Origin of the sequence: Micrococcus sp. KRD026 (assembly GCF_017168445.1) — a bacterium.
GTDB lineage: Bacteria > Actinomycetota > Actinomycetes > Actinomycetales > Micrococcaceae > Micrococcus > Micrococcus luteus.
This window is the reverse complement of sequence record NZ_JABFBA010000031.1, coordinates 56,646-114,316: the sequence shown is the minus strand read 5'-3', so window position 1 is coordinate 114,316 and position 57,671 is coordinate 56,646. Positions and strand designations below refer to the sequence as shown.

General features: G+C 72.9%; 44 protein-coding genes and 1 tRNA gene (1 of these 45 only partly in view). 35 read left to right on the top strand and 10 right to left on the bottom strand.

Annotation, left to right across the window (positions count from 1 at the left end; translation table 11 throughout):
* The 6 genes from trpB to pyk all read left to right on the top strand — a co-directional run.
* Positions 1–213 carry the final stretch of a tryptophan synthase subunit beta gene (gene trpB, locus J1M40_RS11580; RefSeq protein WP_070709870.1) on the top strand. Its footprint begins 1,113 nt before the window's first position, so only the last 213 of its 1,326 coding nucleotides appear in the window; the start codon falls outside the window, past its left edge; its stop codon occupies positions 211–213.
* Entirely contained in the window at positions 210–1,016 is an 807-nt protein-coding gene (gene trpA / locus J1M40_RS11575) for a tryptophan synthase subunit alpha (RefSeq protein ID WP_166437602.1), read from the top strand. The genes trpB and trpA overlap by 4 nt, the downstream gene beginning before the upstream one ends.
* A gap of 2 nt (positions 1,017–1,018) precedes the next feature.
* Positions 1,019–2,002, top strand: coding sequence for a prolipoprotein diacylglyceryl transferase (gene lgt / locus J1M40_RS11570; protein WP_010078757.1), 984 nt, complete (start codon positions 1,019–1,021; stop codon positions 2,000–2,002).
* A gap of 204 nt (positions 2,003–2,206) precedes the next feature.
* A complete protein-coding gene (gene gltB, locus J1M40_RS11565) occupies positions 2,207–6,859 on the top strand; it encodes a glutamate synthase large subunit (protein ID WP_166437600.1) in 4,653 nt (1,550 codons plus the stop codon).
* On the top strand, positions 6,852–8,312 hold the full coding sequence (locus J1M40_RS11560) for a glutamate synthase subunit beta (RefSeq protein WP_010078754.1): 1,461 nt from the start codon (positions 6,852–6,854) through the stop codon (positions 8,310–8,312). Before gltB ends, J1M40_RS11560 begins: the two co-directional genes overlap by 8 nt.
* A gap of 76 nt (positions 8,313–8,388) precedes the next feature.
* Positions 8,389–9,876, top strand: a complete 1,488-nt coding sequence (gene pyk, locus J1M40_RS11555; protein WP_036338629.1) for a pyruvate kinase — start codon at positions 8,389–8,391, stop codon at positions 9,874–9,876.
* A gap of 18 nt (positions 9,877–9,894) precedes the next feature.
* Here the strand turns inward: pyk and J1M40_RS11550 are convergent, their stop codons facing one another.
* Positions 9,895–10,491 (bottom strand): ANTAR domain-containing response regulator, encoded by a 597-nt coding sequence (locus J1M40_RS11550; protein ID WP_036338626.1) that lies wholly within the window; start codon positions 10,489–10,491, stop codon positions 9,895–9,897.
* 176 nt (positions 10,492–10,667) lie between these two features.
* Between J1M40_RS11550 and J1M40_RS11545 the strand changes: the two genes are divergently transcribed.
* The 7 genes from J1M40_RS11545 (at position 10,668) to J1M40_RS11515 (ending at position 16,933) form a co-directional block, all read left to right on the top strand.
* A tRNA-Leu gene (locus J1M40_RS11545) sits at positions 10,668–10,749 on the top strand.
* 70 nt (positions 10,750–10,819) lie between these two features.
* A complete protein-coding gene (locus tag J1M40_RS11540; protein ID WP_044658966.1) occupies positions 10,820–13,693 on the top strand; it encodes a DUF4040 family protein in 2,874 nt (957 codons plus the stop codon).
* Positions 13,690–14,121, top strand: a complete 432-nt coding sequence (locus J1M40_RS11535) for a cation:proton antiporter subunit C (protein WP_010078750.1) — start codon at positions 13,690–13,692, stop codon at positions 14,119–14,121. Before J1M40_RS11540 ends, J1M40_RS11535 begins: the two co-directional genes overlap by 4 nt.
* Positions 14,118–15,788 carry a monovalent cation/H+ antiporter subunit D family protein gene (locus J1M40_RS11530; RefSeq protein ID WP_010078749.1) on the top strand — a complete coding sequence of 557 codons (1,671 nt, stop codon included), beginning with the start codon at positions 14,118–14,120 and terminating at the stop codon, positions 15,786–15,788. Before J1M40_RS11535 ends, J1M40_RS11530 begins: the two co-directional genes overlap by 4 nt.
* 38 nt (positions 15,789–15,826) lie before the next feature.
* Entirely contained in the window at positions 15,827–16,261 is a 435-nt protein-coding gene (locus J1M40_RS11525) for a Na+/H+ antiporter subunit E (RefSeq protein ID WP_010078748.1), read from the top strand.
* Entirely contained in the window at positions 16,258–16,542 is a 285-nt protein-coding gene (locus J1M40_RS11520; protein WP_010078747.1) for a monovalent cation/H+ antiporter complex subunit F, read from the top strand. The genes J1M40_RS11525 and J1M40_RS11520 overlap by 4 nt, the downstream gene beginning before the upstream one ends.
* A gap of 13 nt (positions 16,543–16,555) precedes the next feature.
* On the top strand, positions 16,556–16,933 hold the full coding sequence (locus J1M40_RS11515) for a monovalent cation/H(+) antiporter subunit G (RefSeq protein ID WP_010078746.1): 378 nt from the start codon (positions 16,556–16,558) through the stop codon (positions 16,931–16,933).
* Between the two features lie 31 nt (positions 16,934–16,964).
* Here the strand turns inward: J1M40_RS11515 and J1M40_RS11510 are convergent, their stop codons facing one another.
* Positions 16,965–17,483, bottom strand: a complete 519-nt coding sequence (locus tag J1M40_RS11510; RefSeq protein WP_069941455.1) for a PaaI family thioesterase — start codon at positions 17,481–17,483, stop codon at positions 16,965–16,967.
* A 67-nt stretch (positions 17,484–17,550) separates the two neighbouring features.
* Here J1M40_RS11510 and polA point away from each other — a divergent pair, with 67 nt between their 5' ends.
* The 3 genes from polA (at position 17,551) to rpsA (ending at position 23,321) form a co-directional block, all read left to right on the top strand.
* Positions 17,551–20,364, top strand: a complete 2,814-nt coding sequence (gene polA, locus J1M40_RS11505; protein ID WP_129866772.1) for a DNA polymerase I — start codon at positions 17,551–17,553, stop codon at positions 20,362–20,364.
* Positions 20,348–21,721, top strand: coding sequence for a GNAT family N-acetyltransferase (locus J1M40_RS11500; RefSeq protein ID WP_101965466.1), 1,374 nt, complete (start codon positions 20,348–20,350; stop codon positions 21,719–21,721). Before polA ends, J1M40_RS11500 begins: the two co-directional genes overlap by 17 nt.
* A 142-nt stretch (positions 21,722–21,863) precedes the next feature.
* A complete protein-coding gene (gene rpsA, locus J1M40_RS11495; RefSeq protein ID WP_036315338.1) occupies positions 21,864–23,321 on the top strand; it encodes a 30S ribosomal protein S1 in 1,458 nt (485 codons plus the stop codon).
* A gap of 135 nt (positions 23,322–23,456) precedes the next feature.
* On the opposite strand, the gene J1M40_RS11490 is transcribed toward rpsA, so the two are convergent.
* Together J1M40_RS11490 and J1M40_RS11485 are read right to left on the bottom strand one after the other, a co-directional pair.
* Positions 23,457–24,674 (bottom strand): class I SAM-dependent methyltransferase, encoded by a 1,218-nt coding sequence (locus tag J1M40_RS11490; protein ID WP_223247536.1) that lies wholly within the window; start codon positions 24,672–24,674, stop codon positions 23,457–23,459.
* Positions 24,667–25,368, bottom strand: a complete 702-nt coding sequence (locus tag J1M40_RS11485; RefSeq protein ID WP_041102704.1) for a YigZ family protein — start codon at positions 25,366–25,368, stop codon at positions 24,667–24,669. Before J1M40_RS11485 ends, J1M40_RS11490 begins: the two co-directional genes overlap by 8 nt.
* Positions 25,369–25,522: 154 nt before the next feature.
* Here J1M40_RS11485 and coaE (J1M40_RS11480) point away from each other — a divergent pair, with 154 nt between their 5' ends.
* From coaE (J1M40_RS11480) to J1M40_RS11450, 7 genes are all read left to right on the top strand, one after another.
* Positions 25,523–27,892, top strand: coding sequence for a dephospho-CoA kinase (gene coaE, locus J1M40_RS11480; protein ID WP_041102705.1), 2,370 nt, complete (start codon positions 25,523–25,525; stop codon positions 27,890–27,892).
* Entirely contained in the window at positions 27,889–28,536 is a 648-nt protein-coding gene (gene coaE, locus J1M40_RS11475; protein ID WP_036315330.1) for a dephospho-CoA kinase, read from the top strand. The genes coaE (J1M40_RS11480) and coaE (J1M40_RS11475) overlap by 4 nt, the downstream gene beginning before the upstream one ends.
* A gap of 37 nt (positions 28,537–28,573) precedes the next feature.
* Positions 28,574–30,703, top strand: coding sequence for an excinuclease ABC subunit UvrB (gene uvrB, locus J1M40_RS11470; protein ID WP_100058001.1), 2,130 nt, complete (start codon positions 28,574–28,576; stop codon positions 30,701–30,703).
* 76 nt (positions 30,704–30,779) lie between these two features.
* Positions 30,780–31,418 carry a SatD family protein gene (locus tag J1M40_RS11465; protein WP_044658956.1) on the top strand — a complete coding sequence of 213 codons (639 nt, stop codon included), beginning with the start codon at positions 30,780–30,782 and terminating at the stop codon, positions 31,416–31,418.
* A complete protein-coding gene (locus tag J1M40_RS11460; RefSeq protein ID WP_129866770.1) occupies positions 31,415–32,179 on the top strand; it encodes a hypothetical protein in 765 nt (254 codons plus the stop codon). Before J1M40_RS11465 ends, J1M40_RS11460 begins: the two co-directional genes overlap by 4 nt.
* Positions 32,180–32,261: 82 nt before the next feature.
* On the top strand, positions 32,262–33,194 hold the full coding sequence (locus J1M40_RS11455; RefSeq protein ID WP_100058671.1) for a TerC/Alx family metal homeostasis membrane protein: 933 nt from the start codon (positions 32,262–32,264) through the stop codon (positions 33,192–33,194).
* 16 nt (positions 33,195–33,210) lie between these two features.
* A complete protein-coding gene (locus J1M40_RS11450) occupies positions 33,211–34,470 on the top strand; it encodes a TerC family protein (protein ID WP_069941287.1) in 1,260 nt (419 codons plus the stop codon).
* A 53-nt stretch (positions 34,471–34,523) separates the two neighbouring features.
* Here J1M40_RS11450 and J1M40_RS11445 read toward each other — a convergent pair whose 3' ends face one another.
* Both J1M40_RS11445 and J1M40_RS11440 read right to left on the bottom strand, forming a co-directional pair.
* Entirely contained in the window at positions 34,524–35,990 is a 1,467-nt protein-coding gene (locus J1M40_RS11445) for an alpha/beta fold hydrolase (RefSeq protein WP_036315316.1), read from the bottom strand.
* 32 nt (positions 35,991–36,022) lie between these two features.
* Positions 36,023–38,656, bottom strand: coding sequence for an RNA helicase (locus J1M40_RS11440; RefSeq protein WP_041102711.1), 2,634 nt, complete (start codon positions 38,654–38,656; stop codon positions 36,023–36,025).
* A gap of 42 nt (positions 38,657–38,698) precedes the next feature.
* On the opposite strand from J1M40_RS11440, the gene J1M40_RS11435 reads away from it, so the two are divergent.
* Positions 38,699–39,622: a methyltransferase domain-containing protein gene (locus J1M40_RS11435; protein ID WP_036382741.1), complete on the top strand. Its 924-nt coding sequence runs from the start codon at positions 38,699–38,701 to the stop codon at positions 39,620–39,622.
* A gap of 30 nt (positions 39,623–39,652) precedes the next feature.
* Here the strand turns inward: J1M40_RS11435 and J1M40_RS11430 are convergent, their stop codons facing one another.
* Entirely contained in the window at positions 39,653–40,333 is a 681-nt protein-coding gene (locus J1M40_RS11430; RefSeq protein ID WP_036315309.1) for an MBL fold metallo-hydrolase, read from the bottom strand.
* A gap of 114 nt (positions 40,334–40,447) precedes the next feature.
* Here J1M40_RS11430 and uvrA point away from each other — a divergent pair, with 114 nt between their 5' ends.
* The 11 genes from uvrA (at position 40,448) to secG (ending at position 53,449) form a co-directional block, all read left to right on the top strand.
* Positions 40,448–43,432 (top strand): excinuclease ABC subunit UvrA, encoded by a 2,985-nt coding sequence (uvrA, locus tag J1M40_RS11425; protein WP_069941292.1) that lies wholly within the window; start codon positions 40,448–40,450, stop codon positions 43,430–43,432.
* 40 nt (positions 43,433–43,472) lie between these two features.
* The gene (locus J1M40_RS11420) at positions 43,473–44,144 is read left to right on the top strand and encodes a 1-acyl-sn-glycerol-3-phosphate acyltransferase (protein ID WP_036315306.1); all 672 of its coding nucleotides are present in this window, start codon (positions 43,473–43,475) and stop codon (positions 44,142–44,144) included.
* Positions 44,137–46,062, top strand: a complete 1,926-nt coding sequence (uvrC, locus tag J1M40_RS11415) for an excinuclease ABC subunit UvrC (RefSeq protein WP_170720384.1) — start codon at positions 44,137–44,139, stop codon at positions 46,060–46,062. The genes J1M40_RS11420 and uvrC overlap by 8 nt, the downstream gene beginning before the upstream one ends.
* A complete protein-coding gene (gene rapZ, locus J1M40_RS11410; RefSeq protein ID WP_036315303.1) occupies positions 46,059–46,955 on the top strand; it encodes an RNase adapter RapZ in 897 nt (298 codons plus the stop codon). Before uvrC ends, rapZ begins: the two co-directional genes overlap by 4 nt.
* On the top strand, positions 46,952–47,998 hold the full coding sequence (yvcK, locus tag J1M40_RS11405; RefSeq protein ID WP_069941294.1) for a uridine diphosphate-N-acetylglucosamine-binding protein YvcK: 1,047 nt from the start codon (positions 46,952–46,954) through the stop codon (positions 47,996–47,998). The genes rapZ and yvcK overlap by 4 nt, the downstream gene beginning before the upstream one ends.
* 31 nt (positions 47,999–48,029) lie before the next feature.
* Positions 48,030–48,995, top strand: coding sequence for a DNA-binding protein WhiA (gene whiA / locus J1M40_RS11400; protein ID WP_036315298.1), 966 nt, complete (start codon positions 48,030–48,032; stop codon positions 48,993–48,995).
* 149 nt (positions 48,996–49,144) lie between these two features.
* Entirely contained in the window at positions 49,145–49,771 is a 627-nt protein-coding gene (locus tag J1M40_RS11395; RefSeq protein WP_036315296.1) for a superoxide dismutase, read from the top strand.
* Between the two features lie 185 nt (positions 49,772–49,956).
* Complete coding sequence (gap, locus tag J1M40_RS11390) at positions 49,957–50,967, top strand: type I glyceraldehyde-3-phosphate dehydrogenase (protein ID WP_036315293.1); 1,011 nt, start codon at positions 49,957–49,959, stop codon at positions 50,965–50,967.
* Positions 50,968–51,074: 107 nt separating this feature from the next.
* On the top strand, positions 51,075–52,322 hold the full coding sequence (pgk, locus tag J1M40_RS11385; RefSeq protein ID WP_036315290.1) for a phosphoglycerate kinase: 1,248 nt from the start codon (positions 51,075–51,077) through the stop codon (positions 52,320–52,322).
* Positions 52,323–52,324: 2 nt separating this feature from the next.
* Positions 52,325–53,116, top strand: coding sequence for a triose-phosphate isomerase (gene tpiA, locus J1M40_RS11380; RefSeq protein ID WP_010078716.1), 792 nt, complete (start codon positions 52,325–52,327; stop codon positions 53,114–53,116).
* 81 nt (positions 53,117–53,197) lie between these two features.
* Entirely contained in the window at positions 53,198–53,449 is a 252-nt protein-coding gene (secG, locus tag J1M40_RS11375) for a preprotein translocase subunit SecG (RefSeq protein WP_036315286.1), read from the top strand.
* Positions 53,450–53,542: 93 nt separating this feature from the next.
* Here the strand turns inward: secG and J1M40_RS11370 are convergent, their stop codons facing one another.
* From J1M40_RS11370 to J1M40_RS11360, 3 genes are read right to left on the bottom strand one after another with little or no spacing between them, the layout of a single operon-like run.
* Positions 53,543–54,484: a glucose-6-phosphate dehydrogenase assembly protein OpcA gene (locus tag J1M40_RS11370; RefSeq protein WP_036315284.1), complete on the bottom strand. Its 942-nt coding sequence runs from the start codon at positions 54,482–54,484 to the stop codon at positions 53,543–53,545.
* Positions 54,481–56,043, bottom strand: coding sequence for a glucose-6-phosphate dehydrogenase (zwf, locus tag J1M40_RS11365; protein WP_036315281.1), 1,563 nt, complete (start codon positions 56,041–56,043; stop codon positions 54,481–54,483). Before zwf ends, J1M40_RS11370 begins: the two co-directional genes overlap by 4 nt.
* Positions 56,033–57,634 (bottom strand): glucose-6-phosphate isomerase, encoded by a 1,602-nt coding sequence (locus tag J1M40_RS11360; protein ID WP_069941295.1) that lies wholly within the window; start codon positions 57,632–57,634, stop codon positions 56,033–56,035. The genes zwf and J1M40_RS11360 overlap by 11 nt, the downstream gene beginning before the upstream one ends.
* Positions 57,635–57,671 lie beyond the last annotated feature (37 nt).

Sequence of the window (57,671 nt, the reverse complement as noted above, 5' to 3'; positions counted from 1 at the left end):
GCCCTGGCCGGCGCGCTGCGCCTGGCCCGCCGCTGGGCGGACGAGGGCCTCGTGGGGCCGGACGCCCCGGAGGGTCAGGAGCGGATCATCATCGTGAACCTCTCCGGCCGCGGGGACAAGGACGTCGCCACCGCGGCGGCCTGGTTCGGCCTCGGCACGGCCACGGAGGAGAAGGACCCGCTCGAGGAGATGACCCCCGGAGAGGAGCAGTGACCGGCATGACCGTGCACTCCAAGACCGCCGCGGCCCTGGATGCCGCGAAGGCGGCCGGCCGCACCGGCCTCGTCGCCTTCCTGCCGGCCGGCTACCCGTCCGTGGACGAGTGCGTCGAGGCCGTCGTCGCCGCCGCGGACAACGGCGCCGACGTCATCGAGCTGGGCCTGCCCTACACGGACCCCGTGATGGACGGCCCCGTGATCCAGGCCGCGACCCAGGCGGCGCTGCAGGCCGGTTTCCGCGTGGCCGACGTCTTCGACATCATCCGACGGGTGACCCAGCGCACTGACGCCGCGGTGCTGGTGATGACGTACTGGAACCTCGTGGACCGCATGGGCGTCGACGAGTTCGCGCGCCGCCTCGCCGAGGCCGGGGGCGCCGGTCTCGTCACCCCTGACCTCGTGCCCGAGGAGGCCGGCGCCTGGATGGAGGCCTCGGACCGTCACGGCCTGGACCGCGTGTTCCTCACCGCGCCCTCGTCCACGGACGAGCGGGTGCGCCTCACCGTCGACTCCTCCCGCGGCTTCGTGTACGCGGTGTCGGTCATGGGCGTCACCGGCACCCGCGACGCGGTGTCCACCGTCGCCGAGACCGTGGTCCGCCGGGCCCAGGATGCCGGGGCGGAGCACGTGTGCGTCGGCCTCGGCGTCTCCCAGGCCGCGCACGTCCGCGAGATCGGCGCCTACGCCGACGGCGCGATCGTCGGCACGGCCCTGGTGCGCGCGCTGACCGACGGCGGGCCGCAGGCCGTGGGCACGCTGACCCGCGAGCTCGCCGCCGGCACGGTCCGAGAGGGCTGAGGGTGACCGCCGCCCTGGCCCCGCTCGCCGCCTTCCCCGCCCCCGGGTGGGACGGGTTCCAGCTGGGCCCGGTGAAGATCCACGCGTACGCGCTGTGCATCATCCTGGGCATCGTCCTGGCGCTGTGGCTCGCCGAGCGTCGGTGGCGCGCCCGCGGCGGCCCCGAGGACCGTGTGCTCGACATCGCCCTGTGGGCCATCCCGTTCGGCTTCGTGGGCGGTCGGCTCTACCACGTGTTCTCCTCACCGGACCGGTACTTCGGGCCCGGCTTCGACGGCACGGGCGACCCGATCCAGATCCTGTACGTGTGGAACGGTGGACTGGGCATCTGGGGCGCGATCGCCCTCGGCGCCGTGGGCGCGTGGATCGCGTGCCGCCGCTACGGGCTGCGGCTGACGGCCTTCGGCGACGTCGTCGCGCCGGGCATCCTGCTGGCCCAGGCCATCGGCCGGTGGGGCAACTGGTTCAACCAGGAGCTCTTCGGCGGCCCGACGACCCTGCCCTGGGGGCTCGAGGTCGACCCGGCCAGCCCGAACTTCCCGGCCGGCTACGCCCCGGACACGCTGTTCCACCCCACGTTCCTCTACGAGTGCCTGTGGAACCTGGCCGGGGTCGCGCTGCTGCTCCTCGTGGACCGCGCGCTGCACCTGCGCCACGGCCTCATGCTGTGGTCCTACGTCGCCTGGTACACCGCGGGCCGCACGTGGATCGAGATGCTGCGCATCGACGACGCCGAGATGGTCACGCTCTTCGGCGTCACCCAGCGGCTCAACGTGTGGACGTCCCTGCTGGTGTTCGTCATCGCCCTCGCGTTCATCGTCGGGATCCTGCTGCGCCATCGCGGCGCGGCCGCCGGCCCCCACGCCCACCAGAGCGTGTGGCGCGCCGGGCACGCCCCCGAGGGCGACGACGGCGCCGCCGTCGCCGCGGGCCGCTCCGGGTCCCACGCCGTGGGCGCGGCGGAGGACGACGCCGTCCGGCGCTGACCCGCTCCCCGGCGCGCCCGCGAGGGGCGCCCGGGGCCCCGGTGTCCCACATGGTGGACATTCGGCGTGTCACAGTAACGTCCGGTTCCGCACAGTGGGACGTCGCGCCCGGTAGTGTGTCTTCCACCTCGGGGCCGTCGGCCCCGTGCGTCGGGGCCAGCGCCGTCCCCGTCCGCGCCCCTGCTCTCCGGAAAGGACGGCACCATGCCCGTGGCATCCTCGCCCGCCTCGGCCCCCCGCGCGGGGGGACCGGTGGATCCCTTCGTCCGCTATGCGGACATCCCCGCCGCCCAGGGCCTCTACGACCCGTCCCGGGAGACCGAGAACTGCGGCCTCGCCGTCATCGCCACCCTGCGGGGCACCCCGGGCCACGACATCGTCCAGCACGCGCTGACCGCCCTGCGCGCGCTCGAGCACCGCGGGGCGGTGGGCGCCGACGAGGGCACCGGCGACGGCGCCGGCCTGCTGACCCAGATCCCCGACGAGCTGTTCCGTGCCGTCGTCGACGCCGAGCTGCCCCCCGTGGGCGAGTACGTCGCCGGCACCGCCTTCCTGCCGCCCGTCGACGGCGAGCGCGCCGAGGCGAAGGAGGCCGTCGAGCGGCTGGCCGAGGAGGAGGGGCTGCAGGTCCTGGCGTGGCGCGAGGTGCCCACCGACCCCTCGGCCCTGGGCGTCGGCTCCCGGGCGGCCATGCCCGCGTTCGAGCAGCTGTTCCTGTCCCTGGCGGACGGTCAGGACGGCACCGAGCCGGGGCAGTCGCTGGACGTGCGGGCGTGGCGGGTGCGCCGCCGCGCCCAGTCCCGCGCCGGCGTCTACTTCCCCTCGCTCTCGTCCCAGACGATCGTCTACAAGGGCATGCTGACGACGGCCCAGCTGGAGCCGTTCTACCCGGACCTCTCCGACGAGCGGTTCACCACCCGGCTGGGCGTGGTCCACTCGCGGTTCTCCACCAACACGTTCCCCTCGTGGCCGCTGGCCCAGCCGTTCCGCACCATCGCGCACAACGGCGAAATCAACACGGTCAAGGGCAACCGCAACTGGATGCGCGCCCGTCAGGGCCAGCTCAAGCACCCGATGCTCGGCGAGGTCCCCGAGGACCTGTTCCCGCTGATCAGCCCCATCGGCTCGGACTCGGCCTCCTTCGACGAGGTCGCGGAGCTGCTCATGCTCTCCGGGCGCCCGCTCACCCAGGCGATCATGATGATTATCCCGGAGGCGTGGGAGAACCACGCGACCATGGACCCGGCCCGCCGCGCCTTCTACCAGTACCACTCCATGCTCATGGAGCCCTGGGACGGACCGGCCGCCGTCGCCTTCTCCGACGGCACCCAGGTGGGCGCCGTGCTGGACCGCAACGGCCTGCGCCCCGCCCGCTGGTGGGTCACCGACGACGGCCTCGTCGTCCTGGCCTCCGAGGTCGGCGTCGTGCCGATCGAGCCCTCGGCGGTGGTGCGCAAGGGGCGCGTGGCCCCGGGGCGCATGTTCCTCGTGGACACCGAGCAGGGCCGGATCATCGGCGACGACGAGATCAAGGCCGAGGTCGCCTCCGCCCAGCCGTGGGAGGACTGGGTGCGCCAGAACCTCCTGGACCTGGAGTCGCTCCCCGAGCGCGAGCACGTCCGCCACACCTCCGAGTCGATCCTGCAGCGTCAGCGCATCTTCGGGTACACCTCGGAGGAGCTGCGCATCCTCGTCGGGCCGATGGCCCAGACGGGCGCCGAGCCGCTCGGTGCGATGGGCACGGACACGCCCATCGCCGTCCTCGCCAAGCGGCCCCGGCTGCTCTTCGACTACTTCGTGCAGTCCTTCGCCCAGGTGACGAACCCGCCGCTCGACGCGATCCGCGAGGAGCAGGTGACCTCGATGCGCACCGCGATCGGCCCGCAGGGCAACGTGCTCTCCCTCGAGCAGGTGCGCACCCGCCAGGTCGACGTCCCGTTCCCCGTGATCGACAACGACCAGCTGGCCCGCATCCAGCACCTGCGCGACGCCGACGGCACCCGCCTGACCCTCAAGGTGAACGGCGTGTACCGGGTGGCCGGAGGCGTCGAGGAGCTCCGCGCCCAGCTGAAGGCGATCTGCGAGCAGGTCTCGGCCGCCGTCAACCGCGGCGTGGAGTACGTGGTGCTGTCCGACCGCGGCGCCACCGCCCAGTGGGCGCCGATCCCGTCCCTGCTGCTGACCTCCGCCGTGCACCACCACCTGCTGGCCTCGGCCAACCGCACCAAGAGCTCGCTGATCGTCGAGGCGGGCGACGTGCGCGAGGTCCACCATGTGGCCGTCCTGCTCGGCTACGGGGCCTCCGCGGTCAACCCGTACCTGGCCATGGAGTCCGCCGAGGAGCTCGTGCGCACGGGGGAGGTCTCGGGCGTCACCGCCGAGCAGGCCGTGGCGAACCTGATCAAGGCGCTCGGCAAGGGCGTCCAGAAGATCATGTCCAAAATGGGCATCTCCACGGTCGCCTCCTACACCGGCGCCCAGACGTTCGAGGCGCTCGGCCTGTCCCGGCGCTTCGTGGACCGCTACTTCGTGGGCACCACGAGCCCGCTCGACGGCGTGGGCATCGACGTCGTCGCCGCCGAGATCCAGGCGCGCCACGAGTTCGCGTATCCGCCGGACGGCAACGACATCAACCCGTACCGCGAGCTCGAGGTGGGCGGCGAGTACCAGTGGCGGCGCGAGGGCGCGCCGCACCTGTTCAACCCCGAGACCGTGTTCCGCCTCCAGCACTCCACGCGGGAGCGGCGCTACGACGTCTTCAAGGACTACACGCGTCGCGTGGACGACCAGGCGGAGGAGCTCATGACCCTGCGCGGGCTCATGCGCCTGCGTACGGGCGAGCGGCCGCCGGTGCCCGTCTCCGAGGTGGAGCCCGTCGAGTCGATCGTGCGCCGCTTCTCCACCGGCGCGATGTCCTACGGCTCCATCTCGCAGGAGGCGCACGAGACCCTCGCGATCGCCATGAACCGCCTCGGCGCCCGCTCGAACTCGGGCGAGGGCGGCGAGGACCCCGAGCGCCTGCTGGACCCGGAGCGCCGCTCGAAGATCAAGCAGATCGCCTCGGGCCGGTTCGGCGTCACCAGCCTGTACCTGGCCACCGCGACCGACCTGCAGATCAAGATGGCCCAGGGCGCCAAACCCGGCGAGGGCGGCCAGCTGATGGGGACCAAGGTGTACCCGTGGGTCGCCCGCACGCGGCACTCGACCCCGGGCGTCTCCCTGGTGTCCCCGCCGCCGCACCACGACATCTACTCGATCGAGGACCTGGCGCAGCTGATCCACGACCTCAAGCGGGCCAACCCGACCGCGCGGGTCCACGTCAAGCTCGTCTCCGAGTCCGGCGTGGGCACGGTGGCCGCGGGCGTCGCCAAGGCGCGCGCCGACGTCGTGCTCATCTCCGGCCACGACGGCGGAACGGGCGCCTCCCCGCTGAACTCCCTCAAGCACGCGGGCACCCCGTGGGAGATCGGCCTGGCCGAGGCGCAGCAGACGCTCATGCTCAACGGCCTGCGCGAGCGCGTCACCGTCCAGGTGGACGGGCAGCTCAAGACCGGCCGGGACGTCGTGATCGCCGCACTGCTCGGGGCCGAGGAGTTCGGCTTCGCGACCGCCCCGCTCGTGGTCTCCGGCTGCATCATGATGCGCGTGTGCCACCTGGACACGTGCCCCGTGGGCGTGGCCACCCAGAACCCCGAGCTGCGCGCGCGCTTCACGGGCAAGCCCGAGTTCGTCGTCAACTTCTTCGAGTTCATCGCGCAGGAGGTCCGCGAGCTGCTCTCGCAGCTGGGCTTCCGCACGCTCGACGAGGCGATCGGCCACCGCGAGCTGCTCGACGTGGACGCGGCCCTGCACCACTGGAAGTCCGAGGGCCTGGACCTCTCGGGCATCCTCGCGGACCCCTCCGTCGGCCGGCGTCCGGGCCACGAGGACGCGCCCATGCGCCGCACCACCGAGCAGGACCACGACCTCGCCTCCCACATCGACCACCGGTTCATCGCCCGGCTGGGGGACACGCTCACGACGGGCACGCCCGTCGTGATGGACGAGGCCGTCGTGAACACGGACCGGTCCGTGGGCACGCTGCTGGGCTACCACGTCACGAGCACGCGGCTCGCCGACGAGCTGGACGACGACACGATCACCGTGCGCCTGACGGGCGAGGCCGGCCAGTCCCTCGGCGCCTTCCTGCCCGCCGGCGTCACCCTGCGGCTCTCGGGCGACGCCAACGACTACGTCGGCAAGGGCCTGTCGGGGGGACGCGTGATCGTCCGCCCCGACGCCGAGGCCCCGTTCGTGGCCGAGGAGAACACCGTGGCCGGCAACGTGATCGGCTACGGCGCCACCTCGGGCCAGCTGTTCCTGCGCGGCCGCGTGGGGGAGCGGTTCCTCGTGCGCAACTCCGGCGCCACCGCGGTGGCCGAGGGCATCGGCGACCACGGCCTGGAGTACATGACCGGCGGTGAGGCGCTGATCCTCGGCGAGACCGGCCGCAACCTCGCCGCCGGCATGTCCGGCGGGCGGGCCTGGGTGCTGGACCTGGACCGGGAGGACCTGAACCCACTCGCCGTCCGCGAGGACGCCCTGATCCTCGAGGCGCCGTCCGCGCAGGACCGGCTGCGGATCGCCGAGCTGCTGGAGCTGCACCGCGCGGAGACGGGCTCCGCCGTCGCCGCCGCGCTGCTCGCCGACCTGCGGGCCGGCGGGGACGCCGCCGACGCCGCGTGGGACCGCTTCACGACCGTCCTGCCCCGGCAGTACGACCTCGTGCTGCGCACCCGTCAGGCCGCGACGGCCGAGGGACTCGACCCGGACGGGGAGGCCGTCTGGGACCGACTGCTGGAGGTGACCCGTGGCTGATCCGCGCGGATTCCTGAAGAACCGGGAGCGCGTCGAGCGCCCCACGCGTCCGGTGCCGGTGCGCATCATGGACTTCAAGGACGTGTACGTCCGCCAGGACGAGGCGATCGTGCGCACCCAGGCCGGCCGGTGCATGGACTGCGGCATCCCGTTCTGCCACTCCGGGTGCCCGCTGGGCAACCTCATCCCGGAGTGGAACGACCTGGTCCGGCGGGGACGCTGGGACGAGGCCGCCGCGCGACTGCACTCGACCAACAACTTCCCCGAGGTCACCGGGCGGATCTGCCCCGCCCCGTGCGAGGACTCCTGCACCCTGGGCATCAACCAGCCCGCGGTCACCATCAAGCAGACCGAGGTGGCGATCGCGGAGCAGATCTTCGACAACGACTGGCTCGAGCCGGTCGTGCCGGCCCGCCTGAACGGCCACACCGTGGCCGTCGTCGGCTCGGGCCCGGCGGGACTGGCCGCGGCGCAGCAGCTCACCCGCGCCGGCTTCACCGTGGTGGTCTACGAGCGCGACGAGCGCCTCGGCGGCCTGCTGCGGCTGGGCATCCCGGACTTCAAGCTGGAGAAGGACGTCCTGGACCGGCGCCTGGCGCAGATGGAGGCCGAGGGCACCCGGTTCCGCACCGGCGTGGAGATCGGCGTCGACCTGCCCTGGGACCAGCTCAAGGCCCGCTTCGACGCCGTGATCGTGGCGACCGGCGCCCCCGTGGCCCGCGAGCTGCCCGTCCCCGGCCGCGGCCTCGACGGGATCCACCTCGCCATGGACTACCTCGTGCAGTCCAACCGCGCGGTCGCCGGCGACGAGGTCCCGGACCAGATCTCCGCCGAGGGGCGCCACGTGGTGATCCTCGGCGGCGGCGACACTGGCGCGGACTGCATCGGCACCGCGCACCGCCAGGGGGCGGCGTCCGTGACGACGCTGGCGATCGGCCAGCAGCTGCCGGTCGAGCGCCCCGTCCACCAGCCGTGGCCCACGATCCCCAAGGTCCACCAGCAGACCACGGCCGACGCCGAGGGCGGCGCCCGCGCGCACCTTGCCTCCACGGTCGAGTTCCTCGGCGACGAGCACGGCCGCGTGCGCGCCCTGCGCGTGGCGGAGACCGAGTACCGCGAGGACGGCACGCGCGGGCCCAAGGCGGGCACCGAGCGCGAGGTCCAGGCGGACCTGGTGCTGCTGGCGCTGGGCTTCACCGGCATCGAGGAGGGGCTGCTCACGCAGCAGCTCGGCGTGCACGTGACACGCGGGCTCGTGGCCCGGAAGGACGGGTACGAGACCGACGAGCCGGGCGTGTTCGCGTGCGGCGACGCCGGGCGCGGCGCCTCCCTGGTGGTCTGGGCCATCGCCGAGGGGCGTGCGTGCGCGCAGGAGGTCGACGAGTCGCTCGAGCGCTGGTCCCGACTGCCGCACCCCGTGGACCCGGACGACCGCGGCCTCGTCCTCGGCTGAGTCCTCCGTCTCATCTTCCGACGCCACGCGGGCCCGCCCTCCACCGAGGGCGGGCCCGCCCCCTATCGTGGGTCGCATGCGACACGCCAAGATCATCGCCACCTTCGGGCCCGCCACCGACTCCGACGAGACCACCCGCTCGATCATCCGGGCGGGGGCGGACGTGGTCCGCCTCAACATGAGCCACGGGGACCACGAGGTGCACGCGGCCTCCTTCGAGCGGGTGCGCCGGCTCAGCGTGGAGGAGCGGCGCCCGGTCGCGATCTTCGCGGACCTCCAGGGCCCCAAGATCCGCCTCGGCCGCTTCACCGACGGCCCGCATCTGCTCGAGAGGGGCGATCGGATCACCATCACCACCCGGGACGTGCCCGGGACCCGCGAGCTGGTCGGCACCACCCACAAGGGGCTGCCCGGGGACGTCGCCCCCGGTGACGTGCTCCTGGTGGACGACGGCAAGGTGCGCCTGCGCGCCGTCGAGGTCACGGACACGGACGTGCTGGCCGAGGTCGAGGTGCCGGGCATGGTCTCGGACAACAAGGGGATCAACCTGCCCGGCGTGGCGGTGAACGTGCCCGCCCTGTCCGAGAAGGACGAGCGCGACCTGCGCTGGGCGCTGCGCACCGGCGTGGACATGGTGGCGCTGTCCTTCGTGCGGGACGCCGCGGACGTGGACCGGGTGCACGAGATCATGGACGAGGAGGAGCGCCGGGTCCCGGTCATCGCCAAGATCGAGAAGCCCCAGGCGGTGGAGAACCTCGAGGCCATCGTGGACGCGTTCGACGCCATCATGGTGGCCCGCGGCGACCTCGGTGTGGAGCTGCCGCTCGAGGACGTGCCCGTGGTGCAGAAGCGTGCGGTGGACCTCGCCCGCCGGTGGGCGAAGCCGGTCATCGTGGCCACCCAGGTGCTCGAGTCGATGATCGACAGCCCGCGCCCGACGCGCGCCGAGGCCTCGGACTGCGCCAACGCCGTGCTCGACGGCGCGGACGCCGTCATGCTCTCGGGCGAGACCTCAGTGGGCGCGTATCCAGTCGAGACGGTCCAGACGATGGCCCGGATCATCGAGTCCACCGAGACCCACGGCCTCGAACTCATCCACCCGCTCGGCTCGCGTCCCCGCACGCGCGGCGGCGCGATCACCCGGGCCGCCGTCGAGGTCGCGAACCAGCTCGAGATCCCGTTCCTCGCCACGTTCACCGAGTCCGGCGACTCGGCCCGTCGGCTCAGCCGCCTGCGGCCGCGTCAGCCGATCTACGCGTTCACCCACCACGAGCACACGCACAACATCCTGTGCCTGACGTGGGGCGTCTACCCGAAGATGGTCCCGTTCCAGGACTCCACGGACAAGATGACCCTCCAGGTCGAGCAGTCGCTCACGTCGGAGGGCATCGCCGAGCACGGCGACCTCGTGGTGATCGCCGCCGGGTCCCCTCCCGGGGCCGTGGGCTCCACGAACACGCTGCGTGTGCACCGCGTGGGCGACGACGCCGCGGGCGGCTCGTCCGCCGCCTCGCCGCAGACGCGCGAGCCGGTCGGCTTCTGGCCGGCCCGCTCCCCGCTCTGACGAGCGCGCGGGCGCCGCTCAGCCGACCTGGTCGATGACGGCCTGCGCGACCTCCCGCATGGCTAGGCGCCGGTCCATGGAGGTCTTCTGGATCCAGCGGAAGGACTCGGCCTCGGTCAGGCGCATCCGCTCCTGGAGCAGCGCCTTGGCCCGGTCCACGATCTTGCGGGTCTCCAGGCGGTCGCCCAGGTCCCGCACCTCGGCCTCGAGGCTGCGCAGCTCGTCGAAGCGGGCCACGGCCAGTTCGATGGCGGGGACCAGGTCGGCCTCGGTGAAGGGCTTGACCACGTAGGCCATGGCCCCGGCGGTCCGGGCGCGCTCCACCAGCTCGCGCTGGCTGAAGGCGGTCAGCATGACCACGGGGGCGAGCCGTTCCCCGGCGATCTCGCCCGCAGCCGCGATGCCGTCCATCACGGGCATCTTCACGTCCATCACCACGATGTCCGGGCGGTGCTCGCGCACGGCCTCGACGGCGGCGCGGCCGTCGCCGGCCTCGGCGACCACCCGGTAGCCCGCCCCGGTGAGCACCTCCACCAGGTCGAGGCGGATGAGGGTCTCGTCCTCGGCGACGACGGCCCGCAGGCCGGTCTCCTCGGGAGGCGTCAGCGTGGACACGGCAGCTCCTTCGCGCGGGCCGGGACGGCGTCGGTGCGGCGCCGCTGGTGGTCCACCAGGCTACCGTGCGCAATGAGTGCGGCGCGGGCGCGGCGGCGGTGACCCCCCGCCGGAAGGCCGGGGACGCCGGGTCGGGGCGCTGATAGGGTGATCGAGTCCCGCCTCCGGGCGGCACTGCCCGAATGGTGGAATCGGTAGACACGCCGCACTCAAAATGCGGTGCCGAGAGGCGTGTGGGTTCGAGTCCCACTTCGGGCACCGTCGGCGCGCGGCCACCCGCCGTGGGCGCCGTGTCCGTGACCGATCGACCCGAGATGAGTGGTGTCCTGTGCTCCTGACCAGCCTCCTGCTGACCCTCCTCTCGGTGGTGGCGGCCGTCCCGGCCTCCCGGGCGCTGGGCAGGGACGCGGGCTGGGTCCTGGCCGCACCCCTGCTGGCCGCGGCCGGCGTGCTGATCGCGGCGTGGACGGGCGACGTCCGGACGGAGCACCATCCGTGGATCCCCGCGGTCGGGGTGGACCTCGACCTCCGGCTGAACGGCCTGGCCCTGGTGTTCGCCATGATCGTCCTCGTCATCGGCGCCGCGATCCTCGCCTACTCCAGCCGGTACCTCAGTCGGGACCGCACGGAGAGCCGACCCGGCTCCTTCTACCTGCTGATGACCGCGTTCGCGGCGTCGATGCTGCTGCTGGTGCTCGCCGACAACATCGTGGTCCTCTTCGTCGCGTGGGAGTTCACCTCCTTCACCTCCTTCTTCCTCATCGGGCGCTCGGGGGACCATGCCCGCGACCCCGCGATCCGGACCCTGCTCGTGACCGTGGGCGGCGGCCTCGCGCTGCTGGCCGCCGTCGCCCTCATGGCCGTGCGGACCGGCACTGCCTCGCTGTCCGGGGTGTTGGCCTCGGACGTGTGGTCCGAGGCGGGCTTCACCACCACGGTCGCCGTCCTGCTGGCGGTGGCCGCGTTCACCAAGTCCGCCCAGTTCCCGTTCCAGGCGTGGCTGCCGGACTCCATGGTGGCCATCTCCCCGGTCTCCGCCTACCTGCACGCCGCGGCGATGGTCAAGGCCGGCATCTTCCTGCTGCTGGTGTTCAGCCCGGTCCTGGCCGGGAACCCGGTGTGGTCCGCGCTGTTGATCGGTTCGGGCCTCATTACGGCCCTGCTGGGCGCCGTCTCCGCGATCCGTCGCCACGACCTCAAGGGTCTGCTGGCCTACTCCACGATGAGCCAGTTGGGCCTGCTGGTGACCGCCATCGGCATCGGCACCCCCGTCGCGCTTACCGCGGCGATCGTGCACACCGTGGCGCACGCGCTGTTCAAGTCGGCGCTGTTCATGCTGATCGGCGTGGTCGACCACGAGGCCGGCACCCGCGACCTGCGAGAGCTCGCGGCCCGCCACGTGCGCATGCCGGTCACCGGCACGGCGATCGCCGTCGCCGCCCTGTCGATGGCGGGCATCCCGCCGCTGTTCGGCTTCATCTCCAAGGAGGGCCTGGTCGAGGCCGCTCTCGGGACCCCCGGTCCCGCATGGCTCCCCGTCCTCGTCACCGCCGGCATCGCCCTGACCTCCGTGTTCACCGTGGCCTACTCCGGCCGTCTCGTGCTCGGCGCCCTGGGCCTCTGGGGTCCAAGCCCGGACGGGGCCGCCCATTCGTGGCCGACCGGCCGGGAGGACGAGGTCCACGAGGCTCCTGCCACCTTCTGGGGCGTGCCCGTGCTGGCCGCGGCCGCGGGCGTGGCCCTGGGCCTGCTGCCCGGTGTGCTGGACACCCCCGTCTCCTACGCGGCCGAGGCCGCCTCCGGCGCGGAGGTGCACGCGCACCTGGCGCTGTGGCACGGCGTGAACACGGCCCTGCTCGTCTCCGCCGCCATCATCGTGCTCGGTCTGCTGCTGGTGGCCTTGCGCCGCCCGGTGGAGCGCGTGGCCTCCCACGCCGCCCTGCCGTTCTCCGCCCTGGATGCGGTGGACGAGGTTCGGCACCGGCTGATCGGCGTCGGCGCGGTCGTCTCGCGCGCCTCCGGCACCCTGGCTCCCCGCCCCCACCTCCTCATCCCCGCCCTGGTCCTGGGGCTCCTCGCCGTGGCCGGTGTCGCCACGATCGAGGATTTGCCCGCCGTCGTCGGCCAGCCCTCGCGCTGGCACGACTGGGTGCTGGTCGTCCTGGTGGGTGCCGGCGTGATCGCCACCATCCGCGCCAAGACGCGCATCGCCGCCATGGTGGTGGTCGGCGTCGTAGGGTTCGGCATGACCCTGTGGTTCCTCACCCTCGGCGCCGTGGACGTGGCCCTGACCCAGCTGATGGTCGAGGTGCTCACGGTGTGCGTCATGGTGCTGCTGCTGCGCCGCCTGCCCGCCCGCTTCAGCGACGAGCCGACCCCGCGCAGGATGCAGGCGGTCCTCGCCGCCTCCGTCGCCGGCGTCGCCGCGACCCTGGGCGTGCTCGCGTTCACCGGCCGCTCCAGCATGTCGGAGATCGCCCACTTCTACCTGACCCAGAGCTATGCCCAGGCTGGGGGGACCAACGTGGTGAACGTGATCCTCGTGGACTTCCGCGCCGTGGACACGTGGGGCGAGATGACCGTGCTCGGGGCGACGGCGCTGACCATCGCGGCCCTGTTGCTCAACCGTCGGCCGACGCCTCCACAGCCCTCCGCCGTGGACATGCGCTCCCCACTCGCCCACGTGCGCGAGAACCTCGTCCACATCCGGGTGTTCGGCCGTGTCTTCGGCGTGCTGATCATCCTGCTGTCCGCGTTCCTGCTGCTGCGCGGGCACTACGAGCCCGGCGGCGGCTTCATCGCCGCACTGGTCGCCGGTGCCGGCTACGCCCTGCTCTACCTGGCCGCCGACTCGGACACGGCCCCGGAGTTGCGGTGGCCGTACCTGGCCTTCATCGGCTCGGGCATCGCCGTCGGCACCGCGACGGGGATCGTCGGTTACCTCACCGGCAAGGGCTTCCTCGGAGCCGCGGGAGTGAAGGTCCTGGACTACGGGCTCTCCACCACGCTCGCGTTCGACATGGGCGTGTACCTGGCCGTGATCGGCCTGATCGTGGCCGCGTTCTCCCTGCTCGGCCCCGAGCGGCCGGGTGAGGACCCGCTCCGCGCCTCGAGCCGTGACCCCGGCGTCGCGCCGGCGGCCCCGTCCTCCGATCCCTCGGCCCCGACCACCACGACTGCACGAGAGGAGGTCACCCGATGACCGTCGCCCTTACCGTGGGACTTCTGACCTTCGGCGCGTTCTACCTGTTCTCCAAGCGCGAGCTGCTGCGCGTGATCCTCGGCATGGTCCTGCTGGGCCACGCCGCCAACCTGGCCATCATCGCCGCGGGCGGCACCGACCGCCGCGGGCTGCCCTTCGCGGGGACCTCAGACGTCGAGGTGCAGGCCGATGCCCTGCCGCAGGCCTTCGTCCTGACCGCTATCGTGATCGCCTTCGCGATCACCGTGCTGCTGCTCGCGCTGGCCGTCACCGGGCGCGCGGACGACGCGGTGGCCTCGCCGGGGGAGACCCGCGACTCCCTGGAGCAGGCCGCCGCCGACGCACGCTTCCCGCGCGAGGAGCGGCACGCCGCGGCCGGCCGGATCGCGCAGCACTACGCCGGCCAGGGCCCGGAGGTGCGTCGATGAGCGCCGTCCCGCTGGGCCAGCTGCTGCCCCTCTTCGCCGCCGTCCCGCTGCTGTCCGCCGGTCTGCTCGTGCTGGCGGGGGAGCGTCCCCGCCTCCACCGGGCAGTCCTGTTCGCGGTGCTCGGACTCGTCACCACCGGCGGGCTGGCCCTGGGCGTCCACGCCCTCGACGGGTCCGTGCTCGCCACCTCGCTGGGCGGCTGGCCCGGGGGCATCGGGATCGGCTTCGCAGCGGACATGCTGTCCGCCCTGATGCTCGTGCTCACGAGCGCCCTCACGATCGTGGGCGCGGCGTTCGCCTACGGCTCCCGCGTCGCTAACTCCCAGTTCTTCGCCCCGCTGCTCCTGATCCTCATCGGCGGAGTCAACGGCGCCCTGCTGACGGCGGACCTGTTCAACCTGTTCGTGTTCATCGAGGTCATGTTGGTGCCCAGCTACGGCCTCTACGTCCTCTCCGCCAACCGCCGTGAGCCCCTGCGCCGAGTGGACGGGGCGCGGCTGTACGTCACCCTCAACCTGCTAACCTCCACGATCCTCCTGGTCGGCGTCGGCTTCGTCTACGGGCTGACCGGCTCGGTGAACCTCGCGATGCTCGCCGGGTCCGCCGCGGCGGACCCACGCATCGCGATCGCCGCGGGCATGGTGCTGTTCGCACTGTCCATCAAGGCCTCGGTGGCCCCGCTGCACGGCTGGCTGGCCTGGGCGTACTCCTCGACCTCCCCGGCGGTGACGGCCCTCTTCGCCGCCCTGCACACCAAGGTCGCCGTGTACGGGCTCTACCGGATCTACTCCGTCATGTACGACGGCGATGCGCGTCTGCTGCCGCTCATCCTGGTCCTGTCCCTCGCCACCCTCGTGGTGGGTGCGCTCGCCTCGGTCGGTGAGCACGGTGTGCGCGCCGTGTTGTCGTGGCAGATGGTGAGCGGCATCGGCGGCATCCTCGTCGGACTCGGGCTCTCCACGCGCCTGGGTCTCGCGGCGGGCCTGTTCTACCTCGTGCACCACATGGTGGCGATGGGCTGCCTCCTGATGGCGGCCGGCGCGATCGAGGTGCGCTACGGCACCGGCCGTCTCGCGGACCTGCAGGGCCTGGCCCGGCGCGAGCCGCTGATCGCCGTCGCCTTCTTCGTGGGCCTGCTCTCCCTGGTCGGCATCCCGCCCTTCTCCGGGTTCGTGGGCAAGCTCATGCTCGTCAGCGCCGGCCTGGACGCCGGCCGCGGTGTCACCGCTGCGCTGGTGCTGGGCGCCTCCCTGGTGAGCCTGTGGGCTCTGCTGCGGGTGTGGGACGCCTGGTTCTGGGGCGCTCCGACGGCCCCACACGGGCACCGCGAGCGCCTGGCCACCGCGGCCATGCCCATCGTGGGCCGGGCGGGCTCCGTGCCGTCGCCCTCCGGCCGCGGCTCGAGCACCGACCACGAGCGCACCGAGTCGTGGGCCTCGCAGGAAACCCTCGATCCGCCCACGGGCGTGCTGCCGGTGACCGTGGATCCGGACGAGGACGTCACGCGCTCCCGCATCCCAGGCCGGCTGGCCGCCCCCGCCGTCGTCCTAGCTATGGCCACCCTCGCCCTCGGGCTCGGCGGTCAGGCCCTGTGGACCGTCACCGACCTCGCGGCTCAGGGCCTGATGGACCCCAGCAGGTACATCGAGGCGGTGCTCAACCCATGAGCACCGCACTCCCGCAGCCTCCGGAAGGAGACGCCCCCATGCACACCGTCGCCCCCGCCGACGGGACCGTCGACCTGGCGCCCGGCACGGCCTCCGCCGTGTCCTGGCCTTGGCGGTGGCTCGTGTTCTGGTGCTGGTACGCGTGGGCCCTGGTGACCTCTTCGAAGGCGGTCATCAAGGACCTCGTCACCCCCGGCGTCCAGGCGCGCTCGGGCATCGCCCGCGTGCGCAGCAACTGCCGCACGGACGCCGAGGTCACCCTGCTCTCGGCGCTGATCACCCTGACGCCCGGCACGTTGACGCTGGGCACCCGGCGTGCCGGCGCCGTCGGTGACGAGGACGGTGACCCGGACGCGCGGCGCCTGCTCTACGTGCACGGCCTGTACGCTGACGACGCCGACGCCCTGCGCGCGGAGATCCACGACATGGAGGCGCGCATGCTCCACGCGATGCGGAAGACGGGGGTGGCATGATGCCCTTCGCCTACGACTGGTCCCTGGTGGGGATCGACCTGGCCATCGCGCTGCTGACCGTGTCGGCGCTCGTGTCCGCGTACCGGATCGTGGTGGGCCCGCTCGACGCGGACCGCGCGGTCTCGGGCGACCTGCTCACGTTCAGCGTGCTCGGGATGCTCGTGCTGTTCGGCGTCCGGGCGGACAACCCGTGGACGTTCGACTTGGTCCTGATCGCCGCGGTCGTGGCCTTCCTGTCCGGCATGTCCCTGGCCCGCGCGCTCACGCGCGGCAAGCGTTGAGGAGGTCGCACCCGTGGACGTCGTCCTGACCGCCGCCGGCTCCGTGCTCGTGGTGATCGGAGCCCTTGCGTTCGTCACCGCGGGACTCGGTCTGATCCGGTTCCCCGACCCCTACACCCGCGTCTCCGCCGTGGGCACCGCCGGCGGCGTCGGGATGATCCTGATCGTGGTGGGCGCCCTGCTACTGGCCCCGGGGGTGGCCGCGTTCGTGAAGGTGGCCCTGATCGTGGTGCTGCAGCTGGGCTCGGCCTCGGTGGCCACCATGGCCCTGGGCCGCTCGGCCTACCTCACTGGGGTGCCCATGAATCCGGGGCACTACGACGAGCTCGCCGAGGATACCCCCGGCCGCGAGGGTGGCCGAGCGGCCCCGCGCCTTCCGGACATGGACTGAGGCACGGGCCGGCCCGCCCGGGCGGCGTGCCTCAGCGCGCGTCGAGGAGCATGTTCGTCATGCGCACGGTCGAGAGCCGCCGGCCCTGCTCGTCCGTCATCACCACCTCATGGGTGACGAGGGTGCCGCCCAGGTGGACGGCGGTCGCGGTGCCGGTCACGAGGCCCGAGCGGACGGCCCGGTGGTGCGTGGCGCTGATCTCGACCCCGACGACGTTGCGGTCCGGCCCGGCGTGGATCTTCGCGGCCATCGAGCCCAGGGACTCGGCGAGGACGAGGTGGGCGCCGCCGTGCAGCAGCCCGACGGGCTGCTCGTTGCCTGCCACGGGCAGGGTGGCGACGGCTCGCTCGGCCGTGAGCTCGAGGAAGCGCAGACCCATCTTCTGGGCGAGGGGGCTGATCGCCGCGCCGCCGAGGGCGGCGACGAGCTCGGGCGTCAGACCGGCCTCGGCGCAGGCCGCCTCCAGCTCGGCGGGGCTCAGCTCGGGGGTGACGCCGGGGCGGTACACGCGCTCGGAGGCGGCGGGGGTGGTCTCGGTGTGCTCACTCATGAGCACTAGGCTGGCACACGCGACCGGCGCGCCCCGCGCCGCGCGCCGAGAGGAGACGTGAGCACCCATGGCGGCAGATCCGACCCCAGAGGCCCCGCAGCGGCTGCTGGTCCTGGACGGGCACTCGATGGCGTTCCGCGCGTTCTACGCGCTGCCCGCCGAGAACTTCGCCACGGACACGGGCCAGCACACGAACGCCGTGTACGGCTTCACCGCCATGCTCCTGACCATGATCCGGCAGCAGCGGCCCACGCACGTGGCCGTGGCGTTCGACCTCTCCGGGCCCACGTTCCGCTCCGAGGAGTACGGTGAGTACAAGGCCGGCCGCTCCGAGACGCCCGCGGAGTTCGCGGGCCAGATCGAGCTGACCGTGAAGGTCATGGAGGCCCTGGGCATCCCCACGCTCACGCTGGAGGGCTACGAGGCCGACGACATCGTGGCCACTCTGTCCGCGCGCGCCGAGGAGGCGGGGTGGGAGGCCGTCGTCGTCTCCGGTGACCGGGACGCGTTCCAGCTCATCTCCGAGCGCACCACCGTGCTCTACCCCAAGAAGGGCGTCTCCGACATCCCGCCGATGGACGCGGACGCCGTCATGGCCAAGTACGGGGTCGCCCCCGCCCAGTACCCCGAACTCGCGGCCCTCGTCGGCGAGGCCGCGGACAACCTGCCCGGCGTGCCCGGCGTCGGTCCCGGGTTCGCCGCGAAATGGCTGAAGCAGTACGGGGACCTCGACGGCGTGCTCGCACACGCGCACGAGATCACGGGCAAGAAGGGGGAGGCGCTGCGCGAGCATCTCGAGGACGTGCGCCGCAACCGCCGCCTCAACGCCCTCGTGCGCGACCTCGACCTGCCGATCGGGCTCGAGGCGATGCGGCTCGAGATGCCCGAGCGCGAGCCCGTGGAGGAGCTGTTCGACGCGCTGCAGTTCAACCGCATCCGGGAGCGCGTGTTCGAGGTGTTCGGCGAGCGGGTGGGCGAGGACGCGCCGCCCCCCGAGGTCGAGGCCGCCCCGGAGTTCGCCGAGGCGACGACGGCCGAGGACGTGCGTGCGTTCCTGGCCGCAGAGGCCGGCAACCTGCTCGGCGTCCATGTGGACGTCGAGGGCCCGGCCCTGCTGCCCCGCCGCAAGGTGCCCGTGCCCGGCACGTTCGGCACGCCCGTCGGCGTCGCGCTGGTGGGCGAGCACGCGGGCCTGCACGTCACCCTCGACGGCGACGCCCCGGACCCGGCGCTGGTGGCCGCCGTGCGCGAGGCCCTGGGCGAGGGCGGGCTGGCCAAGGCCGTGCACGACCTCAAGCGCACGCTCAAGGCGCTGGCCGCGCCTACCGAGGGCGACGGGCTCGGCCCGGACGCGGCCCTGGACGGCGTGGTGGACGACGTGCTGCTCTCGGCCTACCTGATCCAGCCGGACCGGCGGGACACCTCGCTCGAGGCGCTGGCGGAGGCGCATCTGCACACCCCCCTCACCGCCCCGCGCGAGCCCGCGCAGCAGCGGGCGCAGGGGACGTTCGACCTCGACGGCGGGCAGGCCGCCGCCGAACGCGCGGACCGCGCCGCGGACGCCGTGCGGGCCGCCTGGGTGGTGCGCCGTCTCTCCACCCAGTTCACGCCCCAGGTGCTCGACCGCGGGGCCCAGCGGCTGCTGCAGGAGCTCGAGATCCCGCTCTCGCGGCTGCTCGCCCGGATGGAGCTGACCGGCATCGCCGTCGACGTCGACGCCCTGACCGGCCTGCGCGAGGACTTCACCGCCGCCGCCGACGCCGCCAAGGAGTCCGCGTGGGCGTCCGTCGCGGAGGAGACCGGCGGGATGCAGGTCAACCTCGGCTCGCCCAAGCAGCTGCAGGAGGTGCTGTTCGAGCGGCTCAACATGCCGCGCACGCGCAAGACGAAGACCGGCTACTCCACGGACGTGGACTCGCTGCAGGACCTGCTCGAGCAGACCCGGCACCCGTTCCTCGAGAACCTCATGGCCCACCGTGACGCCACGAAGCTCCGGCAGACCGTGGAGGGGCTGCTCGAGACCGTCGCCCCGGACGACCGCATCCACACCACCTACTCGCAGACCGCCGCCGCCACGGGCCGACTGTCCTCGCTGCACCCGAACCTCCAGAACATCCCGGTGCGCACCGAGGCGGGCCGCCGCATCCGTGAGGTGTTCGTGGCGGACGAGGTGGCCGGGGAGCAGGCCGTGCTGCTCTCGGCCGACTACTCCCAGATCGAGATGCGCATCATGGCGCACCTGTCCGAGGACGAGGGGCTGATCCAGGCCTTCCGCGAGGGCGAGGACCTGCACTCGTTCGTCGGCTCGCAGGTGTTCGGGGTGGACCCGGACGACGTCACCGCCGAGCAGCGCGCCAAGGTGAAGGCGATGAGCTACGGCCTGGCCTACGGGCTGTCCTCCTTCGGGCTGTCCAAGCAGCTGAAGATCTCGGTGGACGAGGCGCGCGGCCTCATGAAGGGCTACTTCGACCGCTTCGGCGGCGTGCGCGACTACCTGCGCGACGTCGTCGCACAGGCCCGGCAGGACGGGTACACCTCGACGATCGAGGGGCGCCGTCGCTACCTGCCGGACCTCAGCTCGGACAACCGTCAGCTGCGGGACATGGCCGAGCGCGCCGCGCTCAACGCCCCCATCCAGGGCTCGGCCGCGGACATCATCAAGCGCGCGATGCTCGATGTGCAGGCCGGCCTCGAGGAGCACGGGCTGGCCTCGCGCCTGCTGCTGCAGGTCCACGACGAGCTCATCCTCGAGGTCCCGGCCGCCGAGCTCGAGCAGGCCACGGCGCTCCTGAAGGAGCGGATGGGCCGGGCGGCCGAGCTCTCCGTGCCGCTCGACGTGCACGTCGGCCGGGGAAGGAGCTGGCATGACGCCGCACACTGACACACCGGAGGGTCCGTCGCTGCGGCGGCTGGCCGACGCCGCCGAGGCCCGGCTCGGCGAGCACGGCCTCGCGCTGCGCGACCTCGGGGTCCTCGGCCCCGAGGACCCCGCCGCATCGCACTTCGCGGCCGCGGTCGAACGGGGCTTCTACGAGACGGTGCCCACGGGCGCCGCGCTCCGCCAGCAGCTCGAGGCCCACGCGGCCGACGGACGGCGCCGGCTCGGCGTCTACGCGCCGGGGGAGGACCCGGCGGCCCGCCGCCCCGCCGCCACCTTCGAGGACTTCGTGCAGCCGCTGACCACGTGGCCCGGCCGCGCCGTCGACGCGTGGCTGATCACCGACGTGACCGTCTCGCCGGACGCCCGCCGGCGCGGCGTGCTGCGGGCCATGATGCTCAGGTCCCTCGCGGACGCCCGCGACGCCGGCCTGTGCGCGGCCGCCCTGACCGCGACCGAGGCCGCCATCTACGGCCGCTTCGGCTTCGGGGCCGCCACCCGGTGGCACGCCGTGCGGATCGACGTCTCGGGCGCCCCCGCGCTCACGGGTGCCCCGGCCGGCGGGCGGGTCACGGTCGAGGAGCCGCGGGAGATGCCCGGCCTCGTCGACGAGCTGTACGGACGGGTGCTGCCGGCCACCCCCGGCTCGGTCCAGCGGACCTCGTTCAGCGTGCCTCGCTGGGAGGACCGCGAGGCGAGCCGGAACGAGGGGCGCGGCTCGGGGCTGTACGCGGCGGTCCACCGCGACGACGACGGGCGGGTCCAGGGCGTCGCGCTGTATCGGTTCGAGGGCTGGGAGAAGGAGCCGCCCACGATCACCGTCACCGCGTTCCTCGCGGCGACCGCCGACGCGCGGCGCGGGCTCGTCCACCACCTGGCCCGGCTGGACCTGGTCGAGCGGATCGAGTGGGGCCGCGCACCCGAGCCCGGTTGGCTCGAGGCGCTCTTCGTCGACGAGCGGCGGGTGAGCCGGCACCGCGGCTCCGACGACCTGTACCTGCGGGTCCTGAACCTGCCCGCCGCCATGGCGGCCCGTGGCTGGGCGGGCGACGGGGAGGTCGTCGTCGCCGTCGAGGACGCGCTCGGCGCGATCGACGGGACGTGGCGGCTCACCGTCCGCCAGGGGCGCGGCGCCGCCGAGCGGCTGGGCCCCGCGGCCGACGCCGTCCGCATGGGCGCGGGGCTCCGGCTCGACGCGGCCCGGTTCTCCGCGCTCTGGCTCGGCGGGCACTCCCGCGGGGCCGGCGCCGCGGTGCTGGCGGAGGCCGGTGTCGTGGCGGAGCTGCGGGCCGGCGCGGCGGAGGCGTTCGACGGGCTTGTGCGACCCAGCCGACCCCTGCACACCCTCGTCGGCTTCTGATACGCTGGACGAGCACATTCGTGCGCGTTTGATACATGTCCATCACGACCCACGCCGGGTGGGGCCCCTCTGGTGCCCGGATGCCGCCCACCGGCGGCATCGATCCCGACGTGACCCCCGATCCCAACGGAGTCCCTCCTACATGACCACCACTTCCAACGCCCCGCAGGTCGCCATCAACGACATCGGCTCTGCCGAGGACCTGCTCGCCGCCATCGACGCGACCATCAAGTACTTCAACGATGGCGACCTCGTCGAGGGCACCGTCGTCAAGGTGGACCGCGACGAGGTCCTGCTCGACATCGGCTACAAGACCGAGGGCGTCATCCCGTCCCGCGAGCTGTCCATCAAGCACGACGTGGACCCGGACGAGGTCGTGGCCGTGGGCGACACCGTCGAGGCCCTGGTCCTCACCAAGGAGGACAAGGAGGGTCGCCTGATCCTCTCGAAGAAGCGCGCCCAGTACGAGCGCGCCTGGGGCGACATCGAGAAGATCAAGGAGGAGGACGGCGTCGTCGAGGGCACCGTCATCGAGGTGGTCAAGGGCGGCCTCATCCTCGACATCGGCCTGCGCGGCTTCCTCCCGGCCTCCCTCGTGGAGATGCGCCGCGTGCGCGACCTGGCCCCCTACATCGGCCAGAAGCTCGAGGCGAAGATCATCGAGCTGGACAAGAACCGCAACAACGTGGTCCTGTCCCGCCGCGCCTGGCTCGAGCAGACCCAGTCCGAGGTCCGCTCCAACTTCCTCCACAAGCTGGAGAAGGGCCAGGTCCGCAACGGCACCGTGTCCTCCATCGTCAACTTCGGCGCCTTCGTGGACCTGGGCGGCGTGGACGGCCTCGTGCACGTCTCCGAGCTGTCCTGGAAGCACATCGACCACCCGTCCGAGGTCGTCGAGGTGGGCCAGGAGGTCACCGTCGAGGTCCTCGAGGTGGACATGGACCGCGAGCGTGTCTCCCTGTCGCTGAAGGCGACCCAGGAGGACCCGTGGCAGCTCTTCGCCCGCACCCACGCCCTCGGCCAGGTCGTGCCGGGCAAGGTCACCAAGCTCGTGCCGTTCGGTGCGTTCGTCCGCGTGGAGGACGGCATCGAGGGCCTCGTGCACATCTCGGAGCTGGCCTCGCGCCACATCGACACCGCCGAGCAGGTCGTGTCGGTCAACGACGAGCTGTTCGTCAAGGTCATCGACATCGACCTCGAGCGTCGCCGCATCTCCCTGTCCCTCAAGCAGGCCAACGAGGGCGTGGACCCCGAGGGCACCGAGTTCGACCCGGCGCTCTACGGCATGGCCGCGGAGTACGACGAGGAGGGCAACTACAAGTACCCCGAGGGCTTCGACGTCGAGACCAACGAGTGGATGGAGGGCTTCGAGACCGAGCGCGCCGCCTGGGAGCAGCAGTACGCCGACGCTCAGGCCCGCTGGGAGGCCCACAAGGAGCAGGTGCGCCGCTCCCTCCAGGAGGAGGCCACCGCCGGCGCCGACGCCGGTGCGGGCCTGGGCGGCTCGTCCTACTCCTCCGAGGCCCCGTCCTCGGACGGAGGCACCCTGGCCTCCGACGAGGCCCTCGCCGCCCTGCGCGAGAAGCTCACCGGCAACTGATCGCCGCGGTGCGTGGCCGTCCCTGACGGCCCGCGCCGAGCACCCGACGCCCCGTCCCTCCCTCCGGAGGGGCGGGGCGTCGTCGTGTCCCGGGGGACTGGCCGCGGGGGAGCGGACGGGACCCGGCGGCCGCGCTCAGCGGCGCTCGGAGACCGTCACGGTGAACGTGCGGTCGCGCGCCGTCTGCCGAGTCGGCCCGACGAGGTCCTCCAGCACCGACCGGTACCGCAGGTGCGAGTTCCAGACGCACCACAGCCGGCCGCCCGGCTCCAGCACCCGCGCCGCGGCCGCCACCAGCCGGTGCGCCACGGAGGGGTCCACGGCGTTGCCGTCGTGGAACGGGGGATTCAGGAGCACGCACTCCTCCTCCCCGTCCGGCCACGTGGCCAGCGCGTCGTCGCGCACGGCCCGGACGCGGTCCGCCACGCGGTTCGCACGGGCCGTGGCCAGCGTCGAGGCCACCGCCACGGCGGACTGGTCGGTGGCCACCACGGTGACGTGCGGCCACAGCCGCGCTGCCCCGACCGAGAGCAGCCCGTTGCCGCAGCCCAGGTCCACGACGCGCCCCGGCGGGCGCGGGTCGTCGGCGAGCGAGGCGAGCAGCAGACGGGAGCCCGGGTCGGCGGCGGCTCCGCCGAAGGTGCCGGCGTGGGCCACCAGGTGCAGGCGCCCCACGCCGGGGACGTCGCGGTCGGCCTCCTCCGGCGGCCGGGCGGTCACGCCGGGACGTGGGCCCCGGGCCGTGAGCACGCGCGCCTTGCGGCGTCCCCGTCCGGCGACGACGTCCTCGAACGCCGCGCCCAGCACCGCGTTCATGCGCGGACTCATGTGCTTGTCGCGGCCGCCGGCCAGCAGGACCACGCCGGGGTCGGCGGCGGCCGACACGATCCGGGACAGCCGGTCGAGCTCGTCGAGCGAGCGGGGCAGCGGCAGCAGGACCGTCCGGGCGCCCCGGGCCGCCTCCTCAGGCGTGGCCGTTCGCTCGAGCTCGCCCGTCTCCCCGCCGAGGCGACCGGCGGCGCGCCACGCGGCGAGGTTCGCGTCCAGCGAGCGCTCGGCGGAGGCGTCGTCCTGGTGGATCCGCACGTCGTGGCCGGCCGTGAGCAGGGGCAGGGTCAGCGCGCCGTGCCGGTCCTCCAGGACGGCCACCGGGCCGGGGACGTGCCCGCTCGCGATCCACCCGGCCAGGGTGTCGAGCAGGAGCAGGTCCGCCGTGTCGTGGGCCTGGCGGTCGGGCTCGGTCGGCAGCGGCCACCGATCCAGCGCCGCGAAGTCCACGCCCGCGGTGAGGTCGTCCGGCAGCCCGCCACGGGCGACATCGGGGGTGACCCCCCGGGGCAACGGCTCACTCATGGTCCACCCAGTCCTCTCCGATCCGTTCCGCACGCCCCGCGCCGGCCGTGACGTCCGCGAGCCGCGCCGCGAACGCCGCGCGGGCCTCCTCGGTGTCCGGCACGCCGACCGTCAGGCGGACCGCCGCGGCGCCGTAGCTCGCTTCCAGCACCGACACGCCCGCCGCGCGCAGCTCGTTCTCCCACCGGCCGGCGTCGGTGTGGGGCGCCTCCACCGCGAGCAGGGCCAGCCGGGAGCGGGTGCGCAGCGGGGCGGCGTCGAGTGCCCCGGACACCGAGTCCGAGTAGGCGCGCACCAGGCCCCCGGCGCCCAGCTTGATCCCCCCGAACCAGCGCACGACGACGGCGCACACGTCCGTCAGGTCGGTCCGGCCCGGCGCGGTCTCGCGCTGGAGGACGGCCTCGAGCATGGGGACGCCGGCCGTGCCGGCGGGCTCGCCGTCGTCGCTGGAGCGCATCCGGTCCCGGGCGGGGCCGAGGACGAACGCGCTGCACACGTGCCGCGCGTCGTGGTGCCGGCGCCGCAGGACGGCGACCATCTCGCGCGCCTGCGCCTCGTCCTCGACGCGCCCGAGGTAGGTGAGGAAGCGGCTGCGGCGGATCTCCACCTCCCGTTCCAGCCAGCCGTCGGGGTCGCGGGCGGACGCCGGCAGGACCGTGCAGCGCGCGGTCGGGGCGGGGGCGGGATCGGGCATGACCCCACCCTAGGGGCCGGCCGAGGACGGGCACGCCGTCGAGCCCGGACGTGAGCTTCGGTACAGTGGAAGACCGTGCCACCCGGCACCGGCCCACCGGTGAGCGAGCACGCGTGCCGCCGCGGGCCTCCCACGACCCTGTCCCGGGAGACTCATGACTTCCCCGCTCACTCGCCTGCACGACACGTTGGGGCTCCGCACGAGTCCGGCGATCTTCTTCGGCTCGGCCGCCGCGGTCGTGCTCTTCACCGCCGCGATGGGCCTGTTCCCTGGCCCGGTCCAGGCGGCCTTCGGCGTGGTCTCGAGCTGGCTGCGCTACGACGTCGGCTGGATCTACACCCTCAGCCTGACCCTGCTGGTGGCGTTCCTGTTCATCCTCGCCGTGACCCGGTACGGCCGGGTCAAGCTCGGCGACGACGACGCGGTGCCGGAGTACTCCGGCCTGACCTGGTTCGGCATGATGTTCGCCGCCGGCGTCGGCGCGGTGCTGATGTTCTGGGGCATCGCGGAGCCGATGAACCACTACGCCAACCCGCCCATGGCGGGGACGGAGCCGTTCTCCGACCGCGCGGCCTCGGAGGCCATGGCGATCGCGAACTTCCACTTCGGCATCCACATGTGGGCGATCCTGCTCGTCCCGGGCCTGTGCTTCGGCTACTTCACGTACAAGCGCAAGCTGCCCCCGCGCGTGTCCTCCGCCTTCCAGCCCCTCCTCGGCGATCGCATCCACGGCCCCATCGGCAAGACGATCGACATCATCGCCGTGGTCTCCACCGTGTTCGGCCTCGGCGTGTCCGTGGGCCTGGGCGCCCTGCAGATCAACGCGGGCATGAACTACGTGCTGGGCACCCCCGTGGCCGGCTGGGTCCAGGCGCTCATCCTGGCCGTCGTCACCGCCGTGGGCACGGCCTCCGTGCTGGTCGGCATGGACAAGGGCGTCAAGCGGCTGTCCTACGCCAACATCCTGCTGGCGATCGCCCTGCTCGTGTACGTCCTGATGTGGGCCGTCTCCAGCATGGACGTCATCCGCGGCACCGTGCAGGCGATCGGCGAGTACGCCTCCATGCTGCCCGTGCTCTCCACCTACAACGACACGTACAACTCGGGCCAGTGGTCCGGTGACTGGACCGTTTTCTACTGGGCCTGGACCGTGACGTGGGCGCCCTTCGTGGGGATGTTCTTCGCCCGCATCTCACGCGGCCGCACCATCCGCTCCTTCATCATGGCCGGCCTCGGCCTGCCCACGGCGTTCGTCATCATCTGGATGGGCATCTACGGCTACTCCGCGTTCCAGTCGGACCGCGCCACCGCGCCGGCGCCGGGCCAGGGCGGTGACCTCACGCAGACGATCGTCACCGACGGCAACGTCCAGGCCGCCCTGTTCCAGCACCTGCAGGGCACGCCGCTCTACACGGTGGCCGCGGTCGTGGCGCTCGTGGTCATCACGCTGTTCTTCATCACCTCGATCGACTCGGGCGCGCTCGTGATGGACGCGATGGCCAATGGCCACGAGGATGCCGCGCCCCGCCGCCAGTCCGTGTTCTGGGCCGTGTCCATCGGCGCGGTCTGCGCGGCCATCATCCTCACCGCGGGCGAGAACGGCCTGGCGGCGCTGCAGGAGGTCATCATCGTGATCGGCCTGCCCATCCTGCTCATCACCGTCACGCAGGCCGCACTGCTGCTGCAGGCCCTGCGCGAGGACGCGGGTGCCGCGCGGCCCATGCGGACCCGCCAGTGGAAGCAGGTGCTGCCGGTCGAGGAGTACCGCCGCCGCGCCACCGAGGACGGCGTGGACGTCTCGGACTTCGTGATCCGCCCCGAGTTCGAGGTCGGCACCGAGCCGGAGAACGACACGCACACCCCGAAGACGTGGCACCAGCAGCGCATCGACGCGGCCAAGGCCCTCGTCACCGTCGGCCTGACCGGCGGCATCGCCGCGGGCCGCACCGAGGTCGGCGCGGAGCTCGAGCGGCTGGGCGCCGTCGTCGTGGAGTTCGACGACCTGATGGGGGAGATCCTCGTGCCCGGCAACCCCGTGCTCGAGGAGCTCCGCTCGGTCTTCGGCGAGGACATCGTCCGCGCGGACGGCACCCTGGACGCGCGCACCCTCAACCGGCTCACCACCGAGAGCTCGACCGCCCGGACGCGCATGTACGAGATCGTCTCCCCGGCGGTGCGCGACGAGGCGAACCGCCGGGCCCGCGAGATCGGCGAGGACTCCGTGCTGGTGGTCGACCTGGCCCTGCTGGCCGAGACCGGCTCCGGACAGGACTTCGACCAGGTGCTGGCCGTCTCCGCTCCCGCCGAGGTGCGCGTCGCCCGGCTCATGGAGTCCCACGACATGACCCGCGAGCGGGCCTGGGCCTTCATCGACGAGGAGGCGGCGGACGAGGAGCGGGCCGAGATCGCGGACACCGTGATCGAGAACGACGGCTCGCTCGAGGACCTGCAGGAGGCCGTCCGGGCATACTGGGAGGCCAAGATCCAGCCTCAGCTCGAGGCCGCCCGAGGAGAGCGCGTATGACCGAGACCGACCCGGTGGCCGAACGGCCGCGCGTCCATGTGGGCCTGACCGGCGGGATCGCCGCCGGCAAGTCCGCGGTGGCCCGTGTCCTGCAGGAGCGTGGCGCGCTCCTGGTGGACTCGGACGCCCTCGCCCGGCTGGTCCTCGAGAAGGGCACCGACGGGCTGGCCGCCGTCCAGGACGAGTTCGGGGACCGCGTCATCACCGCGGACGGTGAGCTCGACCGCGTCGAGATGGCCCGCATCGTCTTCGGGGACGAGGGCGCCCGACAGCGCCTGAACCGCATCGTGCACCCCCGGATCCGGGCTGCGGCCCGGCGCATCGTCGCCGAGGCCGGGCCGGACGCCGTCGTGGTCCAGGACGTGCCGCTGCTGGTGGAGACCGGGCAGGCGGACGCGTTCGACCTCGTGATCGTGGTGGAGGCCCCGCTCGAGGAGCGCCTGCGCCGGATGGTGGAGGACCGCGGCATGAGCCGCGCGGACGCCGAGGCGCGGATCGCGGCCCAGGCCACGGACGAGCAGCGGCGCGCCGTCGCGGACGTGGTCATCGTCAACGACGCCGACCTCGAGCGGCTCGCGTCCGTGGCGAACCAGGTGTGGGACCGGTTCCTCGCCCCCGGCGCGGCTGAGCCCTCGGCGGACTGACCGCCGGGGTGTCCGGGGCGCGACGTAGGGTTCTGCCATGAGCCTGGCCCAGAAGATCAACCGCGTCGTCGCCCCGTTCGAGGTCATCTCCCCCTACCAGCCCTCCGGTGACCAGCCGAAGGCCATCGCCGAGCTCGCCGAGCGCGTGGAGGCGGGGGAGAAGGACGTCGTCCTGATGGGCGCCACCGGCACGGGCAAGTCGGCGACGACGGCGTGGCTCGTCGAGCGCCTCCAGCGGCCCACGCTGGTGATGGTGCAGAACAAGACGCTCGCGGCGCAGCTGGCCAACGAGTTCCGGGAGCTGCTGCCCAACAACGCGGTCGAGTACTTCGTCTCCTACTACGACTACTACCAGCCCGAGGCGTACGTCCCGCAGACGGACACCTTCATCGAGAAGGACTCCTCCATCAACGAGGAGGTCGAGCGGCTGCGCCACTCGGCCACGAACGCGCTGCTGACCCGGCGGGACGTGATCGTGGTGGCCACCGTCTCCTGCATCTACGGCCTCGGCACGCCCGAGGAGTACATCGAGCAGATGGTCACCCTGCGCCGCGGTGCGGAGATGGACCGGGACGTGCTCCTGCGGCGGTTCGTGCAGATGCAGTACGTGCGCAACGACGTCGACTTCCACCGCGGCACCTTCCGGGTGCGGGGGGACACCGTGGAGATCATCCCCATGTACGAGGAGCTCGCGGTGCGCATCGAGTTCTTCGGGGACGAGATCGAGTCCATCCAGACCCTGCACCCGCTCACCGGCCAGGTGGTGCGCGAGGAGGAGGAGATGTACATCTTCCCGGCCTCGCACTACGTGGCCGGCGACGAGCGCATGGGCCGGGCGATCACCACCATCGAGGACGAGCTGCGGGAGCGGCTGCAGGAGCTGGAGTCCCAGGACAAGCTGCTCGAGGCGCAGCGGCTGCGCATGCGCACCACGTACGACCTCGAGATGATGCAGCAGATGGGCTACTGCAACGGCATCGAGAACTACTCGCGCCACATCGACGGCCGTCCCGCCGGCTCCGCCCCGCACTGCCTGCTGGACTACTTCCCGGACGACTTCCTGCTCGTGGTGGACGAGTCCCACGTGACCATCCCGCAGATCGGCGCGATGTACGAGGGGGACATGTCCCGCAAGCGCACCCTCGTGGAGCACGGCTTCCGCCTGCCCTCGGCCATGGACAACCGCCCGCTGAAGTGGGACGAGTTCCTCGAGCGGATCGGGCAGACCGTGTACCTCTCCGCGACGCCGGGCGCCTACGAGCTCGGCCAGGCGGACGGCTACGTCGAGCAGATCATCCGGCCCACCGGGCTGGTGGACCCGCAGGTGGTGGTCAAGCCGACCGAGGGGCAGATCGACGACCTGCTCGAGCAGATCCGCGTGCGCACGGCCAAGGACGAGCGCGTCCTGGTGACCACGCTGACCAAGCGCATGGCCGAGGACCTCACGGACTACCTGCTCGAGGCGGGGGTGAAGGTCGAGTACCTCCACTCGGATGTGGACACGCTGCGCCGCGTGGAGCTGCTGCGGGAGCTGCGCAAGGGCACCTTCGACGTGCTGGTGGGCATCAACCTGCTGCGCGAGGGCCTGGACCTGCCCGAGGTCTCGCTCGTGGCGATCCTGGACGCGGACAAGGAGGGGTTCCTGCGCTCCACCACCTCCCTCATCCAGACCATCGGCCGCGCCGCCCGCAACGTCTCCGGCGAGGTCCACATGTACGCCGACAACGTCACGGACTCCATGCGGCGGGCGATCGACGAGACCGAGCGGCGCCGGGCCGTGCAGATCGCGTACAACGAGGAGCACGGGATCGACCCCCAGCCGCTGCGCAAGCGCATCGCGGACATCACGGACCAGCTGGCCCGGGAGGACGCGGACACCGCCGACTTCCTCAAGGGCATGGGCGGCGTGAAGTCCGGGTTCGACTTCGGCATGGGCCACCGAGGCCTCAGCTCGCTGGACCGGGACGCGACCACAGGGGAGGGCACCGAGGCTCCGGCGGTGGACCCGGCGTCGCTGCCCGCCAAGGACCTGGCCGATCTGATCGAGCAGATGTCGAAGCAGATGCACCAGGCGGCGGCGGACCTGCAGTTCGAGCTCGCCGCCCGCCTGCGCGACGAGGTCGGCGAGCTCAAGAAGGAGCTGCGGCAGATGAAGCGGGAGCAGTGACCACCCGGCATGATGCCGACCCAGGGTGTTATGAAAACACTGATGAATGTCGTCATATCAGTGATAGTGTGACGCCATGAGCGCAGCACCCCCGGTCGCGGCCGTGATCGCGGACATCGTCGGCTCCCGCGCCCTCCCGGACCGGGAGCGCGCGCAGGAGCAGATCCTGGCCGCCTTCGCGGCCGCGGAACAGGACGTCCCGCCGCTGCGCCCCGCCTGGGCCAGCGTCGGCGACGAGTTCCAGGCGCTGCACCGCACCTGGCCGGACGCGCTCCGGCTGACCGTCCGCGTCACGCTCGCCCTGCCCCCGGGCCTCGACCTGCGCTTCGGGATCGGCCTGGGGCAGCGGCGGGCCCTGGACGCCGGCGGAGACGGCATCGAGGACGGCACGGCCTGGTATCGGGCCCGCGAGGCCGTCGAGCACGCGCACGAGCGGGCCGCCGGCGCCGCGACCGCCTTCCGTGCCGCGGACCCGTCCCTCACCGCCGCCGTGGACGGGCTCGCCCTGCTGCGCGACCACGTCCTCGGCCGGCTCAAGGCCCGCGAACGCCGGATCGCCGCAGCCCTGCTGGGCGGGGCGACCCAGGCGGAGGCCGCACGGGCGGAGCGGATCACGCAGTCCGCGGTGTCGCAGACCGTCGCGCGGTCCGGGATCGGCCGGCTGCTCGAGCTGGACGCCGAGCTCGCCGCCGCGGCGACGGAGGTCGCGCCGTGACCGCCCTCGCACTGCTCGCCCTGGGGCTGCACGACCTGCTCGACGCCGTCCTGCCCGGCGCCTGGCCCGCCCCACGGCGGCGGTGGCTCGCCCGGGCCGGCGCGGCCGTGGCCGCCGTCCTCGCCGCGGTGCTGGTGGCCGTGCTGGCGCCGACCGGCGTGGCCGTCGCGGTGGGCGGCGGCCTGGTGTCCCTCGGCCTGCTGATGGGCTGGACGTGGCTGCACCCGGACCGGCCGCTCGGGGTGGTCGCGGTGGTGGCCGTGGTCGGCCTGGTGGCCGTGCTCGAGTCGACCCTGGCGCCCGCGGGCCTGCGCTCCGCGCCCCCGGCCCTCACGCTGTTGGCGGTGGCGCTGGCCCTGACCGAGACCGGCAACCGGGTCACCCGCGCGGTCCTCGCCCTGGCGGGCCGGCCCGCCGACGGAGGCGACGAGGAGGCGGAGGACCCCGCGGCGGAGCCCACGACCGTGCCGTCCGCCGCGCCCACGGACCCCGCGGCCGACGGCCTGCGCGGCGGTCGCTACATCGGGCCCATGGAGCGACTGCTCATGGTCGTCCTGGGGCTCGCGCAGGCCTATCCGGTGATCGCGGCCCTGATGGCGGCCAAGGGCATCGTGCGCTTCCCGGAGATCTCGGCGGACCGCGGCGCCGGCTCGCGCGCGGAGGAGTTCCTCATCGGCTCCCTCGCCAGTTGGGGCCTGGCCGCCGCCGGTGCCGTCGTCGTCTGGCTCGCCCTGGGCCTGACCGCTCCCGGCGCAGTCTGAGACCGGGCCCACCCGCATCCGCGCGCGGGACCGCACCCGTCTAGACTGGCGCGGCCCCCACGAAAGGAACCCCTCCAAGGACGTGCTCAGTCCCGCCTTCGAGACCACGACCCTTGTGGTCCTCGGCGTCATCCTCCTGCTCGACCTGCTGTACGTCGCGCGCCGCCCCCACGAGCCCTCCATGAAGGAGGCCGGCCTGTGGATCGGGTTCTACGTGGCGCTGGCGCTGGTCTTCGCGGGGCTGCTCTTCGCGGGGCTGCTCTTCGCCCTGGGCGATGCGCAGCACGGCACCGAGTTCCTCGCCGGCTGGGTCACCGAGTACAGCCTCAGCGTGGACGACCTGTTCGTGTTCCTCATCATCATGGCCACGTTCCAGGTGCCCCGCCGCTACCAGCAGGAGGTGCTGATGGTGGGCATCATCATCGCGCTGATCGCCCGCGCGGTGTTCATCGCGGTCGGCGCCGTCGCCATCGAGCACCTGACGTGGGAGTTCTACATCTTCGGCGCCTTCCTGCTCTGGACCGCCTGGCAGCAGCTCAAGGACGACGGCGGGGACGAGGAGTCCGAGCCGGGCGTCGTGGCCCGCCTGACCCGCCGCCTCAACGTGGCGCCGGACTACGACGGCAACCGACTGCGCACCACCGTGGACGGCCGGCGCATGTTCACCCCCATGGTGGTCGTGTTCATCACGATCGGCCTGACGGACGTGATGTTCGCGGTGGACTCCATCCCGGCGATCTTCGGCCTCACCCAGAACTGGTTCATCGTCCTGACCGCCAATATCTTCGCCCTCATGGGCCTGCGCCAGCGGGCCCGACGACGCCCCGCTCCGCCCGCCGCGGGTCGGGGCGTCGTCGTGCGACCGGGTAGACTGACCGGCGACGTAGGGGAGTATCCCGAACACTGTGGACGTCAGCACGCCGCGGCCGCCGAGAGCGCGCCGCCGGCCGGACACAGGGGCCCGGGCCGCGGTCGCGGCGGGCGGAGAGACTTGCGGCACCGTCCTGACCCCTGACGCCGAGAGGTGACCCGTGGAAATCAACGGCCTGACCTGGGGCTTGACGATCGCGCTGATCGTCGGGCTCCTCGCGTTCGACTACTTCGCCCATGTCCGCAAGGCGCACACGCCGTCGATCCGGGAGGCCGCGATCTGGTCCGGCGTCTACGTCGGCCTCGCGCTCGTCTTCGGCCTCGTGTTCTTCGCCTTCGGCGACACCCAGCACGCGGTCGAGTACTACACCGGCTACCTGCTGGAGAAGGCGCTCAGCGTCGACAACCTGTTCGTCTTCCTGGTGATCATGGCCAGCTTCCGCGTGCCCCGCGACTACCAGCAGAAGGTGCTGCTGTTCGGCATCACGTTCGCGCTGATCTCGCGCACCTTGTTCATCCTGCTGGGCGCCGCCGTCATCGCCGCGTGGTCGGACGTGTTCTACCTCTTCGGCCTGTTCCTGCTGATCATCGCCGGCGGCCAGCTCAAGGGCGAGATGTCCGGCGACGCCGAGGGCGCCCAGGACGAGGCGGACAACGTGATGGTCCGCCTCGTCAAGCGGTTCCTGCCCGCCTCCGAGCAGTTCGACGGCGACCGCCTCTTCACGACGGTGGACGGCAAGCGCCTCATGACGCCGATGCTCCTCGTGATGATCGCGATCGGCGCCACGGACATCCTCTTCGCCTTCGACTCCATCCCCGCGATCTTCGGCGTGACCCAGGAGGCGTACATCGTCTTCACCGCCACGGCGTTCTCGCTCATGGGCCTGCGCCAGCTGTACTTCCTGATCGACGGCCTGCTCGACCGCCTCGTCTACCTGGCCTACGGGCTCTCCGCGCTGCTGGCGTTCATCGGCGTGAAGCTGATCCTGCACGCCCTGCACGAGAACAACCTGCCGTTCATCAACGGCGGCGAGAACGTGCCCGTCGTCGAGATCCCCACGACGCTGTCCCTCGTGGTCGTCGTCGTGATCCTGGCGATCACCGTGGCGATCTCCCTGGCCTCGCCGAAGGGCCAGGCCCTGCGGGCGCTGCAGAACGCCGAGAAGTACTCGTATCGGTACTCGAAGCTGGCCGAGGACGCCGACCCGGCCGAGCGCGAGCGCGCCGCCGCCCTGATGGACCGCTGGACGGCCCGGGCCGAGGCCCTGGACCAGCGCTGGCGCGACCAGCTGCTCGAGCACAAGGACGCGTGGTCGGCCATCATCCGCACGGCCCACGAGACCCGGCTCGCCGATCCCCGTGACGACGACGCGCGCGGGGTCTCCGAGCAGATCGTGCGACAGGACGGGCCCACCGTCTGAGCCGATCACGGCACCGGGGGAGTGCTCCGCCGGCGCCCGGGCCCCCGGGCCGGTCAGTCGACCGGGTCGGGGGCCGTCGTCGTCCCGGCGCCGTCCGCCGCGGTCATCGCCAGGAGCCGGTCGAGGATCGCCGGCCCGTCGTCGGCGATGCCGTCGTGGTGGAAGGCGTCGGTCTCCCACACCTGCAGGCCGCGGACGCGCCGCGCCGTCTCGAGCGAGAGGTCCCGGTCCACGTACACGTCGTCGGCGTAGACCGCGGCGGCCACGGGGACGGTGTTCTGCGCCAGGGCAGCCACGTCGTAGAGCGGGCCCCACTGCGTGCGCTCGGCGAGCAGCCGCGCCGTGCCGGCCAGGGGCCGCAGCCGGGGGTCGACCTCGACGGACCAGGGCATGACGTGTTCGCCCGTGGGCAGCGGGACCGTGGTCGCCTCCGGGTCGAAGTCCGGGTGCTCGGCGAGCATCCGGGACGCCGACCAGCCGGTGTCCGCCCGGCCGCCGGCCAGGTCCGCCGGCTGCGCGTAGATCGCCTCGTGCAGCACGGTGTAGAGCGGGTTGACGAGGCGGTCGTCCTGGTCGGCGACGGCGGCCAGGAACGTCTCGGACAGGCGCGGCGCGGGTCCGGTGCGGTCCACGGCCTCGGCGAGGACCCAGTGCAGGCGGTCCACGCGGGTGTTGCCGCCCAGCAGCATGCCCAGACCCTGGGCCCGTCCCACGGTGAGCGGCCCGCCGCCGGGCAGGGGGATCGGGGCGCCCGCGGCCTCGGCGGCGCGGATCAGCCCCACGGCCTCCGACCACGCGTCGCGGTCGGCCGGGTGCCGGTCGAAGAACTCCTCGGTGCGGGCGCGCATCCGGGCGTAGGTGGCCCGGTAGACCCGGTCGGCGTGGCCGGTGAGCGGGGCGAGGCCGCCGGTCACCAGGCTGCGCTGCAGGCCCTCCGGGTGGAAGGAGAGATAGCTCAGCGTGCAGAACCCGCCGAAGCTCTGGCCCAGTGTGGTCCACGGCCCGGCGCCGAGGGCGAGGCGCAGCATCTCGGCGTCCCGCACGATCGAGGGCGCCCGCAGGTGCACCAGGTGCTCGGCGCGCGCCTCGTCCGTGGCGAAGGCGCCCGGGGCGGTCAGGGTCGCCACAGTGGCCGGGGTCGAACGCCCCGTGCCGCGCTGGTCCAGCAGCAGCACGCGGTGGCTCTCGGCCAGCGCGCCGAGCCAGCCGCTCAGGCGCGCCGGGCGGGGCCCGGCACTGCCGGGGCCACCCTGGAGGTACAGGGCCCAGGGGCGCTCGCCCTCGGGGTCGTCCTTCGCCCGGATCTCGCGGGCGAAGACGGTCAGCGTGCCGCGCCCGTGCGGCCCGACGCCGGTGCCCGCCGCGTCCTGCGCCTCGGCCTCGGCGAGGCCCAGCGCGTGGTCGATCGGCACCGAGAACCAGTGGTCCACCGTGACGGTGCCGTCGTAGAGCTCGGTGCGCTCGCCCACGCGGTGGCGGGCCGGCTCGAGGGGAGCGAAGCCGCGCGGGTCGCCCGCCACGGGCCGTCCTGCCGCCCGAGCGTCCCCGGCGCTCACAGGCCCCACCCGGACTCGGGCGCGCCCACGGAGACCACCCGGATCACGGGATGGCCCGCCTCGTCGGAGGCGTCCAGGTCGACCACGGCGTTGATCCCGTGGTCCAGGTCCCCGTCCGGGTCCTTCAGGACCTGCCGCACCGCCCACCAGCGCGGGCCGGCCAGCTCCAGCGGGGCGGCGACGTCGGGGGCCGCGGCCACGCGGAACAGCTCGGGGCCGCGCGCGGCGGGGCCGTCGTCGATGTCCTCGTGGTCGTCGAAGTAGGCGTCGAGGGCGTCGGCCCAGTCGTCGGCGGACAGCTCGCCGGACAGGCGCGCGAGCGCCTCGTCCCGCTCGTCGCCGAACAGGCGCACCCGCTGGAACATCGCGTTGCGGACCATCACCCGGAACACGGGCTCGTTGTCCGTCAGGCGAGGCGGGGCCGGCGGCTCGAGCGCCTCCATGTCCCGGCGCAGCTCGTCGATGTCCCCGGCCACCAGGTCCTCCCACTCCTCCAGGAGGGACGAGTCGGTCTGCTTCACCATCTCGTCGAGCCAGTCCAGCAGCACCTGGAGCTCCTCGGTGCGGGCCGCCTCGGGGACGGTGTGGCGCAGTGCCTTGACCGCGTCCGTGAGGTAGCGCAGCAGCACGCCCTCGGACCGGGCGATCCCGTAGAACCGCACGTAGTCGCCGAAGCCCATGGCCCGCTCGAACATGTCGCGCACCACGGACTTGGGGGTCAGCTCGAACTCCGCGAGCCACGGGGCGTCCTGCCGGTAGAGCTCGAACTGCTGCTCGAGGAGCTCGGCCAGCGGCCGCGGGTGGGTGATCTCGTCGAGGGCCCGCATGCGGTCGTTGTAGTCCATGCCCTCGGCCTTCATGGCGGCCACGGCCTCGCCCTTGGCGTGCTTGACCTGGGCGGAGAGCACCTGGCGCGGCGGGTCGAGGGTCGCCTCGATCACGGAGACGACGTCGAGCGCGTGGTCGGGATCGGCCGGGTCCAGCAGGTCGAGCGCGGCGAGGGCGAAGGGGGAGAGCGGCTGGTTGAGCGCGAAGTCCGGCTGCAGGTCCACCGTGAGGTCCACGGTGCGGCCCTCGGCGTCCGGCTCGGGCAGACGCTCGACGACGCCCGTGGCCAGCAGCTCCCGGAAGATCCCGAGCGCGCGGCGCATGAGCACCGCCTGGCGGGCCGGGGTCTCGTGGGTGCCGCGCAGCAGGCGCCGGACCGCGATGACCGGGTCGCCGGGCCGGTCGAGGATGTTCAGCAGCATGGAGTGCGTGATCCGCATGCGGGAGACCAGCGGCTCCGGCTCGGCGGAGACGAGGCGCTCGAACGTCGCCGGCCCCCACGAGACGAAGCCGGCCGGCGGGGTCTTGCGCTTGCCGGACTTCACGGACTGCTTCATGCGCTTGGCCCGCTCGGCCTCGTCCTTGACGTTCGCGAACTTCGCCGCGGCCTTGCGCTCGGCCGCCTTGTTCTCGATCACGTGCTCGGGGGCCTGGACCACCACGGTGCCGGAGGTGTCGAAGCCGGCCCGGCCCGCCCGGCCGGCGATCTGGTGGAACTCGCGGGCCTGGAGCAGGCGGGTCTTCTCGCCGTCGAACTTGGAGAGCGCGGTGAGCAGCACGGTGCGGATCGGCACGTTGATCCCGACGCCCAGCGTGTCCGTGCCGCAGATGACCTTGAGCAGCCCGTCCTGGGCCAGCTTCTCCACGAGGCGGCGGTACTTGGGCAGCATGCCCGCGTGGTGCACGCCGATGCCCGCCCGGACGAGGCGGTTCAGGGTGTGCCCGAAGCCCGCGGAGAAGCGGAAGCCGGCGATCCGCGCGGCGATCGCCTCCTTCTCCTCCCTGGACGTCACCGAGATCGAGGACAGACCCTGGGCCGTCTCCACGGCGTCCAGCTGCGAGAAGTGCACGATGTACACCGGTGCCTGGTGGGTGCTCACGAACTCCTCGACCTTCTCCTGCAGCGGCACCTCGGACCACTCGAACGTCAGCGGGATGGGGCGCTCCGCGTGGGCGACGACGGCGACCTCGCGCCCGGTGCGCTCGGTCAGGTCCGCCTCGAGGCGGGTCGTGTCGCCGAGGGTGGCCGACATCAGCAGGAACCGGGCCTGCGGCAGCTCGAGGAGGGGCACCTGCCAGGCCCAGCCGCGGGAGGGGTCCGCGTAGTAGTGGAACTCGTCCATCACCACGGTGCCGATCTCCATGCCCGAGCCCTCGCGCAGCGCGCGGTTGGCGAGGATCTCGGCGGTGCAGCAGATGATGGGCGCGTCACCGTTGACGGTGGAGTCGCCCGTGACCATGCCGACGTTCTCCGCGCCGAACACGTCCACCAGCGCGAAGAACTTCTCCGAGACGAGCGCCTTGATCGGCGCCGTGTAGTAGGAGACGGCGTCGTGGGCGAGCGCGTCGGCGTGCGCGGCCAGCGCCACCAGGGACTTGCCGGAGCCGGTGGGCGTCGCCAGGATCACGTGCCGGCCCTGGACGAGCTCGAGGGCGGCCTCCTCCTGGGCGGGGTAGAGCGAGATCCCGCGGTCCTCGGTCCAGGCCGCGAAGGCCCCGAAGACGTCGTCGGCGTCCGGGGCCGGCGGGAGCGCGTCGATGCGGTCGGTCAGCGAGGGCGGGTTCGTGGCGGCAGAAGTCATCGCCCCCAGGGTATCGGCCGCTCCGCGCGATACGGTGCCGCCATGAGTCAGATCGCGCCCGAGAGCCCGCACCCGGACACCGACGCCGTCGTGGGGGACGTGACCGGCCGACAGGGCGGGGGGTTCACCTGGGATCCCGCGCAGTACGAGGGCTTCGCCGAACACCGCGCCCGCCCCTTCCACGACCTGGTGGGGCGCGTGCGCGCCGAGGCCCCGCGCGTCGTGGTGGACCTGGGCTGCGGCCCGGGGACCCTGACCCGGACGCTGGCCGAGCGCTGGCCGGACGCCGAGGTGATCGGTCTGGACGACTCGCCCGCCATGCTGGAGCGGGCCCGGGAGCAGGCGGCCCGCACGGGCGCCCCCGCCAACCTGCGCTTCGAGGCGGTCGACGCCTCGCAGTGGCGCCCGTCGGGGGCGACGGACGTCGTGGTGTCCAACGCGATGCTCCAGTGGATCCCGACGCACCGTCGCCTGATCCGGCGCTGGCTCGGGGACCTCACGCCGGGGGCGTGGTTCGCGGCGCAGATCCCGCGGCCCTACGAGCAGCCCTCCCACGCGGCGATCGTGGCGCTGGCGGAGGACCCGGCCTTCTCCGAGCCGCTGCACGGGGTGGCGACGACCCGCACCGTGGCGCCGCCCGAGGAGTACACGCGGCTGTTCCTCGAGGCGGGGTGGTCCCCGGTCGTCTGGGAGACGGAGTACCAGCAGGTGCTGACGGGCGAGGACCCGGTGTTCCGGTGGACCTCCGGCGCGGCCCTGCGACCGAGCCTGCAGGCCCTGGCCCGCTGGGACGCCGAGGAGGGCGCCGCCGAGGGCGCCGGGCTGCTCGAGGCGTTCGTGGACCGGTACCGCGCCGCCATGCGCGAGGCGTACCCGCCGGTGCCCGGTGTCACGGCCGACGACGGCGGCCCGGTCACGATCTTCCCGGCCCGGCGCCTGTTCATGGCGGGGCAGAAGCCGGCCTGACGCTGGGCCCGGGACCGCCCGGGCGCACCGTCACCAGCCGCGCTCGGCCCACTCCGGCAGGTGGGGGCGCTCGGCGCCCAGGGTCGTGGAGGCGCCGTGGCCGGGGTGGACCACCACGTCGTCGTCGAACGCGTCGAAGATCCGATCGCTCACGTCCGTGAACAGCTGACGGAACCGGCCGTCGTCGCCCTCGGTGTTGCCCACCCCGCCCGGGAAGAGGGAGTCGCCGGTGAAGAGCACGGCCGGCTCGTCCGCCTCGGGGCGGCACACCAGCGCGATGGACCCGGGCGTGTGGCCGCGCAGGGCCACCACCTCGAGCCGGAGCCCGTCCGCCCCCACGGTGTCCCCGTGGCGCAGGCGCACGTCGGGGGCGACCCCCGTGGCCTCGGCGATCGCGTCGGCGTCGTCCTCGCCGGCCGCCGTGCGGGCCCCGGTCAGGGAGGCCAGCGCCGGCAACGCGCGCACGTGGTCCCAGTGTCGATGCGTGGTGACGATCATCTCGAGGCGCGGCTCGCACGGGGTGTCGTCCGCGGCCGAGGCGATGAGGTCGCGGATGGCCTCGGCCTCGGCGGCGGCGTCGATCAGCACCTGCGCCCCCGTGGTCTTGGAGGTGAGCAGGTACACGTTGTTGTCCATCTCCGACACGGAGCAGGTGCGCACCGTGACGGCGGGCAGATCGTGCAGGAGGCGGTTCCGGGCGGTCTCGGGCATGCGCAACAGTGTACGGACGGGGCGGCGACGCGCCAGGGCGGGCCCGGGCCGCGGTCGGTTCGCCCACAGGCGAGACCCCGGTGTCGTGTCCGTGCCCGCCCCTATGCTGGCCGCGTGCCCAAGAACTCCTCCACCACCGTCTCCTCCGCCGTCGAGGCCCACCCCGGCGGCCTCGCCTCCGGCTCCGGCGGCGCGCGCTCGGGCGAGCGGGACCGCATCGTCGTCCAGGGCGCCCGCGAGCACAACCTGAAGGACGTCGACGTCAGCTTCCCGCGGGACGCCATGGTCGTGTTCACGGGTCTGTCCGGCTCGGGCAAGTCCTCCCTGGCCTTCGACACGATCTTCGCCGAGGGCCAGCGACGCTACGTCGAGTCTCTCTCCTCCTACGCCCGCATGTTCCTGGGCCGGGTGGACAAGCCGGACGTCGACTTCATCGAGGGCCTGTCCCCGGCCGTGTCCATCGACCAGAAGTCCACCAACCGCAACCCGCGCTCCACGGTGGGGACCATCACCGAGATCTACGACTACATGCGCCTGCTCTGGGCGCGCGTCGGGGTGCCGCACTGCCCGCAGTGCGGCGAGCCGGTGAGCCGGCAGACCCCGCAGCAGATCGTGGACCAGCTCGAGGAGCTGCCCGAGCGCACCCGCTTCCAGGTGCTCGCGCCCGTGGTCCGCGGCCGCAAGGGCGAGTTCGTGGACCTGTTCAAGGACCTGTCCACGCAGGGCTTCGCCCGCGCCGTCGTGGACGGGGAGACCGTCCAGCTCTCGGACCCGCCCGTGCTGAAGAAGCAGGTCAAGCACACCATCGCCGTGGTCGTGGACCGCCTCGCCATGAAGGAGGGCATCCGCCAGCGCCTCACCGACTCGGTGGAGACCGCCCTGAAGCTGGCGGACGGCCTCGTCGTGGCCGAGTTCGTGGACGTGGAGCCGGTCGCCGAGAAGGGCAGGAAGAACACCGCGGAGTTCGGCGGGCGGGACGCCGAGGGCAACCCCCGGTACCGCTCGTTCTCCGAGAAGCTCTCCTGCCCCAACGGGCACGAGCAGACCGTGGACGAGATCGAGCCGCGCTCGTTCTCCTTCAACAACCCGTTCGGCGCGTGCCCCGAGTGCACCGGCATCGGCTCCCGCCTGCAGGTGGACCCGGACCTCGTCGTCGCCAACGACGAGCTGTCCCTGCGCGAGGGCGCCGTCGTGCCGTGGTCGCTCGGCAAGTCCACCTCGGACTACTGGCTGCGCGTGCTCGGCGGGCTGGGCAAGGAGATGGGCTTCTCCCTGGACACCCCGTGGAAGGACCTGACGGAGGCGGAGCGCGACGCCGTCCTGCACGGCAAGGACTTCAAGGTGGAGGTGACGTTCCGCAACCGGTTCGGCCGCGAGCGCCGCTACACCACGGGCTTCGAGGGCGTCATCCCCTACGTGATGCGCAAGCACGGGGAGACCGAGTCGGACGGCGCCCGCGAGCGCTACGAGTCGTTCATGCGGGAGATCCCGTGCCCGGCGTGCCACGGGGCTCGCCTCAACCCCACGGTCCTGAACGTGCTCGTGGGCGGCCTGTCCATCGCGGACGCCACCCGCCTGCCCATGCGGGAGGCCATGGAGTTCTTCTCGGGGCTGCGGCTGACGGACCGCGAGCGGCAGATCGCGGACCAGGTGCTCAAGGAGATCCTGGCCCGGCTGGCGTTCCTGCTGGACGTCGGCCTCGAGTACCTCAACCTGGAGCGGCCGGCCGGCACCCTCTCTGGAGGCGAGGCCCAGCGCATCCGCCTGGCCACGCAGATCGGTTCCGGGCTGGTCGGCGTCCTCTACGTGCTCGACGAGCCGTCCATCGGCCTGCACCAGCGGGACAACCGCCGCCTCATCGAGACCCTCCTGCGCCTGCGGGACCTCGGCAACACCCTCATCGTCGTCGAGCACGACGAGGACACGATCGCCGAGGCGGACTGGATCGTGGACATCGGTCCTCGCGCGGGCGAGCACGGCGGCGAGGTCGTGCACTCGGGCTCCCTGGCGGATCTCAAGGCGAACACGCGGTCCGTCACCGGCGACTACCTCTCCGGGCGCCGCTCCATCGCGGTGCCGGAGCGGCGTCGCGTCCCGGAGAAGGGGCGCGTGCTGACGGTCCGCGGCGCCCAGGAGAACAACCTGAAGGACGTCTCGGTGGAGGTCCCGCTCGGGGTCCTCACGGCCGTGACGGGCGTGTCCGGCTCGGGCAAGTCCACGCTGATCAACGAGATCCTCTACAAGGTCCTGGCCAACCGGCTCAACGGCGCCAAGCTCGTGCCCGGCCGGCACCGGTCCGTGGAGGGGCTCGAGCACCTGGACAAGGTGGTCCACGTGGACCAGAGCCCCATCGGGCGCACGCCGCGCTCCAACCCCGCCACCTACACGGGCGTGTTCGACGCGATCCGCAAGCTCTTCGCGGAGACCCCCGAGGCGAAGGTCCGGGGCTACCAGCAGGGCCGGTTCTCCTTCAACATCAAGGGCGGGCGCTGCGAGGCGTGCGCGGGGGACGGCACGCTGAAGATCGAGATGAACTTCCTGCCGGACGTCTACGTGCCGTGCGAGGTGTGCCACGGGGCCCGGTACAACCGGGAGACGCTCGAGGTCACCTACAAGGGCAAGAACATCGCCGAGGTCCTCGACATGCCGATCGAGGAGGCCGCGGACTTCTTCAGCGCGTACACCCGCATCTCGCGGTACCTGGACACGCTCGTCGACGTCGGTCTGGGCTACGTCCGCCTGGGCCAGCCCGCCACCACGCTCTCGGGCGGCGAGGCCCAGCGCGTGAAGCTGGCGGCCGAGCTCCAGAAGCGCTCCAACGGCCGCACCATCTACGTGCTGGACGAGCCGACCACGGGGCTGCACTTCGACGACATCCGCAAGCTCCTGCACGTGCTCCAGTCCCTCGTGGACAAGGGCAACACGGTGCTCACCATCGAGCACAACCTCGACGTCATCAAGAGTGCCGACCACGTGATCGACCTCGGCCCCGAGGGCGGCTCCGGGGGCGGCACGATCGTGGCCGCGGGCACGCCGGAGGAGGTCGCACACGTCGCGGAGAGCCACACGGGCCGGTTCCTCGCGGAACTGCTCGCGTAGCATGGACCCCGCCCACGCAGGACGCGGACGAAGGAGAGCCATGGCGACGTCGGAGCCCGTGCGCAGGAGCGCCGCCGCGCTCCTGCGGCTCACCTGCCGCCCCGAGGTCGTCGGCATGGAGCACGTCCCTGCGCGGGGCCCCTTCGTCATGGCCTCCAACCACCTGTCCTTCGTCGACTCGGTGATCCTCCAGGCCCTCGCCCCCCGCCCGGTCCACTTCTTCGCCAAGGAGGAGTACTTCACGGGCACGGGCCTGCGGGGCCGCGTCCGGCGGCGGTTCTTCGAGTCCGTGGGCTCCGTCCCCGTCCGCCGGGGCGAGCAGGCCGCCTCCGTGGCCGCGCTCGAGTCCCTCGTGGGCCTGCTCGAGTCCGGCCAGGGCGTCGGCATCTACCCGGAGGGCACCCGCAGCCGCGACGGCCGCCTCTACCGCGGCCGCACCGGTGCGGCCTGGCTGGCCCTGGCCACGGGCGCACCCGTGGTGCCCGTGGGCCTCGTCGGCACGCAGCACCTCCAGCCGCCGGACACGAACGGCTTCCGTCCCCACCGGTTCTCCGTGCGCGTGGGCGCGCCCCTGGACTTCGGCCACCCCGGGCGTCGACACACCCTGCCGCAGCGCCGCGACGCGACGGCGGCGATCATGGACGCCATCGGCGCGCTCTCGGGGCAGGAGCGCGTGGACGCCTACAACGCCGCCCCGGGTGCCCGTGGCTGATCCGGCCTCCTACCGCCCGGCTCCGGGCGAGATCTCCACGTCGCCCGGCGTCTACCGCTTCCGCGACGCGGACGGACGCGTCGTCTACGTCGGCAAGGCGAAGAACCTGCGCGCCCGCCTGAGCTCCTATTTCCAGGACCCCGCCCGGCTGGCCACCAAGACCCGGACCATGGTGTTCACGGCGGCCGCGGTCGAGTGGACCGTCGTCGGCTCCGAGCTGGAGGCGCTCCAGCTCGAGTACACGTGGATCAAGGAGTACCGCCCCCGGTTCAACATCATGTACCGGGACGACAAGTCGTACCCCTACCTGGCCGTGACCATGAACGAGCAGTTCCCGCGCGTCCAGGTGATGCGCGGCGACCGGAAGCCCGGCGTGAAGTACTTCGGCCCGTTCCACCCGGCCAAGGCGATCCGGGAGACCGTGGACCTGATGCTGCGCGTCTTCCCGGTCCGCACGTGCTCGGCCGGCGTGTTCAAGCGGGCCCGCGCCCAGGACCGGCCGTGCCTGCTCGGCTACATCGGCAAGTGCTCGGCGCCCTGCGTGGGCCGGATCAGCCCGGCGGACCATCGCGCGCTGGCCCAGGACTTCTGCGACTTCATGGCCGGGGATGCGAACCGGTTCATCCGCGAGCTGGAGAAGGCCATGGCCCGCGCCGTCGAGGAGCTGCGCTACGAGGACGCGGCCCGGCTGCGGGACGACATCGCCGCGCTGCGCCGCGTGTTCGAGCGCAACGCCGTGGTGCTGCCGGAGAACACGGAGGCGGACATCTTCGCCCTGCACGCGGACGAGCTGGAGGTCGCGGTGCAGGTGTTCCACGTCCGGCAGGGTCGCATCCGCGGCCAGCGCGGCTGGGTCATGGAGCGCGTGGAGGACGTCGCCGAGCCGGAGATGGTCGCGCACCTGCTCCAGCAGGTCTACGGCGACCTCGAGGGGCCGGAGCGCATCCCGCACGAGATCCTCGTCCCGGTCGAGCCCGACGACGCCGCGCAGCTCACCGAGTGGCTCTCGGGCCTGCGCGGGTCCCGGGTCGCCGTGCGCGTGCCCCGGCGGGGCTCGAAGGCGGACCTCATGGAGACCGTCCGGGAGAACGCGGAGATGGCCCTCAAGCTGCACAAGTCGCGGCGGTCCGGGGACCTCACCACCCGCTCCGCCGCCCTGCGGGAGCTGCAGGAGGCCCTGGAGATCACCGAGCCCCTGCTGCGCATCGAGTGCTACGACATCTCCCACTCCCAGGGCACCAACGTGGTCGGCTCGATGGTCGTCATGGAGGACGGGCTGCCGAAGAAGAAGGACTACCGCCGCTTCAACGTCACGGGGGAGGCCGCCCGGGACGACACGGCGTCCCTGCGCGACGTCCTGCGGCGCCGCTTCGCCCGCCTGGCCAAGGAGCGCGCGGAGGGCGCCCCGCTCTCCGGTCAGGTCGAGGCGGACGATCAGGAGGCGGGGCGCCGCTTCGCGTACCCGCCCTCGCTCGTGGTGGTCGACGGCGGCCCGCCACAGGTGGCCGCGGCCGCGGCGGTCCTCGAGGAGCTGGGCCTGGACGACCTGCCCGTGGTCGGGCTGGCCAAGCGGCTCGAGGAGGTGTGGCTGCCGGGCGACGAGTTCCCGGTGGTCCTGCCGCGCACCTCGGAGGGCCTGTACCTGCTCCAGCGCATCCGTGACGAGTCGCACCGGTTCGCGATCGCGGGCCACCGCAGCCGGCGGTCCAAGGCGATGACCGTCTCCGCCCTGGACGGGATCCCGGGTCTGGGCCCGGCCAAGCGCACCGCGCTGCTGAACCACTTCGGCTCCGTCGCCGAGATCCGGGCCGCCGGCGTGGACCGGCTGACCGAGGTCGCCGGCATCGGGCCGCGGCTGGCCGAGGCCGTCCACACGGCGCTCACGGCCGACACGCCCGCGGATACAGTGGAGTCATGACCGAGGAGACCCTCCAGCCGGAGAAGCCGCCGACATCCGAGGTGCTCGTGATCGCCGGGATGTCCGGCGCCGGACGGACCACCGCCGCGCACGCGCTCGAGGACCACGGCTGGGACGTGGTGGAGAACATGCCGCCGGCCCTGTTCGGCACGCTGGCCGAGCTCATCGCCCGCTCGCCGGAGGCGTTCCCGCGCCTGGCGATCGTGGTGGACGTGCGCTCGCGCTCCTACTTCGAGGAGCTGTACGCCGCCCTGCAGCACCTGGCCAACAGCGGAGTGGAGTATCGCACCGTGTTCCTCGATGCGGAGGACCACGTCCTCCTGCAACGCTTCGAGGCCGGCCGCCGCCCCCACCCGATGCAGGGCAACGCCCGGCTGCTGGACGGCATCCGCGCGGAGCGGGACGTCGTCGAGCCGCTCAAGGCGCGTGCCGACGTCGTGGTGGACACCACCGAGCTGAACGTGCACGGCCTGGCCACGGAGATCACCGAGCTGTTCTCGGAGTCCGGCCCCGTCACGCTGCGCCTGACCATCATGAGCTTCGGGTTCAAGTACGGCGTCCCGGCGGACGCGAACTTCGTGGCGGACATGCGCTTCATCCCCAACCCCCACTGGGTGCCGGCGCTGCGTCCGCACACGGGCACGGAGGCCGCGGTCGCGGACTACGTGCTCTCCCGCCCCGGTGTCGAGGACTTCCTGCGCACGTACGTCGCCATGCTGGGGCCGGTGTTCGAGGGCTACCGGCGGGAGAACAAGCACTACGCCACGCTCGCCATCGGCTGCACGGGCGGCAAGCACCGCTCCGTGGCCGTCGCCGAGGAGCTGGCCCGGCGCCTGGCCCAGGTGCCCCACGTCACGGTGCACGTCCAGCACCGGGACATGGGGCGCGAATGACGTCCCCGCTCACCGGCCAACTGCCCCTGCCGCCCGGGATGGGTTCGGAAGGGCGCGGGGTGGGCGCCGGCATGTCCCGCCCCACGGCCCGCGTCACCGCCCTCGGCGGCGGCCACGGCCTCTCCGCGTCCCTCGCGGCCCTGCGGCACGTGGCCGGGCACCTCACGGCCATCGTCACGGTGGCGGACGACGGTGGCTCCTCCGGCACCATCCGCCGGGAGATGGCGGTGCTGCCGCCTGGCGACCTCCGCATGGCGCTGGCCGCCCTGTGCGACGACACCGACTGGGGTCGGACCTGGGCCCACGTCATGCAGCACCGCTTCCACTCCACCGAGGTGCCCGCCGACCAGGCCACCCTGGACAACCACGCGCTCGGGAACCTCCTGATCGTCGCCCTCTGGGAGCTGCTGGGCGACCCGGTGGACGGGCTGCGCTGGGCCGGCGCCCTGCTGCGGGCGCACGGTGAGGTCCTGCCGGTCTCGCGGGTGCCGCTGACCATCGGCGGGGACGTGCTCAGCGCCGGCCCGGACGGCCGCCTGCGCACCCGATGCGTGGAGGGCCAGGTGGCCCTCGCGGTCGCCGCGTTCGAGGGGCGCGTCACCGACGTCCGCCTGAGCCCGTCCGACGCCCCCGCCACCCCGGAGGCGCTCTCGGCGATCGAGATGGCCGACTGGGTGGTGCTCGGACCCGGCTCGCTGTACACGTCGGTGCTGCCGCACCTGCTGATGCCGGACGTGCGCGCGGCCCTCGCCGCCACCACCGCCCGGCGCCTCATGGTGCTGAACCTGCGCACGGGAGACCAGGAGACCACCGGCCTCACCCACGCCGACCACCTCAAGGTGCTGCGCTCCTATGCGCCGGACCTCCGGCTGGACGTGGTGATCGCCGACGTGGACGCGGTCACCGACCGGGCGGCGGTGGAGGCCGAGGCGGCCCGGATGGGCGCGCGCGTGGCGTTCAGTAGAGTGAGCAGTGCCCAGGATCCCCAGGTCCACGACCCGCTGCGCCTGGCCGTCTCGATCGGCGAGGCGATGACCCACTGACGCGCGCACCTCGCCGAGAAGGAGCACGAGCATGGCGCTGACCATGACCCTCAAGGAGGAGCTGGCCCGTGTGCCGGTCGCCGCGACCCCGGAGCGGCGGGCGGAGACCGCGGCGATGCTGCGGTTCGCCGGGGGGTTGCACCTCGTGGCCGGCCGCGTCGTCGTGGAGGTTGAACTGGACCACGGCGCCAGTGCGCGCCGCCTGCGGGCCGCCATCACCGAGCTGTACGGCCTGGCCCCGGAGATCGTGGTGGTCTCCGGCGGCAACCTGCGCCGTGGTCAGCGGTACGTGCTCCGGGTCGTGCGCGGGGGAGAGGACCTCGCCCGGCAGACCGGGCTCATCGACCAGCGGGGACGGCCCGTGCGTGGCCTCGCGCCGGTCCTCGTCAGCGGGACGACGGCGGCCACCGCCGCCGTGTGGCGCGGGGCCCTGCTGGCCCACGGCTCCCTCACCGAGCCCGGCCGCTCGGCGGCCCTCGAGGTGACCACGCCGGGCCCGGAGGCCGCGCTCGCGCTGGTGGGGGCCGCGCGTCGGCTCCGCGTGGCGGCGAAGGCGCGCGAGGTGCGTCAGTCGGACCGCGTCGTGGTCCGCGACGGCGAGGCGATCGCCACGCTGCTCGCCGCCGTCGGCGCGGAGCAGACCGCGACCCTCTGGCGCGAGCGGCGCGAGCGCAAAGAGGTCCGGGCCACCGCCAACCGCCTGGCGAACTTCGACGACGCCAACCTGCGCCGTTCCGCCCAGGCCGCTGTCACGGCCGGGGCGAAGGTGGAGCGGGCCCTCGAGATCCTCGGGGACGAGGTGCCCGACCACCTTCGCTACGCGGGACGGCTGCGCCTCGAGCACAAGCAGGCCTCCCTCGACGAGCTCGGCCGCCTCGCGGACCCGCCGATGACCAAGGACGCCGTCGCCGGGCGCATCCGCCGGCTACTGGCCATGGCGGACAAGCGGGCCGCCGAGCGGGGCATCCCCGGGACGGACGCGGCCTCCGAAGGCTGAGCGCGGGATCACCGTCGACGGGATCTGGCCCCGGCGCTCCGCCCCCGATCACAATGGAGACGGACGGAATACGCCGCCGAGACGCGAGGTTGCCCGAGGTGGAGGCCGAGGGCGTCCTGCCCGCAGCCTCGCCTGACCAAGGAGGAAGCATGACCGAATACACCCTTCCGGAGCTGGACTACGACTACGCCGCGCTGGAGCCGCACATCTCGGCCCGCATCATGGAGCTGCACCACTCCAAGCACCACGCCACGTACGTCAAGGGCGCGAACACCGCCCTGGAGAAGCTGGCCGCCGCGCGTGAGGCCGGCGACTTCGGCTCCGTGAACCAGCTGTCGAAGGACCTCGCCTTCAACCTGGGCGGGCACACGAACCACTCGATCTTCTGGAAGAACCTCTCGCCGGAGGGCGGCGACAAGCCGACCGGCGAGCTGGCCGCCGCCATCGACGAGTACTTCGGCTCGTTCGACCAGTTCCAGGCCCACTTCACCGCCGCCGCCCTCGGCATCCAGGGCTCCGGCTGGGCCGTGCTGGCCTACGAGCCCATCGGCGGCAACCTGGTGATCGAGCAGTTCTACGACCAGCAGAACGGCGTGCCGGTCGCCACCATCCCGCTGTTCCAGCTGGACATGTGGGAGCACGCCTTCTACCTCGACTACCAGAACGTCAAGGCGGACTACGTCAAGGCGATCTGGAACATCGTGAACTGGGCCGACGTGCAGGCCCGCTTCGAGGCCGCCCGCGCCGGCGCCTCCGGCCTGATCCTCCCGGCCTGATCCACACCGCGCACCGGGGCGCTGACGTCGTGGCCCCACGACGTCAGCGCCCCGATGCGGGGAGGGGCTCGGCGCTCCGGCCCTGTCCCCACCGCGCGCCCGGACCGGGCGCGACCGCTCGACCGTACCGCCCCGGACCCACCGCCACGGGGACCACGCAACGCGAACTAACGAGAGAGACCACCATGACCAAGATCGCCATCAACGGCTACGGCCGCATCGGACGCAACATCGTGCGCGTGCTCAGGGACCGCGGCCACGAGAACCTCGAGCTGGTCGCGGTGAACGACCTCGCCGACCCCGAGGACCTGTTCTGGCTGACCCAGTACGACACCATCCTGGGCCGCTACCCGGGCGAGCTGGAGCGGACCGAGAAGGGGTTCCGCATCGACGGCCGCGACGTCGCGTTCTTCCAGGAGGCCGACCCGACGAAGCTGCCGTGGGGTGAGCTCGGCGTGGACCTGGTCATCGAGTGCACCGGCATCTTCACGACCGGCCCCAAGGCGCAGGCCCACCTCGACGCGGGGGCCAAGAAGGTCCTCATCTCGGCCCCCGCCAAGGAGGTCGACGGCACCTTCGTGATGGGCGTGAACGAGCACACCTACGACGCGGAGTCGATGCACATCGTCTCGAACGCCTCGTGCACCACGAACTGCCTGGCCCCGATGGCGAAGGTCCTCAACGACGAGTTCGGCATCGTGGACGGCATCATGACCACGATCCACGCGTACACCGGCGACCAGAACCTGCACGACAACGTGCACAAGAAGGATCGCCGTCGGGCGCGCGCCGCGGCCCAGAACATGGTGCCCACCTCCACGGGCGCGGCCAAGGCCATCGGCGAGGTCATCCCGGAGCTGAAGGGCAAGCTCGACGGCTTCGCCATGCGGGTGCCCACCATCACCGGCTCGGCCACCGACCTGACCGTGGAGCTGACGCGCCACGTGGAGGTCGAGGAGATCAACGCGGCGTTCAAGAAGGCCGCGGAGTCCGGTCCGCTGCAGGGCCGCCTGGTCTACTCGGAGGACCCGATCGTGTCCTCGGACATCATCACCTCCCCGGCGGCGTGCACCTTCGACGCCCCGCTGACCAAGTCCATCGGCCAGACCGTGAAGATCATCGGCTGGTACGACAACGAGTACGGCTACACCTCCCAGCTCATGGACTTCGCAGACCTCATCGGCTCGAAGCTCTGAGCCCGCACGGCGCCCGACGGCCCGGGCCGACGGTTCCTCCGTCGGCCCGGGCCGTCCGCCTAGACTGCACCGTGAACCGACCCCGCTCCGGCACCCCAGGAGGCATCATGCCCGCACCGACCCTCACCGATCTGCTCGAGGCCGGCGTCGCCGGCCGCACCGTGCTCATCCGGTCCGACCTGAACGTCCCGCTGGACGGGGACACCGTCACCGACGACGGCCGCATCCGTGCCTCGCTGCCCGCGATCCGGGACCTGGCCGAGGCCGGTGCGCGCGTGATCGTCATGGCCCACCTGGGCCGCCCCAAGGGTGAGCCGGACCCCGCGTACTCCCTCCGCCCCGTCGCCGCGCGCATGGCCGAGCTGCTGGGCACCGACGTCGCCCTCGCCGCGGACGTGACCGGGGACGACGCGCGCGCGAAGGCCGCCGCCCTGCAGGACGGCCAGGTGCTGCTGCTGGAGAACGTGCGCTTCGACGCCCGCGAGACCTCCAAGGACGATGCCGAGCGCGCCGCACTGGCCGGCGAGATGGCGGCGCTGGCCGGCGACGACGGCGCCTACGTGGGCGACGCCTTCGGCGCGGTCCACCGCAAGCACGCCTCCGTGTTCGACGTCGCGGCACAGCTGCCGGCCCACCAGGGCCCGCTGGTCGCCGCCGAGCTCGAGGTGCTCACCCGTCTGACCGAGTCCCCGGAGCGGCCTTACGTCGTCGTGCTGGGCGGGTCGAAGGTCTCGGACAAGCTGGCCGTGATCGACAACCTGCTGGACAAGGCCGACACGCTGCTGATCGGCGGCGGCATGCTCTTCACGTTCCTCAAGGCGCAGGGCCACGAGGTGGGCGCCTCCCTGCTCGAGGAGGACCAGCTCGACACCGTCCGCGAGTACCTGCGCCGCTCCGAGGCCGGGGCCGCCCGCATCGTGCTCCCCACGGACATCGTCATGGCCTCCGGCTTCGCGGCCGACGCCGAGCACGAGGTCCTGGCCGTGGACGCCCTCACCTCGGGCGCGCACGGCGCGTCCGCCATGGGCTTGGACATCGGCCCCGAGACGGCCCGGGCGTTCGCGGAGCAGATCCGCGGCGCCCAGACCGTGTTCTGGAACGGCCCCATGGGCGTGTTCGAGTTCCCGGCCTTCGCGGAGGGCACCCGGGCGGTGGCCCGGGCCCTCACCGAGGCCTCCGCGGCCGGCGGCCTGTCGGTGGTCGGCGGCGGCGACTCCGCGGCGGCCGTGCGCACGCTCGGCTTCGCCGACGACGCGTTCGGCCACATCTCCACCGGCGGCGGCGCCTCCCTCGAATACCTCGAGGGCAAGGAGCTGCCGGGTGTCACCGCCCTGGCCGGCGAGGGGCGGGCGTGAGCATGGCGGAGCAGACCACGCGCGTGCCGCTGATCGCGGGCAACTGGAAGATGAACCTGGACCACCTCGAGGCCGTCACCCTGGTGCAGCGCCTCACGTGGCTCCTCTCGGACGCGGACCATGACCAGGAGGCCGTGGAGGTCGCGGTGTTCCCGCCCTTCACGGGCCTGCGGTCCGTGCAGACGCTCGTCACCGGTGACCGCCTGGACCTCGTCTACGGCGCGCAGGACCTCTCGCCCGAGGACGCCGGCGCCTACACGGGCGACGTCTCCGGCGCGTTCCTGGCCGCGCTGGGGTGCCGTTACGCGATCGTGGGCCACTCCGAGCGCCGCACCCTCCACGGGGAGGACGACGCCCTCGTCGCGCGCAAGGCCGCCGCGGCCCTGCGCCACGGCCTCACCCCGGTGATCTGCGTGGGCGAGGGCCTGGAGGTGCGCCAGGCCGGCCGGCACGTCGAGCACACGCTCGCCCAGCTGGAGGGCTCGATCGCGGGCCTGTCGGCGCAGGACGTGGCCGGCGTCGTCGTCGCCTACGAGCCCGTGTGGGCGATCGGCACGGGCGAGGTCGCCGGCCCCGAGGACGCGCAGCAGATGTGCGCGGCCCTGCGCGCCCGCGTGGCCGCACTGCACGGCGACGACGTCGCCGCCGGACTGCGGATCCTCTACGGCGGCTCCGTGAAGTCCTCCAGCGCGCCGGCGCTGCTGGCGCAGCCAGACGTGGACGGCGCCCTCGTGGGCGGCGCCAGCCTCGACGCGGACGAGTTTGCTAAGATCGTCCGGTTCGACCAGGCCTGATCCGTCCGGCCCGACCGACCGCATTCTCCGTGACGGCCCCGGCGCGCGCCGGGGCCGCACCTCGACCCGAGGAGCCCTCCCGTGGACGTCCTGACCCTGGCCCTGCAGATCCTCGTGGTCGTGCTCAGCGTGGTCATCGTGCTGCTCATCCTGCTGCACAAGGGCCGCGGCGGCGGCGTCTCGGACATGTTCGGCGGCGGCGTGACCAGCTCGATGAGCTCCTCGGGCTCCGCCCAGCGTCTGCTCACCCGCCTGACCGTCGGCTCCGTGGTCGCCTGGGGTGTCGTGATCGCCCTGCTCGGCGTCCTGCCGCGTCTGACCATGGAGTCCTGAGGCCGCCCCGCCGGGCCCCGACGCGAACGCCCCGCACGGAAGATCCGTGCGGGGCGTTCGCGCGTCCCGGACCGGTGGGGCGCCGGGGGCCCCTCAGCGTTCGGAGGCCTGCACGGGGGAGAGGTCCGTGCGCGGCAGGCCCTGGTGGAGCACGGCGCCGAAGACCTCGTCCGGGTCCAGGCGGCGCAGCTCCTCGGCCAGGCAGTCCTGGATCGTCCGGCGTGGCAGGGAGATGCGCTGCACCGGCCGGCCCTGCTGATAGAGCCGGGCCACCTGCGACTGCGAGCGGGAGAGCACCACGTCCCCGTCCGTGCACCGCAGGCGCACCGCACGGATCCCGTGGCCGACCTTCGAGTGCGCGATCGTCACGGGCACCTTCAGGGTCAGGGTGAGCCACGCCGCGAGCAGCATGGTGCTGGGGGAGTCCGGCGCCCCGTCCACCGTCACCGAGCGCAGGGTGGCCACGTCGAGCGTGTCGAAGATCCCGGCCACCTGGATCCGCCACAGCGTCAGGCGCGTCCAGGCCAGGTCGGTGTCCCCCTCATGGTGGCCCGCGCGCAGAGCCCACAGGGCGGGCTCGGCCGCGGACGCCGAGGCCGTGTCCGTGATCCGGCGGTGGGCCAGGCGACCGAGCGCCGTCGCCGAGGGGACCCCGGGTGGCACCCCGGGCCACCACACGACGATGGGCGCATCGGGCAGGAGCAGCCCGGAGACGAGCGACTCGTCGGCGTGGGCGTTCTCCCCGGCGCACCACAGCACCACGACGTCGGAGGCGCCGGCGTCGCCCCCGACCCGGATCTCGGCGTCCAGGCGGGTGGGGGCCGCGGGGTCGCCCAGGGCCAGGACGACGATGCGGCACGGGTGTTCGAGCGAGGCCGCGTTGGCGGCCTGGACGGCGGACTCGATGCCGGCGTCGTCCGTGCTGATCACGAGCGTGAGGACGCGGCCGAGGGCCACGACCCCGCTCTTCTCGCGCAGCTGCGTGATGCGCTTGGCCACCTGGGAGGTGGTGGTGTCGTGCATGCGGATCTTCACGGGCGCCTCCAGCTTCGTCCGTCGCGGGCCATGAGGGCGTCGGCCGAGGGCGGTCCCCACGTGCCCGGGGCGTAGGGCTCGGGCTGGGTGCCCAGGCTCGCCCAGTGCTCCTCGAACGGGTCCACGATCCGCCAGGACAGCTCCACCTCGGCCTGGCGCGGGAACAGCGGCGGCTCCCCGAGGAGCACGTCGAGGATGAGACGCTCGTACGCCTCGGGGGAGTCCTCGGTGAAGGCGTGGCCGTAGCCGAAGTCCATCGTGACGTCGCGGATCTCGGTCTGCGTGCCGGGCACCTTGGACGCGAAGCGGATGGTGACGCCCTCGTCCGGCTGCACCCGGATGACGATGATGTTCTGCCCGAACTCGTCCCCGTCGTGGACGGGGAACAGCAGGTGCGGGGGCTTCTTGAAGACGACGGCGATCTCCGTCACCCGCCGGCCGAGGCGTTTGCCGGCCCGCAGGTAGAACGGCACGCCCTGCCAGCGCCGCGTGCGGATGCCCACCTTGAGCGCGGCGTACGTCTCCGTGACGGACGCCGGGTTGAAGCCCTCCTCGTCGAGGAATCCCGTGACCCGCTCGCCGCCCTGCCAGCCGGAGGTGTACTGGCCGCGGGCGGAGGCCGCCGCGAGTCCCTCGGGCGTGTCCGGGACGGTCACGGCCTCGAGGACCTTCTCCTTCTCCGCGCGCAGATGGTCCGCGTCGAACGAGATCGGCTCCTCCATCGCGGTGAACGCGAGCAGCTGCAGGAGGTGGTTCTGGATGACGTCGCGCGCCGCGCCCACGCCGTCGTAGTAGCTCGCCCGTCCACCGATGCCGATGTCCTCGGCCATCGTGATCTGGACGTGGTCCACGTGCTCCGCGTTCCAGAGCGGCTCGAACATCCGGTTGGCGAACCGGAACGCGAGGATGTTCTGCACCGTCTCCTTGCCGAGGTAGTGGTCGATGCGGAACACCGCGTCCGAGGGGAAGACGCGCTCGATCACAGCATTGAGCTCCTGCGCGCTGGCCAGGTCGTGGCCGAAGGGCTTCTCGATGACCACGCGGCGCCACGGGCCCTCGGCCGGCTGCGACCGGTCGGCCAGGCCCTGGTCGGCCAGGTGGCGGGAGACGGCCTCGAACCAGTCCGGCGGGATGGAGAGGTAGAACGCGGTGTTCCCCCGCGTGCCGCGTGAGGTCTCGAGCTCGGCGAGCACCTCGTCGAGACGGACGTAGGCAGCCTCGTCGTCGAACGCGCCGGAGACGAAGCGCAGACCGCCCTGGAACTGGTCCCACACGGTCTCGTCGAACGTGGTCCGGGAGGAGGCCTCGACGGCGGCGCGCACGTAGTCGGCGAACTCCTCGTCGGACCAGCTGCGGCGACCGAAGCCGACGAGGGAGAACGCCGGCGGCAGCAGGCCGCGTTGGGCCAGGTCGTACATGGCCGGCAGGAGCTTCTTCTTCGCCAGGTCGCCCGTCACGCCGAACAGCACGAGCGCCGACGGGCCCGCGATGCGGGTCAGGCGCCGGTCACGGGGGTCGCGCAGCGGGTTGCGGGGGGCGGTCCGGGACTCACCGGCCACGGACGGCGCTCCTCAGGGCCTCGATGCCCGCGTCGCGGCGGCGCAGGTGCAGGGTGACCACGGGGCGGCCGAGATCGCCCAGCACCCGGGCGTCGCCCGCTGCCTGCGCGGCGATGAGCCTGCCCAGGGAGAACGGGCGGCCGGGCACCTCGAGGTCCAGGCCGGCGTCGCCGGTGATCTGCAGGAACACGCCGACGGCCGGGCCGCCCTTGTGGAACTGTCCGGTGGAGTGCAGGAACCGCGGACCCCAGCCGAACGTGACCGGGCGGCCGACCAGGTCCGCCAGGTCCGCGCGCAGCTCCTCGAGCTCGGCGTCGTCATGACGGGAGAGGTAGGCGTGGACCGCCAGGTAGCCGCCCTCGGGCACCAGTGCCGCCGTGGCGCGCAGCACGCCGGCCAGGTCCGGGGCAGAGGTCACGGACGCCGGGCCGGAGACCTCGACACCCTCCACCTCGCCGTCGGCCGGCCGCTCGGCGGCGGGGCCGTCCAGCAGGGTGCGGGCGGCGGCCTTGGCGGCCTCCACGTCCGGCTGGTCGAAGGGGTTGATCCCGAGCAGGCGGCCGGCCACCGCGGTGGCCACCTCCCACAGCAGCAGCTGGGCGCCGAGCGAGCCGGCGACCTGCACGCCGTGGCCCGGGGCCGCGACGTCGTCCTCGCCGACGAGCTGCACCTGCAGCAGGTCGGGGGCGTCCCACACGGTCTCGGGGTCGCCGGGGGCGACGACGACGGGCAGCAGCCCGGTGCCGTCCTTGCCCGTGGACTCGGCGATCAGCTGCTCGATCCAGGCCGGCAGTCCGGCGATGCCGGACCCGTGGTCGGCGAAGACGAGCTTGTCGCGCAGCGGGCGGGTGCCGCCCAGGGCCGCGCCGAGCTGCAGGCCCGGGTTGTCCTCGTCGTCGGCGATCAGCAGGTCGAGCACGGCCTCCGCGTCGTCCAGCAGGGCCGCGACGTCCACGCCGGCCAGGCCGGTGGGGACCAGGCCGAACGCGGTGAGGGCCGAGAAACGCCCGCCCACGGTCGGGTCCGCGGTGAAGACGGCGCGCCAGCCGGCGGACTCGCACGCGGCGTGCAGCGGTGAGCCCGGGTCCGTGACGGCGACCAGGCGGGTGCGGGGGTCGATCCCGGCGTCGCGGAACGCGGCCTCGACGACGCGGCGCTGCGAGTCGGTCTCCACGGTGGAGCCGGACTTGGAGGAGACCACCAGCACGGTTCGCTCGAGGTCGCGCTCGAGGGCGCGGGAGACCTGGAGCGGGTCCGTGGAGTCCAGGACCTCGAGCTCGACGCCGGCCGTCGCCGCGATCACCTCGGGGGCCAGGGACGAGCCGCCCATGCCCGCCAGGACCACGCGGTCCACGCCCTCGGCGCGCAGCTCCCGGGTCAGCTGGGCGATGTCTGGGACGAGGGCGCGGGAGTCCTCGAACAGGTCGATCCAGCCGAGCCGCTTGGCGGCCTCGTCGCGGGCCGGCGCCCCCCACAGGTCGGCGTCCTGCGCCCCGAGGCGGGAGGCGACGCGGTCCTGGAGGAGGGCGGGCAGATGGCGGTCGATCGCCTCGAGGGCGGCTCCGGTGGCGGTGAGGCCGAGGGTGCTCATGGGGGGTCCTTCCGTGCGCGTGGCGAGCGGGCGGCGG

Bases quoted from the DNA above. Each gene is read 5' to 3' on its own strand.
- gltB (WP_166437600.1), top strand. From the start codon at position 2,207: ATGCCCGTGGCATCCTCGCCCGCCTCGGCCCCCCGCGCGGGGGGACCG.
- yvcK (WP_069941294.1), top strand. From the start codon at position 46,952: ATGACGTCCCCGCTCACCGGCCAACTGCCCCTGCCGCCCGGGATGGGT.
- rapZ (WP_036315303.1), top strand. From the start codon at position 46,059: ATGACCGAGGAGACCCTCCAGCCGGAGAAGCCGCCGACATCCGAGGTG.
- coaE (WP_036315330.1), top strand. From the start codon at position 27,889: ATGACCGAGACCGACCCGGTGGCCGAACGGCCGCGCGTCCATGTGGGC.
- J1M40_RS11490 (WP_223247536.1), bottom strand. From the start codon at position 24,674: ATGAGTGAGCCGTTGCCCCGGGGGGTCACCCCCGATGTCGCCCGTGGC.
- J1M40_RS11535 (WP_010078750.1), top strand. From the start codon at position 13,690: ATGACCGTCGCCCTTACCGTGGGACTTCTGACCTTCGGCGCGTTCTAC.
- whiA (WP_036315298.1), top strand. From the start codon at position 48,030: ATGGCGCTGACCATGACCCTCAAGGAGGAGCTGGCCCGTGTGCCGGTC.
- pgk (WP_036315290.1), top strand. From the start codon at position 51,075: ATGCCCGCACCGACCCTCACCGATCTGCTCGAGGCCGGCGTCGCCGGC.
- rpsA (WP_036315338.1), top strand. From the start codon at position 21,864: ATGACCACCACTTCCAACGCCCCGCAGGTCGCCATCAACGACATCGGC.
- pyk (WP_036338629.1), top strand. From the start codon at position 8,389: ATGCGACACGCCAAGATCATCGCCACCTTCGGGCCCGCCACCGACTCC.
- uvrB (WP_100058001.1), top strand. From the start codon at position 28,574: ATGAGCCTGGCCCAGAAGATCAACCGCGTCGTCGCCCCGTTCGAGGTC.
- J1M40_RS11500 (WP_101965466.1), top strand. From the start codon at position 20,348: ATGACGCCGCACACTGACACACCGGAGGGTCCGTCGCTGCGGCGGCTG.
- J1M40_RS11420 (WP_036315306.1), top strand. From the start codon at position 43,473: ATGGCGACGTCGGAGCCCGTGCGCAGGAGCGCCGCCGCGCTCCTGCGG.
- polA (WP_129866772.1), top strand. From the start codon at position 17,551: ATGGCGGCAGATCCGACCCCAGAGGCCCCGCAGCGGCTGCTGGTCCTG.
- J1M40_RS11525 (WP_010078748.1), top strand. From the start codon at position 15,827: ATGCACACCGTCGCCCCCGCCGACGGGACCGTCGACCTGGCGCCCGGC.
- J1M40_RS11435 (WP_036382741.1), top strand. From the start codon at position 38,699: ATGAGTCAGATCGCGCCCGAGAGCCCGCACCCGGACACCGACGCCGTC.
- tpiA (WP_010078716.1), top strand. From the start codon at position 52,325: ATGGCGGAGCAGACCACGCGCGTGCCGCTGATCGCGGGCAACTGGAAG.
- coaE (WP_041102705.1), top strand. From the start codon at position 25,523: ATGACTTCCCCGCTCACTCGCCTGCACGACACGTTGGGGCTCCGCACG.
- J1M40_RS11360 (WP_069941295.1), bottom strand. From the start codon at position 57,634: ATGAGCACCCTCGGCCTCACCGCCACCGGAGCCGCCCTCGAGGCGATC.
- J1M40_RS11510 (WP_069941455.1), bottom strand. From the start codon at position 17,483: ATGAGTGAGCACACCGAGACCACCCCCGCCGCCTCCGAGCGCGTGTAC.
- J1M40_RS11395 (WP_036315296.1), top strand. From the start codon at position 49,145: ATGACCGAATACACCCTTCCGGAGCTGGACTACGACTACGCCGCGCTG.
- J1M40_RS11530 (WP_010078749.1), top strand. From the start codon at position 14,118: ATGAGCGCCGTCCCGCTGGGCCAGCTGCTGCCCCTCTTCGCCGCCGTC.
- J1M40_RS11465 (WP_044658956.1), top strand. From the start codon at position 30,780: ATGAGCGCAGCACCCCCGGTCGCGGCCGTGATCGCGGACATCGTCGGC.
- J1M40_RS11520 (WP_010078747.1), top strand. From the start codon at position 16,258: ATGATGCCCTTCGCCTACGACTGGTCCCTGGTGGGGATCGACCTGGCC.
- gap (WP_036315293.1), top strand. From the start codon at position 49,957: ATGACCAAGATCGCCATCAACGGCTACGGCCGCATCGGACGCAACATC.
- J1M40_RS11485 (WP_041102704.1), bottom strand. From the start codon at position 25,368: ATGCCCGATCCCGCCCCCGCCCCGACCGCGCGCTGCACGGTCCTGCCG.
- J1M40_RS11430 (WP_036315309.1), bottom strand. From the start codon at position 40,333: ATGCCCGAGACCGCCCGGAACCGCCTCCTGCACGATCTGCCCGCCGTC.
- J1M40_RS11440 (WP_041102711.1), bottom strand. From the start codon at position 38,656: ATGACTTCTGCCGCCACGAACCCGCCCTCGCTGACCGACCGCATCGAC.